The sequence below is a fragment of the Acinetobacter sp. T_3_1 genome, assembly GCF_025377055.1.
GTDB classification, from domain to species: domain Bacteria; phylum Pseudomonadota; class Gammaproteobacteria; order Pseudomonadales; family Moraxellaceae; genus Acinetobacter; species Acinetobacter kookii.
In genome coordinates, this window is record NZ_JACHVD010000004.1 from 173015 (window position 1) to 215459 (window position 42445).

The window sequence follows — 42445 nt, forward strand, 5'->3', positions numbered from 1 at the left end:
GGTCGGAAGTGATGCCCGTACCGATGTGGCATTGCTCAAAGTCAATGGTTCCAATTTCCCTGAATTGCGTACAGGTAATGTAGACCGACTCAAAGTCGGTGAGCCGGTACTGGCGATTGGTTCACCGTTCGGTTTTGACTATTCTGCATCTGCCGGAATTGTCAGTGCGAAAATGCGCAACATGATGGGGGAAACCTCGGTGCCTTTTATTCAAACCGATGTAGCCTTGAATCCGGGTAACTCAGGCGGTCCCCTGTTTAACCAGAACGGTGAAGTGGTTGGGGTAAACTCGCGTATCTTCAGCGGTACCGGCGGATATATGGGCCTGTCATTTTCCATCCCGATTGATGTGGCGATGGATGTGGCAGAGCAGCTGAAAAAGAATGGCAAGGTCACCCGTTCATATCTGGGGGTGATGTTGCAGGATATCGATCGCAACCTTGCAGAATCTTATAACCTGTCCAAACCTGAAGGTTCATTGGTGACCCAGGTTGCACCGAACTCTCCGGCAGCCAGAGCTGGCTTTAAGGCGGGTGATGTGATCCTGAAATATAATGGCTTGCCTATTTCCAGAACCTCTGATTTGCTTAATTACTTAAACCGGACTTCACCGAATCAAAACATTCAATTGCAAGTTTTGCGGGATGATAAGACCCGTAATATCTCGGCAACGTTGACCACTGCACCGGACGACACGCCGGCACCGGTGGAACAGGCAGCCCAAAATAAAGGTCCTGTTTTGGGGGTGACGATTCGTAACTTGACGGCCAGTGAGCAATCCCAACTGAATCTTAAAGGCGGTATTCTGATTCAAGAAGTCAAACGGGGAGGGATCGCTTCACAATCCCGTATCGCTGCAGGAGATATCATTACGCAAATCAATAATAAAACCATTTTCAATAGTAATGACTTCATTAAGGCAGTATCCGAACTGAAAAAAGGTTCAATTGCACGGGTTTCCATTATCCGTCAGGATCAACGCGCAATTCTAGGCATGCGTATTGAATAGCATAAATCAATCTATTCAACAGAAAACCACTCTATAGCCGAGTGGTTTTTTTTATTTTGCAATTTTACTGCAAGGCAAAATTACGTAGACTGTCTGGCCTTGAAGGTCATTTTTGCATAGCGTAAGGATCAGTAAAATAGATGAGCACAGTTTTTGATTTGGAAATCACCGTTCAAGCAAAAGATATTGACAGTCTGGGGCACGTGAATAACGTGGTGTATATGCACTGGATGCAGGATGTCGCTACTGCACATATTGATGCGCTGGGCTTGGGCTTGAGTGAGTACCTGGAACTGAAGCATGCCATGGTTGCAGTAGAGCACCATGTGCAATACCGTAAAGCGGCATTTGAAGGCGAAAAGATTATTTTGCGTACCTGGCTGGATGATATCAATGCCTTGTATTCTTTCCGGCAATATGTGTTTTATCGTCCTCAGGACCAAAGCGTTTTATTTATGGGGAATACCAAATGGGCCTGTGTGGAAATTGCCACAGGTCGGCCAAAACGCATGTCTCCCACTTTTAGCCAAGCCTACCAGCCGATATCGGAACACGCGAATCCACTGGATTTTAGCCAGTATGATGTGATGGCTTCAAAATGAGGACATGAGTGCAATCCGGTTTTATTTTGAAAATAACAGTCAAAGCGAAAAACGAACTCATTATTTAGGATACATTGAAAAATCCATCTGCTATAATCCTACGCAATTTCTATTCAGCTTTTGCCATGCATTAACTATTGTTTGCATGGCGTGTTTTTTTCTCAAGGTAGCCCATGGCGCAAGCTAAAAAATCTGTTGATATTAAAAACATTCGTAACTTCTCGATTATTGCGCATATCGATCATGGTAAATCGACACTGGCGGATCGCTTTATTCAAACCTGTGGCGGTTTGCAAGATCGCGAAATGCAGGCTCAGGTTCTGGATTCTATGGAATTGGAACGTGAGCGCGGTATTACCATTAAAGCGGCATCCGTGACCCTGTACTATACCCATCCGAACGGTCAGGAATACCAATTAAACTTTATTGACACCCCAGGACACGTAGACTTTTCATACGAAGTATCACGTTCGCTTGCGGCATGTGAAGGTGCACTTCTGGTTGTCGATGCTGCGCAGGGCGTTGAAGCCCAGTCTGTTGCGAACTGCTATACCGCGATTGAACAGGGACTTGAAGTGCTCCCTGTACTCAACAAGATTGACTTGCCGCAGGCTGAACCTGAACGTGTGATTCAGGAAATTGAAGACATCATCGGGATTGAAGCGACCGAGGCACCGACCTGTTCAGCGAAAACAGGTCTCGGTATTGAAGGTGTGCTTGAAACGCTGGTCAATGTTATTCCCGCCCCTACAGGTGATCGTGAAGCACCGCTACAAGCCTTGATTATTGATTCATGGTTCGATAATTACCTCGGTGTGGTGTCTTTGGTGCGTATCAAACAGGGGCGTGTGCGTAAGGGCGATAAAATGTTGATTAAATCAACAGGCCAATCGCACATCATTACTTCGGTCGGTATCTTCAATCCTAAACATACCGAAACCGGCATTTTAGAAGCCGGAGAAGTGGGTTTTATCATTGCCGGGATTAAAGATATTTTTGGTGCGCCAGTCGGCGATACCATCACGCTTGCAGCAACGCCAGAAGTACCGACTTTACCGGGTTTCAAAAAGGTTAAACCGCAGGTTTATGCGGGTCTTTTCCCGATCGACTCAAGTGATTTTGAACCGTTCCGTGAAGCGCTGCATAAACTGCAAATCAATGACTCGGCATTATTCTTTGAACCTGAAAGTTCAGATGCCTTAGGTTTTGGTTTCCGCTGTGGCTTCCTCGGCATGTTGCACATGGAAATCGTACAGGAACGTCTAGAGCGTGAGTACGATCTTGACCTCATTTCTTCTGCGCCAACCGTAATTTACGAAGCCGTGATGAAGAATGGTGAAACAATCTATATCGACAGTCCATCAAAAATGCCGGATGGTTCGACAGTAGAAGATTTGCGTGAACCGATTGCAGAATGTCATATCCTGGTACCACAAGAATACCTGGGTAACGTGATGACCTTGTGCGTGGAACGCCGTGGTGTACAAAAAGACATGAAGTTCATGGCGAACCAGGTTTCCATTACCTTTGAAATTCCGATGGCAGAAGTGGTCATGGATTTCTTTGATAAATTGAAATCATGTTCACGTGGTTTTGCATCTTTAGACTACAACTTTATCCGTTTTGAAAGTTCATCGCTGGTGAAAGTGGATGTGCTCATTAATGGTGAGAAAGTCGATGCTTTAGCGATGATCTGTCACCGTCAGGATGCACGTCACCGTGGTATTGCACTGGTTGAAAAAATGAAAGATCTGATTCCGCGTCAAATGTTTGATGTTGCGATTCAGGCCGCGATTGGTGCGCAAATCATTGCCCGTTCTACCGTAAAAGCCATGCGTAAAAACGTACTGGCCAAATGTTATGGTGGTGACGTATCACGTAAGAAAAAACTTCTTGCTAAGCAGAAAGAAGGTAAGAAACGTATGAAGCAGGTGGGTAGTGTTGAAATCCCGCAGGAAGCGTTCCTTGCTGTGTTGAAAGTAGAAAGATAATAAATAATAGAGGTTATATCGCTCATGGATTTTGATTTTAATTTAATCCTTGTACCCGTCACACTGATTTTCTTTTTGGTGTGGCTACTCGATAAATTTGTCTTTAAACAAAGACAAACACGGGGCAAGGGGAATGAAAATTTCATCATCACATGGGCATATGATTTCTGGCCAGTACTGGCCGTCGTGCTGGTGCTGCGTTCATTCCTGTATGAGCCATTTAACATTCCGTCCGATTCTATGGTTCCGACCTTGGAAACGGGTGATTTTATTCTGGTCAACAAGTTTAACTACGGTGTACGTCTACCGATTGTCAATACCAAGGTAATTGATGTCGGTGAACCGGAACGTGGCGATGTGATTGTATTCCGTTATCCGCCACAACCGACCATCAGTTATATCAAACGTGTGGTGGGTTTGCCGGGAGATCATATCGTCTATGACCATGGCCAGCTCATTATCAATGGACAAAAAGTGGCGAAAGTTCCTGTAGAATTTAGCCGTGAAAAAGATATTCTCGATACACCAGAATCCATTTACCATCAGGAAACGCTCGGTAAACATACCTTCAAGATGCGTGAGCTTGAAGGGGTAAATGTTGCCCGTCAGGCACCCTTTATCAACTATGTTGAAAATGGTAAATATTCATCTGAAAATGGTTTATATTGGGAAGTGAAAGTACCTGAAGGTCACTACTTCGCGATGGGGGATAACCGCGATCAAAGTGCTGACAGTCGTTTTTGGGGCTTTGTACCAGAAGAAAACCTCACAGGTCGTGCATTCTATAAATGGATGCATAAAGAACCTGGATTTAAATTACCGTCGTTTAACCGCAACGGTATTATTGATTAAGCATGATTGGAAAATAACAAATGCGTAAAAATCAACAAGGGGCATCCTATATTGCAATTTTAATTGCAGTGATTGGTTTCGCTTTTTTAGTGAAAATTGCAATTGCTGTTTGGGGACCGTATGTCGATGATCGTTTGATCGATACCCAGATTACGGAATTAATGCAAGAGAGTCCGGCCAATACATCGCCTGAAAAATTTGCTCAGCAAATGTCACAGCGTTTAGAGATGAATGGCGTGCGTGATATCAATTTTAAGGATATTGCACAGGTGACCAATATTGATGGGCTACAAGTGAAAAAAGATTATGAGATAAGAAAGCCTTTCTTGCTCAATATAGATTTAGTGTTAAAGTTCGAGAAAAGTTTTGATCAAAGGTCAGTCCAAACTAAGTGATATGCGCTTAGTCCACCGTATCGGTTATCAGTTCAAACAGCCTGAATTATTGCAGCTTGCACTGACCCACCGATCGGTTAGTCATAAAACTAACTATGAGCGCCTGGAATTTCTCGGCGATTCATTGTTAGGGATGATCATTGCCCATTATTTGTATCAAGCCTACCCGCATGAAAATGAAGGGCGTTTAACGCGTATGCGTGCCACACTGGTTCGTCAGGAAGCATTAGGCAAAATTGCAAACGATTTGAAACTTGGTCCATGTTTAATTCTGAGCACGGGTGAGTTGAAATCGGGTGGACATCATCGGGAATCTATTCTTGCTGATACTGTAGAAGCGATTATTGGTGCAATTTATGTCGATTGTCATGATCTGAAGGTATTACAAGACATCGTATTGAAATGGTACGCGCCATATTTGGACCATATTGAACCTACAGACCAACTCAAAGATCCTAAATCACGCTTACAGGAATATTTGCAGGCACGTAAAAAGCCTCTCCCTGTTTATGATGTTGTAGATATTCAAGGTGATGCTCCCAATCAGCATTTCAAGGTGGAATGTACCATTGATGGCTTGCCTGTATTGTATGGTGAGGGTTCAAGTCGTCGCTTTGCCGAACAGGCAGTTGCGGCAGATATCTTAAAACAATTGGAGCAAAAGTCTTAATGACTACTCATTCCGATCACATCGATGCTGATCACGAGCCGCAAGACAGCGGTAATGATTTAATTAATCAATTCTTCAGTTCGCAAGGAACCAAGATTCCTTCGGACTTTAAAAGTGGCTTTGTTGCAATTGTAGGACGCCCGAATGTGGGTAAATCTACATTGATGAACCATTTGCTGGGTCAAAAGCTCTCTATCACTTCACGTAAACCGCAAACCACACGTCATAAAATTGTCGGGATTGATAGCCGTGAAAAATCTCAGGCAGTCTTTGTGGATACGCCGGGGATGCACAAGAAAGAAGTACGTGCCATCAATAAAATGATGAACCGTGCGGCTCATTCGGCACTACGAGATGTGAACCTGGTGCTGTTTGTGGTGGATGCGCAAAAATGGACCCAGAACGATGAGCTGGTGCTGGAAAAGCTGAAAAATGCAGAAATGCCGGTGATTCTGGTGATCAATAAGCTGGATACTTTTGAAAACAAGAATCAGGCATTACCCTTGATTCAGGAACGTGCAAAATTGATGAACTTTGCCGAGATCGTACCTGTATCAGCCTTACGTGGTGCCAACCTTGAGCATTTGCGGAATACCATTGAAAAGTATTTGCCATTCCAGCCACCGCTTTATTCACTGGATCAGATTACGGACCGTTCAGAACGTTTCCTTGCTTCGGAAGTGATTCGTGAAAAAATCATGCGTCAACTGGGTGAAGAACTGCCGTATGATTTGACCGTGCAAATTGAATCCTTCAAGACTGAGGAAGCCACCATCAATCCGAAAACCGGTCGTCCAAAAGCGGCTTGTACCTATATTGATGCGACCATTTTTGTCGATCGCCCTGGTCAAAAGGCTATCGTGATTGGTGAAAAAGGTTCAAAATTGAAGAAAATTGGTATGGATGCCCGTACCGACATGGAAAAAATGTTTGAACAGAAAATCATGCTGACCCTTTGGGTGAAAGTCAAAGGTGGCTGGTCTGATGATGAACGTGCACTGAAAAGCTTGGGTTATAGTGATATCTAAAATCTAGGTTTTACTTTGGAAGGAACTGTAATGATTAAAGTACTGACTGTTGTGGCATGTGTAGTGTTCATGCAAGGCTGTATTCACAAGATTGTTACAGTTCCGGTAAAAGTGGCGTATAAAACCACCAAAGGCGTGGTGAAAGGTACAGCAGCTGTGGTGGGTGCTGTCATTCCGGATGGAGAGGATGAAGATTCTGATCCGGAAAAGAAAAAGGATTAGATTTCATTCTTTATGCGCAATGAAACCTTGCATGGCTATTTAATCCATCATCGTAAATACCGTGAGCGCAGCCATATTGTGCATCTGTTTACCCAGGAGTATGGTCGCGTGGATGGAATCTTAAGGCAAACGCCGCCACCGCAATACCAGCCGATCTGTTTACAGGCTTCCGGTAAATCTGAGCTTAAAAATTTTACCAAACTGGAGATTGTCAATCAGCCCATTTTCTTTTTTGGCGATGCCTTCTTTTCCGGTTTTTATCTGAATGAAATTATCCTGCGCTTGTGCCCGGTTGAAGTGGAAATGCCACAAAGCTTTGTGCAGTATCATCAAACCTTGCAGCAATTGCAAAGGTTGGCACAGCAGGAACATCCGGACCTTTTTTTAAGACAAATTTTACGTCAGTTCGAACATGCACTTTTGGAAGAACTGGGCTATGCACTTGATTTTACGGTGGATGCACAGCAACATAAAATTCAGGAATCACAATCTTATCTGTTTCAGCTCAATGATGGCTTTATTCCTACAGCGCAACAGTCACGTTCGACTTTATCTGGACAGCAGATTCTTTCGATGCGTGATTATGAAAAAGGTAGGGATTTCAATCATGAGCAGTTACAATTATTGACTAAGCTTTATCGGCAGATCATCACCGCACTTTTGGGCGACCGACCGCTGAAAAGCCGTCAATTGTGGATTCAAAATACTCAATCTCAATCTTAATTTTAAACATGGTTAGGAAATTGTTATGGCTGCATTGCTTGGTGTAAATATTGACCATGTGGCGACATTGCGACAGGCGCGCGGAACCACTTATCCAGATCCAGTGAATGCTGCTTTAATTTGCGAACAGGCAGGCGCTGAGGGGATTACCCTGCATTTGCGTGAAGACCGTCGTCACATTCAGGATGATGATGTCCGTCGCATGCGTCCGGTGCTAAAAACCCACATGAACCTGGAAATGGCAGTCACGCCTGAGATGGTGGAGTTTGCCAAGGAAATTCAGCCGCATCATGTGTGCTTTGTTCCGGAAAAGCGTCAGGAAGTGACCACTGAAGGTGGCCTGGATGTAGTAGGGCATTTTGAAGAGATTAAAGCCGCGACTCAGGCCTTGTCTGCCATTGGCTGTGAAGTGTCTTTATTTATTGATGCCGACTTTGCCCAAATTGATGCAGCCGTGGCTTGCGGTGCGCCAACCATCGAGTTGCATACAGGTGCCTATGCCGATGCTGAAACAGAAGAAGCACAACAGCATGAACTTGAGCGTATTGTCAAAGGTGCGGAATATGCTGCATCTCAAGGTCTGATCGTGAATGCAGGACATGGTCTGAACCTGGATAATGTCACGCCAATTGCTGCAATTCCACACATTCATGAGCTCAATATCGGTCATTCCATTATCGCCGATGCAGTCTTTGTCGGTTTGGCGCAAGCTGTTCAACAAATGAAAGCTGTGATTAAAGCAGCACGTTAAGATTTAAGTTTAAAAGTTATGTCGACAACCCATTATGATGATCTCATGAAACCTGTGATTGGCTTCCTGGGATGTGAAACGCCGAAAGCTTGGCTAGATGAAGCAGTGAATAACCTGGAGTTGCTCATGCAGGATCATGCCAATTGCGAGAAAAAAGCCGCTGGAACAGCCATGAACCTGATGTTCCGTTACAGCTTTTTTACCGATTTGCAGGTCAAGCTGGCACAACTGGTACGCGAAGAGATGCTGCATTATGAGCAGGTGCTGGAATTCATGTCGAAACGCGGACAGGAATGGAAAGCAGTGAGTGCCGGTCGTTATGCAGGGATCTTGCGCAAGGAAATTCGCACCTATGAGCCTGAAGCACTAATTGACGTGCTGATTATTGGTGCCTTTGTGGAAGCACGTTCCTGCGAGCGTTTTTATGCGCTTGCACCACTGGTTGATGAAGAGTTAGGACGTTATTACCGTTACCTGCTCAAGTCTGAATCACGCCATTATGAAGATTATCTGGCACTGGCTTTAGATGTTGCCAAAACGTCTAAAATGAAAGATCCGGAAGAAGACATTCAGGGGCGCATTCAGCATATCCGTGAAGTGGAAAAGAATTTAATCCTCTCTGAAGATGATACTTTCCGTTTCCATAGTGGTGTACCACATCAAGCTGCTTAAATGCTTTTGATTTCACAAATCCTCTATTTAAATAGGGGATTTTTTATGTCTCATTTTTATCTTTTTTAGCCGGAAATAAAAATGCCAATCTAAACTTATTAGATTGGCATTTGTTGAACCGCCTGGTTTCAGGCTGATTTTCAATTAAGCTTCAATGGTCTGAACCGCAATTTTTTTCGCAGGGTCAACTTTACGGCGTACGGCTGGAACCGGTTCACCATAATATTGACGGTCGGCAAAGTAACTTGAGCGAACCATTGGGGCTGCCCAGATATTCTTGAATCCAAGTTTTTGACCATGGGCTGTGTAGCGTTCAAATTCTTCTGGAGTCACGAAACGGTCAATCGGTGCGTGTTCTTTAGAAGGCTGTAAATACTGACCAATAGTCACGTAATCGACATCATGGGCTTTTAAGTCATCCAGCAGCGCAATCACTTCTTCTTCAGTTTCACCAATACCGACCATCAGGCCACATTTGGTTGGAACATCCGGGCAGTATTCCTTGAACATTTTCAGCAGGTTTAAAGAATGCTGATAGTCTGAACCCGGACGCATCGCTTTATACAGGCGTGGTACGGTTTCAATATTGTGGTTAAATACGTCCGGTGGACACTCGGTCATGATGCGAAGCGCTACGTCCATACGACCACGGAAATCCGGAACCAGAATTTCCAATAAGGTATTTGGGCTCAAGCTGCGGGCTTCTTTAATGCAGTCCACGAAATGCTGTGCACCGCCATCTCTGAGATCATCACGGTCAACCGAAGTAATCACGGCATATTTTAAGCCTAGGTTGGCAATGGTTTCGGCCATATGACGCGGTTCGTCCGGGTCCAGTGCGTTTGGACGACCATGTGCCACGTCGCAGAACGGACAGCGACGCGTACAGATATCACCCATGATCATAAAGGTTGCGGTACCGCCACCAAAACATTCTGGCAGGTTCGGGCAAGCGGCTTCTTCACACACTGTATGCAGTTTTTGTGCACGCAAGGTGGTTTTAATGCGTTGAACTTCATCTGGTGCCGCCATTTTCACGCGAATCCAGTCCGGTTTGCGTGGCGTTTCAACCGTAGGTACAACTTTTACAGGAATACGAGCGACTTTCTCTGCGCCACGAAGTTTGACACCCTGTTCAGGTTTACGGTTTTCAGACATATTCAACTTTTCCACTGTTTTTTGACGGGGGAGATACTAGATATATTAGGTCTCTCATTATAACGGACTTGAATCTAAATGGGGTAAAAAGGATATTCATTTAATAAATGTAGTCATCACTTAATATATGTGAGGTAAATACAGAAAATTGCGAGTATTTACGTCATAATATAGCCAAGATAGACCAATATTGAAGATAGGAGCGTTGAATGCCACGTAAAAAAGAGGTCATTAGTGGAACTTTCGTTAAATACGATGCGGTAGTTCTCGGTTCAGGCCCTGCGGGTGAAGGCGCGGCAATGAAACTTGCTAAATCAGGCAAGCGTGTTGCAATAGTTGATATGCGTGAACAGTTAGGTGGTAACTGTACACACGTAGGTACCATTCCAAGTAAAGCATTACGTCAAACTGTATCGAGTATTTTGCGTTACCAACGTGACCCAATGTTCCAAAAAGTGGGTGAATGGAAACAGTTCACCATGAAACAAGTGCTGCGCAATGCACACAAAGTCATTCAGTTGCAAGTCGATACCCACTCGCGCTTCTATGATCGTAACAAAATTGATATCTATCATGGTCGTGCTTATATACAAGACAAAAATACCATCCTGATTTTCAGTCCGGAAGGTATTACTGAAACTTTAAGTTTTCAGCAGTTGGTGATTGCGACAGGTTCACGTCCATACCGTCCTTCAGTGCTTGATTTTAATCATCCACGTGTATTTGATTCAGACAAAATTCTGGATCTGGATTTCTCCATCAAGAAAATCATCATTTATGGTGCAGGTGTGATTGGTTGTGAATATGCATCCATCTTTATTGGTTTGGACCATAAAGTTGATTTGATCAATACCCAGCCTAAATTGCTCAGTTATCTGGATGATGAAATTTCAGATGCGCTGTCTTATCACTTGCGTGAACAGGGTGTCTTGATTCGTCACAATGAACAGATTGATCATCTGGAAACTTTTGATGATCACGTAGTAATGCATTTACAAAGTGGTAAGAAAATTAAAGCCGATGCCATTTTATGGTGTAATGGCCGTTCAGGGAATACGGATGGTTTAGGTCTTGAAAATGTAGGTATTACCCCAAACAGCCGTGGTCAATTGAATGTCAATGATAAGTACCAGACTGAAGTGGACAATATCTATGCTGCGGGTGACGTGATTGGTTGGCCATCACTGGCTTCTGCTGCTTATGACCAAGGTCGTTGTGCGGGCGCGAATATGAGCGGCGAGAAAGATGTTGCACCAGTGACTGATATCCCGACTGGAATTTATACCATTCCGGAGATTTCTTCGATTGGTAAAACTGAACAGCAACTGACTGAAGAAAAAATCCCGTATGAAGTGGGGCAGGCCTCTTTCCGTCATTTGGCGCGTGCGCAAATTACCGGTGATACGGTAGGTGAATTGAAGATTCTATTCCACCGTGACACTCTGGAAATTCTGGGTGTACATTGCTTTGGTAATAATGCTGCCGAGATTATTCACATTGGTCAAGCCGTGATGAACAGCCCGAACAATACTATCAAGTATTTTGTGGAAACTACGTTTAACTATCCGACCATGGCAGAAGCGTATCGTGTGGCAACCTTGAATGGTATGAACCGTTTATTCTAAGATTTTCTGAATTTTAGATGCGAAACCCGTAAGTGCATGCTTACGGGTTTTTGTTTATTTTGTAGTATTAAATATCATCTCAGCCTAGGGGATTAGGGGATAGCGATTGTGCAAACCCGCAGATCAAATGAAAAAAATAGTGATCAGATGGATTTACTATTTTTTTCTATCAAGCATCTGCATTTAGGTTGCCATTTTACGGCATTCTGCCGCGCATTGCTGGCAAGTTTCTGCACATTGCTGGCAATGTTCAGCGTCATGCTTGCTGCATTCTTTGGCACAGTAATCACACATTTGGGCACAAAGCTGACAGATTTCCTGCATAAAGGCAGAAGACCTTTGTTCGGATCGGGCACATAAGTTGCAGATATCTGCACAGTCCAGACAACGTTTGATGCATTCACGCATCATCTCCAGGTCATTTTCATCCAGACAAGCGGCCGCACAACCGGTACAGGTCAAAGAGCAGGTCATACACATTTGAGCACAATCTGAAAAGCTGACTATATTATTCATCCTGTTTTCCTGAGCGATAGGTTTAAAATTGATATCTAAATAAGCTAATCAGAAATAGAGCAAGAAAATAGAGAGATTGAGTGATTAAAAGTAAACAGTGTCCGCTTTAAGTAATCGAATGCGCTAGATAAAAACTCCCCTTATGTAAATATGAAATCACTGCATATTAGAGCCCGAATGAGAAAAGGGCATAATGATCCAATAGCCATAATATTCCATAATAACAGAAGAAACTGCTGATTAAGGTCAGCCAGACTGGAACTTTGCTCTTAAGCAATGCAATGACTGCGATAATAAAAACAATATCTAGGCCAGACCGTATATATTTTTCACCCATCTGCACCACCAGGCATAATAATAGGCCCACCACAGCGGCATTAATTCCTGCCAAAGCCTGAAATAACCGCGGAAATTGCATTAAACGCGACCAGTAAGGTAAAGCGCCAAAAATGAGGAAAAAAGAAGGCAAGAAAATCACTACAGTGGCAAAAGCTGCATTCAGTGCCGCCGATGAACTTAAAGGCAATAAGGCACCCAGATAACTGGCAAAACTGAATAAGGGGCCTGGCATCAGCTGGGCAATGGCATAGCCCAGGTCAAAATGTTGCTGGGAGACCAGGCCGGATTCAACAAAGTCCTGCTGTAAAAATGGCAAAATAATATGACCGCCACCAAAGACTAGAGAAGCCGTGCGGTATAAACCGGTAAAACTGTCTAGCCAAATATTGGGAAAGAAATATTGTAGCGGTGGAACCAGCACAAAAGGCAAGACAAATAAAATCAGCCAGAGATAAGCAAAAGATTTTTTAGCGGTGATGGAGATGCGCGTAACAGGTTTAAGGGTACTTTTTTGCGGAAAATAATGCAGATAAACCAGTCCTGCCAAAGCACCGAACAGGATCACCAACATCTGATTGATACTGATGGGAACCAGATAGACAAATAAGCACGACAGCAGCATTAATACATATTGCCATTGGTCTTTGCAAAAGCTGCGTAACATTTGCCAGAATGCCCATGCCACCACGCTAAAGACAATCAGTTGAATCACATGGAAAAACTCGGCAGAAAAATAAGCAGAAAATTGCAGGCCCAGCATTGCCGCAAGGGTCATAAGCAGTGCTGAAGGTAAAGTAAAGCCCAGCCATGCCAGCAGTGCACCCCGATAACCTTTCAGTTGATAACCAATTGCAATGCCCATCTGGCTACTGGTCGGGCCAGGTAAAATTTGTGCCAAGGCCAGGAGATGGCTATATTGTTGCTCATCCAGATAGCCAAGCTGTTGCACAAAACGCCGATAAAAAAACACCAGATGCGCTGCCGGACCGCCAAATGCCGTACAGCCTAATTTAAGAAATATTTTAAATAAGCTGAAATTTGACAGCGTAGGAACAGAAGGCAACATAATGATCCAAAATATTTGAGTTTTAGCTTAAGCAAGATTAACAGGCCAGATTTGCCTTGTTATGCGGTTTTTCCGCAATGCATATTTCTAACATGAAAAAGCCCATCCCAAGTAGTTACTTATGATGGGCTTTTATTTTTTAATTTAACTCGTAAATATTTAAACAAGATGACCATCATTAAAAATAGACGTCTTTCATGATTGTTCACACCCTCTTTATTTTTCTCCCCTAGAGAGAAATAAGGGGAATTTATGAAAGAAGTCTAATCATCCCCGATTTGATGTATCACCGGGTCGTTACTGATAAGGGAATGGAGCATACCCTAAGATAAAGGGGTTAAAAAATTGCAGCATCATGACGCATTTTTTATTTTATTTACGATTTTGCGTATTCGTAAATGCATGCTTGGCCATGATGCTGTGGAGTAATTCTATGACACTTTTTTATTGTTATTATTTCAGATCAAGGAATAGCCTTAATAAGGTCGACCGCCTGCCAGACTGATGCGTTTCAATAAGCGGCGTTGCTCGCTTGGGAAAGGTTTGCGTGAATGCAGGGTGACCTGATTATCCCAGAATACAATATCGCCCTGTTGCCATTGATGTTCATAGCGGAATTCAGGTTTTAACAGATGTTCGCGCAATGAAGCAATCAATTCACTGCCAGCTTGATCATCATAATTGACCAGCTCTACTTCGGAATGGGTATTTAACCAAAGCGCTTTACGACCACTCTCAGGATGGGTGCGGACCAGGGGATGGGGGTAGGCATGGCCAATAATCGGCTGATCTTTAAAACGGTATAAGGGACTGCTGCCATAACCATTGGTATCATTATCTTTTAGGTATTGGCGGCGGACAAAGGGGTTATAGGTAATCAGTTGTAATTGATCGATCTGCTGTTTGGTTGCTTCATCTAAAGCGTCATAAGCCCGGATAGTATTAAACCAGGATGTTTGTCCGCCATCCTCAGGTAATTCAATGGCATAAAGCAATGAACCAAAAGACGGTTGTGGCGTCCATTGGTGATCGGCATGCGGATTTAATTCGCCATGCCCGGTGTAATCACCCTGTCCCACAGCATTGGAAACAGGCACGACATCGGGTGGTGTACCGGTATCGGCTTGGGTGGCAAGTACGGGATTATCTGCGCTTGGGCGGAAAATGGAACCAAAATAGCTGGCAAAGGCCAAATACTGTAAATCGTCCAGACGCTGGTTTTTAAAGATTAAAATCAGATGCTCGGCCAGCGCCTGCTTCAGACGGTAAATAGTTTCACCCGCTTGGGCTTTACGCGCATCCAGGCCAAAAACCACAGCCCCTAACGCTTCGCCCTCTAAGGGCACAATCGTAATCTCCTGTGGGTTTTGAAATTGTTCTGGCTGGTGCCAGCGCGGTGCATCATGAATAGCTTGAGAAAGTTGGGTTAATGCGGTCATGTTTGTTCTCAGATTGTTTTTTCGTTAATGCTCAATCTAAGAAAAAAGGCAGGGGATGAAAAATCAAAAATTATTCTAAGTTTATGAAAAAATGCATAAATTTAACTAATATATTGAAAATACAGCTTTTAATAAAAACTGTATTTTTTAGTATAAAAATAGCTGTTGCTGTGTTTGAAAATCAGCAGTTTAATGCGCACAAAAGGCCTGATTGAAATACTCAAACAGTTGTGGGGTTTGGACCCAAAGCATAATGGCGATGGCCAATAACAGCGCAATCGCTGCAGCAATCAGGATTTTAAGTCCAAGCATAGAATCAGTCATGAACCACATGCTCCTCATTAACAAAGAAATGAACCAGAACACCAAATACACTTAACAGGATAGAAAACATCCAGATCATATTATAGTTACCGGTCATGTCATGATTGACACCACCCAGCCATCCACCAAAAAATGAACCGACCTGATGGGTAAAGAACACAATGCCACTGAGCATGCTTAAGTATTTTATGCCAAACATGTTCGCCACAATGCCATTGGTCAGGGGAACCGTAGACAACCACAATAAGCCCATAATGACGCCAAAGCTGTAAATTGTCCAGGTACTCAAAGGCAGCAATAAAAAGCCAATAATGGCAATACCACGCAGGCCATATAGACCCATCAGCAAATGAGGCTTGGAGTATTTTCCACCCAGCCAGCCTGCGGTATAGGTACCGACAATATTAAATAAACCGACCAGGGCCAAGAACACTGTACCTGTAGTGGCATCAAAACCGTGATCAATCAAATAGCCAGGTAAATGAATACCAATAAAGACCACCTGAAAACCACAGACAAAAAAGCCTAAAGACAGGAACCAGAACGGTTTATGGTTTTTGGCAATCACCAGAATTTCTTTGACGCCCAATGCGGGTTTAATGGCAGCCGATATATTCGGATGTACATAAGCCGGAGCTTTTAATGTCCATGCCAATGGAATAATTAAAGCAATTAAAATGGCACTGACCATCAATGCGGCCGACCAGCCGATACTTTGTAACAGCAGCAGAGTAGACGGCAGCATAATAAACTGTCCGAAAGAACCTGCGGCACTGGCAATACCCATCGCCAGACTGCGCTTTTCAGGATGTGCGGCACGTCCCACAGCAGACAGCAGTACGGGAAAAGAGGTCGCAGAAAGTGCCAGACCCAGAATTAAGCCGACACTTAAATTCAGCAGCAAACCACTTGAGCTGACCGCCATCAGCAACAGGCCAAGGCTATAGAGGGCACCACCCACTGCAACCACAACTTTACTGCCGTATTTGTCGGCAAAAGCGCCGGTAACAGGTTGCACTGCGCCCCAAATCAGGTTTTGCATGGCGATGGCCAGACTAAACACATTATGGCCCCAGCCAAATTCATGGCTCATGGGCACCAGATACAGACCAAATGCATGACGTACACCCAAGGACAAAGCCAGAATAATGGCACTTCCAATTAACATGTAAATCAGAGGCTTGGAAAAACGGGTGTCTGACATAATTCATCCATGCTGGGCTGTGTTGTGGCTATGTTATTCGATTATAAAGGACGAGGCGATTAAATTAAATTTCAACAAAAGATAAAATTAAGTTATAGAAAGGTTTATAAAAATGAAAAGACGACATAACGCCGTCTTTTAATGATTGAAAACTTAGAAACGCATACCGATCCCTGCATAAGCAAGTATCGGGTTGACTTCAATATCCGCTTTGGAGGTAATTAATGTCCCTAATTTTTCATCAGATACCGTAATCGTGGTTTCATTTTTAAGATGAGCATAAGATATAGATCCCACAGCAAACCAGCGCTCATTAAAATCATAGGTGAAACCGACAGTCGCAATTGGGGCAATAGCATCGGTTGCTTCCAGGTCGACTTTAGGATTGGCTAGACTCGGTTTGCCTTCCAGTGAGGCTCCGGCATTGCCCTGTTTGATATTGGCAATCATATGACCGGCTGCAATCAAGTCCTGTTCCGTACGCGGGTTGATTTCCAACTCATTAAAATAAGCATACATCAGACCTACACCCACATAAGGGCGGAATTTATTGACTCCGGTTTTACCAAAGTGATACTGGAACTCAAAGGCAGGCGTCCAGGCACGTGCTGAAGCCGCGGGTCCATGAGCTTCCAGGTCGGTAATAAAAATATCATTTTTCAGGTCAATATTGAGGAACTCTAAAGGCAAGTTGCCAATTTGCGGTGTTGCCACAGCAGAGAAAGGTGCATAAATTTTTCCTTTACCCTGTAAGTCAACTTTGGGCGGAATACCTGCTTTCATTTCAAAGGACACATTATCGGTAAAGAAATAATTGGTCATGATCCCCAAGGTAGTAACATCATCAGCCTCAAGACCCGTACCCGGATTATCCCATTGCTCTAACCCATAAATCTGTGAGCTGCCACTGAGTTCGCTTCCCAGCTGACCTCCGGTAAAAAAGCCTAAACCTCTTAAAACGGTGGCCAGTGCAGCCTGATTGACCTCGGGATTCAGATTGTTGAGTACGGTATCAACCTGAATATCGCCATTCTTGGCCACTTCACCGTTTTTAACAGCCGTATTCACCTGAAAGGGCTGGGCTTTACCTTGAGGCATGACATGTAGTGCTCCCACAGAAACAGAAAAGCGTTTAAAGCCATCGCCATCTTTTAAACTGAAATAGGGGGAATCGGCATAGCTCACAGCAGGTAGGGCAGCAAGAGACGACATCATATAAAGGAATGTTTTTTTCATTCAGGGACTCCATGTCCATTTTGCGATTATTCATTTTTTTTCGTTCACTTTTCTTATTCTATATTTAGAGAAAAATCACTTTGTTACTAAAAAATATTAATCGGGTAGTATTCATGTAAAAAAATAGCTATTTTGTTTCAATAACATGTGGAAAAATAATTTTATGTAACACGTTATTTTGATTAATAGAAAAAAATTCTTGAGCTTAAAAAGAGCCAAAAATTAATATGATATTTATATTTTTTTAATGCATTTCTGGGGTGAATATAAGGTTCTGACCTGATCAATGAACAGGCCGGTGTGGTTAAAAACCGATCATCTTCAGCAAACTCCAGGGTTTGCAAGCTGAGTAAAAATCCTGTCTCGCACTGAGAGGCATTTTTCCGTACAATATGTCGTAGAAATCCTTGAGTGAATCACATGAGCACCCAAAATACGCCCAAGAAAAAACCCTTGGTTAATTTACCTTTCCCGATTAAAAAGGTCGATGAAAATTCTTCCGATGAAGTCTTTGAAGATTTACGCCCTAAACCGCAGCGCTATGCTGATCGTACCTGGATGCCACCACGTGGTACACGCCGTTCCATGGGCAAGCGTTAAATTCTTCATATAGAAATAAAAAAGCCATGGTCAGACCATGGCTTTTTTATTGCCGTATAACCCGGGGGGTGGAACCTTTAACTCGAGCTGGAAAGCTGGCTTCGTCTATCATTGTTCTGATAGTAATTCTTTTTCTGGTGATACATCTCCAGGTCAGCACGCTTCAGCATATCTTCAATCCGTTCGTGCTCCAAATTTGTCGCATGACCTATAGACAGGCTGATCGGCTGATTGGCGTAAAATTGATTGTCCACCAGCAAAAGTTCATGCAGGCTTTGCAGGCAGTTTTGCAAGGCTGCTTCATCTGCACCCGGTAAAAGGACTACAAACTCGTCTCCGCCAATGCGTGAAGCCGAATAGGGCGTATGCTGGATCAACTGGTTCAGGATGTTGCCTATACGCCGCAAGACGCCGTCACCAGCATCGTGTCCCTGACTGTCATTCAGGGTTTTCAGCCCGTTTAAATCTATAAAAATACATGAGATTGGACGTAATAGATTGCGTTCAAGCCGGTTCAGTTCTGCCACATAAAAAGAACGGTTGCACAGTTTGGTGAGTACATCGTGTTTGCCTAAATATTCAAGATAATGTTCAGCCTTTTTACGCGCGGTAATATCAGTCAGGGCAACCTGTACAATGCTCCAGTCATCCAGATAATCTGGAAATACGGTAAATTGCAGCAGCACATGGCGAATGCTGCCATCAATTGCGTAATTGACCGCTTCACGTTGATGATGCAGATGACCATTCCACAGTTCAATCAATTGTTCCCGAAAAGTCCGAACCATTTCCTCGGCAAAAACGATATGAATATTTTTTAATAAAATATCTTTGCTTGGAGCACCAAACAAATCGAGTGTGGCTTGATTGACATCAATAACTTTAATTTCCTTGATGCATTCAATGACAAATTCATTATGTACATCCAGAAAAGTTGGAAAATCCTCAATGCCTAATTTACGTAATTGATCCAGTTTAATTTTAATACGGCTGAAATCTTCGATCCAAAGCGAGGTCGGAGAATAGGTAAAGCGCGCCTCTGCCATATGGCGGCTTCGTTCTTCCATACGGCAGGCTTCGGTGTAAGGCGTGATGTCTTCAGTGGTAATTAAGACTAAGGATAAATCCTGTTCATGTTGAGGCAATACAAGGCCTTTGAGCTGGATATCCAGGCGCTTTCCAGTCAAGGTATAGTTTACTGCGGGATTGGAAAAACGGGTTTCACCATTCCACAATGCAACAAGTTCGTGAATATGGGTTTTTGTCATGTCTTCCTTAAAGACTGACGCCAGGTTTTGAGATAAATGTTCAAAGTTATTGGCCTGATAAAGCTCAAGGGTCTTAGAATTCACTTTTAATAATTTAATTTTTTTTGCGCATTCAAGAATGCGCGATTCATCTTCTTGCAGGAAACTGAACAGGTCTTGCACGCCCTGATTACGCCAGAGGTCAAATTGTTTTTTGATTTTACTATAGTCCTCCAGCCACATGGCAACGGGAGACAGTTCAAAAAAAGGGGAGTCCAGCATATCCATTCAAGATGCTCGTCATTTTTATGGTCATTTAAGTATGAAGTATATGCTTAAAAAAATTATTTTAAAATCATGTGATAAGCAAAATAATATTTATCTTTAATGAGAGCTGTGTCGCAAAATAAAAAAGTAAGACGAATAAAAAAAGCCAATTCAGGAATTGGCTTTGATTCGCTGAAACTAACAATTAACGCGGTTTTCTGCGGGCTTTATTTTCTGGCTTGGGTGGAGAGATTTCACGTTCACCTTGCCAGACATCCATAAAGTCTTTTTCATTGATATTGTAGAGTTCAAGCAAGGCTAGAATGACTCCGCCAAACATCATGGAACCTTCAGAATGGTTTTGCCAGTCAAAAATCTTGCCGTTTAATACATGCAAAATGTCTGAAATTTCAAAATTTCGGTCCCGGCCATTACTGTCGGTTGGGTACATTTGAGTATTTAAAATAATTCGGGCAGCACTTTTTTCATTTTCTGACAAATCTAAAGTGGTAGTAATATCTTCATCTGGAGAGGAGAAAATAACCTCATCGGTAAATACCGTTCTAAGAAAATGACGGGTCAGTTTGGGTAAGGCTCTTTCTACAAAAGGGCGGAAAGAAATGGGGAAAATCACATTATGGGAAATGCCCTTGAACATTGGCGCAATTTCTTCGGTTTTATAGCCGGCAATCCCGCAACCCACCGAGGTAATGAAATAGGTCATTTTCGGATGGTTTTTGGTATAAATCTTGAAGTCATCAATATAGTGCTGAATTTGCGACAAGGGCATTTGCTGCAAATGCTCGTTCATGGTCGGAATGGCATAACTTTGACCGGCCCAGCCACGACCTACGCCTTGCACTGCACCAAAATGTTGTAGGGCGGTACGCGCAGCCCCATCTGCATGGTTTCCTGCCATGTTGCTGCCAAAAACAAAAACGGTATCTTCCGGTAAATTTTTGACAATACTTTCGTCATGGTAATGGTAAGTCATAGGCTTTATTGTGATCAGGATGCTTTGTTTCATGTTGCTATTGAATGCGCATGCGGTCAAGACAAAAATGTTGGAATTTTCTTGATATAAGTCCCTCAGTAAATATCGGAACATTGATGTTGAATGTTGAGTTTTAACCCTCATATTATTGAAACTGTATTTAAGTATAGAAGCTGAATAATATGTCGGATAGTCATCAACCTTTTGAATTAGTGACCAGCTATCAGCCTGCGGGTGATCAGCCACAAGCCATTGAAAAATTGGTCAAGGGCATTCAAAAAGGCTATCACGACCAGTTGCTGCTTGGAGTAACCGGTTCAGGTAAAACCTATACCATGGCCAATGTGATTTCCCAGTTGCAGCGTCCCACCATTGTGATGGCACATAACAAGACTCTGGCTGCGCAGCTGTATGGCGAGTTCAAGTCATTTTTCCCCAATAATGCGGTTGAATACTTCGTCAGTTATTACGACTATTATCAGCCGGAAGCTTATGTGCCATCTTCCGATACCTTCATTGAAAAAGACTCGGCCATTAATGACCATATTGACCAGATGCGTCTTTCAGCGACCCGGGCATTATTAGAACGCCGGGATGCCATTATTGTGGCTTCCGTTTCGGCCATTTATGGTCTGGGTGATCCGAATGCCTATATGAGCATGTTGCTGCATATTGTGCAGGGGGACCGGATCAGCCGTGATGACATTATTCGCCGTCTGGTAGAAATGCAATATACCCGTAACGAGCTGGAATTCTTGCGCGGTACTTACCGTATCCGTGGTGAAATTATTGATATTTTCCCGGCCGAGTCGGATCAGGATGCGATTCGTATCGAGCTGTTTGATGATGAAGTCGATTCGATTCGCTGGTTTGACCCTTTAACCGGAAAAATGGTGCGTAAAGTTCCGCGCGTCACCATTTATCCTAAAAGTCATTATGTTACTCCGAAAGATAACTTGCAGCGCGCCATTGGTACCATCCGCGAAGAACTTCAGGAACGTTTAGGTTTCTTTAGGGCCAATGACAAATTACTGGAAGCACAGCGCATTGAACAGCGTACTCGCTATGACCTGGAAATGATGCAGCAGTTGGGCTATACCAACGGCATCGAAAACTATTCACGGCATTTATCCGGCCGTCCGGCAGGCGAAGCGCCACCGACATTGTTTGACTATATTCCCGATGATGCCTTGCTGATTATTGATGAATCGCATGTTACGGTGCCGCAGATTGGTGCCATGTATAAGGGTGACCGTTCGCGTAAAGAGAATCTGGTCAATTATGGTTTCCGTTTGCCAAGTGCGCTGGATAACCGTCCGATGCAGTTTGAAGAATGGGAACGGATTATTCCCTCCACGATTTATGTCAGTGCCACACCGGCAAAATATGAGCTGGAAAAAGCGCAGCAGATTGCCGAGCAGGTGGTTCGTCCAACCGGACTGGTCGATCCTGAAATCGAAATTCGTCCCGTGCTGACCCAGGTGGATGATGTGCTGTCGGAAATCAATATCCGTAAGGAACTGGATGAGCGTGTTCTGGTGACGACTTTGACCAAGCGGATGGCAGAAGATTTAACTTCGTATTTAAAAGAATACGGGGTCAAGGTGGCTTATCTGCATTCAGATATCGATACCGTGGAGCGGACCAAGATTATCCATGAGCTGCGTAGCGGTGTGCATGATGTGCTGGTCGGTATTAACCTGCTGCGGGAAGGTCTGGATATGCCAGAAGTATCGCTTGTGGCCATTCTGGATGCTGACAAAGAAGGCTTCCTGCGCTCGGAGCGTTCATTGATCCAGACCATTGGTCGTGCTGCACGTAACGTGAAAGGTAAAGCAATTTTGTATGCCGACCGGATTACGGACTCTATGCAGAAAGCCATTGATGAAACCGAACGCCGCCGTGCCAAACAGATCGAATTTAATGAACTGCATGGCATTACACCGCGCAGCACCAAGCGTCAAAACAGCCAGGATATTGATACCGGTGAAGTGCTGACTGATGACCAGATGGACGAGAAGATTTCGGATCAGGCCCGTGCCTTGAGTGCCGATGAACGCCACATTCTGGCAGACCCTAAATTGCTGGCAAAGCATTTGTCCAAACTGGAAAAAGAGATGCTCAAAGCCTCGAAGGAACTGCAGTTTGAACAGGCAGCGCGACTACGGGATGAGATTGTACGCCTGAAGGCACAGATGCTCAGTTAGTTGGATGATTTTTATTGCAAAATAATTACATAACGCTACAGTATGATTTGGTGGGAGTCGTTATTTTTAAATGCGTAAGCACTTTAAGAATTTAAAAAATTGACTGAAGGTACTTTTATGACAAGCAATAATCTTCCAAAAGCAGGCTATACACTGGCTAAAATTGCCGTGGGTGGAGCGGTGTTGGTGGGTTTGGGCATGGTGACAATGGCATATGCACAAACCAAGCCACTGCAAACGGTGGAAAGGGTTGAGCTGGATAAATATCTGGGTGTCTGGTATGAAGTTGCCCGTAAGCCTTTATATTTTCAAAATAAGTGTGATCGTGATGTCACTGCGACCTATACCCTGAACGAGAACGGTAATGTAGTCGTAGATAACCGCTGCTATACCAAAGAGGGTAAACTCACCCAGTCAATTGGAGAGGCATTTATTCAAAATGCACCTTTCAATAGCAAATTAAAAGTTAGTTTCCTGCCTGAAGCGATTCGCTGGTTGCCTTTCGGTCGCGGTGATTATTGGGTACTTAAACTTGATGAAAACTATCAGACTGTATTGGTGGGTGAGCCACGCCGCAAATATATGTGGGTATTGTCCCGTAGCCCACAACCCGATCAGGCAGTCGTCAACGAGTATTTAGAATATGCCAAGACTCTGGGCTATGATCTGGGTGATGTGATTCATACCAAGCAAACGATCAAATAAAATACCCAATATTTTAACAAAAGTTTAAAACCATGCTTAGGCATGGTTTTTTATTTGTTAAGATAGCGCCGGTTTTAAAGTTGAATGATCCAGTATTTTGGATGGGTTCGCACCATCATGAAATGAATAATCTCCCTGAGGTAAAAGATGTATAAAGGCTTGGCTTTGTCAGTATTGGCATCTGTTACTTTTGGGGTACTGTATTTTTATACGCAATTTTTAAAACCTTTGGACAGCGAACAGACTTTTGCCTGGCGCATGCTGGCCACGCTGCCTTTTCTAACCCTGTTTATGTGGTGGTCGGGTGATTTGCAGCATATCTCCCAGATTTTCAAGCGCATTGTTCAAAAGCCGGTATTTCTGATCTGGCTGATTTTTAGTTCCCTGCTTTGTACTACACAATTGTGGCTGTTTCTGTGGGGCCCCATGAATGGTCGTGGCTTGCAGGTTTCACTGGGTTATTTCCTGTTGCCTTTGGTGATGGTGCTGATCGGTTGTGTACTTTATAAGGAAAAACTGTCGAAATGGCAGTTGGCTGCCGTAATATTGGCCATGCTAGGGGTAGGGCATGAAATCTGGCGTATCGGCAGTATCGCCTGGGAAACCGTTTATGTCGCTTTGGCTTATCCCTTATATTTCTTTTTGCGCCGTGCCTTTAAAACGGATCATTTAGGCGGTTTCTGGTGGGATTTATGCCTCATTTTACCGGTCGCTTTTTACTTGGGCTTTATGTATAGCGATAGTCTGAGTTTAATGGCTCATTTTCCACATTTAATTATGGCCGTGATTGGCCTGGGTTTTTTAAGTGCGTTGGGACTGGGCAGTTATATGCTGGCCAGCCGTTATTTGCCCTTTGTGATTTTCGGGTTGCTGAGTTATCTCGAACCCGTACTTTTGGCCTTCGCTTCTATTGTGCTGGGGGAACGGGTGGAGACTGGTGAATGGCTGACTTATATTCCCATCTGGATTGCGGTTTTATTGCTGGTTATTGAAGGCACACTTCATATCTTTAAGCAAAAACGTAAACAACAGGCGCTGAATCAAAATGTGGAAAACTATCAGGATCGCTTGAAATAGGCTGCATTCGGTAAGCTGGGTGAAAACTCAGCTTGTTTGATTAAGCAACATTTAACAAAAAAGTATAGTTTTTGTGTTTAGACAGCTTTCTGATCTTTTAACAGTAAAATCATGAAAATAATTACAACTATTTTATAAATTTATAGTGAATATATCGTAAAAAGCACGTTGAACATTCAGCTTTTGATTCAAAGTTGCCGATAATTCCTTTACAATTGTCGGGTTTTGAAATTTATGCCTAGATATACAATTAATTAGAGGACGTAGCTGTGAGCAAAGACACTATCATCGCCCTACATGCAGAGCACCAAGGTCGCTGGAAAAACCGTGAAGAAATCGCGGAACGTATGATTGCCCTGATTGGTCAATTATATCGTGAAAAAAATATCGTGACTTCTGTATACGGTCGTTCTTTAGTTAACCGTTCAGTAATCCAGATTTTAAAAGCGCATCGCCGTACACGTGTTATGGATGTTGAGCTTTCAGTCGTTAACACTTTCCCGATTTTAGAAGCTTTAGCTAAAATTGAAAATATTGGTTCAGCAGAAATTGATCTAGGTAAACTTGCTGTTGAATTCAAGGAAAAAGGCGGCGATGTAGACGCTTTTGTTGCTGATGCAGTGAAATCTTTAGCAGGTAATGCGAAGGCTGTAGAAGGCAAAGATGTTGTTCTTTACGGTTTTGGTCGTATCGGCCGTATCCTGGCTCGTTTAATCATTGGCCAGTCTGGTTTGGGTCGTGGTTTAAATCTTAAAGCAATCGTGGTGCGTAAATCATCTGATGGCGATTTGGAAAAACGTGCTTCATTACTGCGCCGTGACTCTATCCACGGTCCGTTCCAAGGTACAATTTCAGTTGATGAAGAAAACGAAGCTATTATTGCAAACGGTAACTTCATAAAAGTGATCTATGCGTCTAGCCCATCTGAAGTAGATTACACTGCTTACGGTATTGAAAATGCATTAGTGATTGATAACACTGGTAAATGGCGTGATGCAGAAGGTCTTGCTCAACATCTTCAATGCCCGGGCGCTGCACGTGTAATCTTGACTGCACCTGGTAAAGGTGACATGAAGAACGTTGTATTTGGTGTGAACCAAGCTGATATTCTTGATGAAGATACCATCATCTCTGCAGCAAGCTGTACAACTAACGCAATCACTCCAACACTTAAAGTGTTAGAAGACAAATACAAAGTGCTGAATGGTCATGTTGAAACAGTTCACTCGTTCACAAACGACCAGAACCTGATCGACAACTACCATAAAGCTGACCGTCGTGGCCGTGCTGCAACATTGAACATGGTTATTACGGAAACAGGTGCTGCTAAAGCGGTTGCTAAAGCACTTCCTGCGCTTAAAGGCAAGTTAACTGGTAACTCTGTACGCGTTCCTACACCAAACGTTTCATTGGCTATTCTTAACTTGACCCTTGAGAAAGAAGTAGATCGTGAAGAAGTGAACGAATACATTCGTCAAATCTCAATCAACTCAAACCTTCAAGGTCAAATCGGTTATACCAACTCAACTGAAGTGGTATCTTCTGACTTTATCGGTTCACGTACTGCAGGTGTATTTGATGCGCAAGCAACAATCACTTCAGGCAACCGTTTAACTTGCTACGTTTGGTACGATAACGAAGTAGGTTATAGCTGCCAGGTATTGCGTATTGCAGAACAAATGGGCGGCGGAAGCTATCCAAAAATTCCTGCTGAAACAAATGCATAATTTGTAAAGCAGAATTAAAAAAGAGTCTCAATTGAGGCTCTTTTTTTATGGCGGTTAATTATTGAAAGGGATATTTGAGCGATTCAATATAAACTCGTCAACAAACTTGCTGCTGAAATATTATTCTGTTAACTTACAAAGAGTAAGTACATTAAAATTAGTAAGTAATAAGAATATTGAGAGGACGCTATGACAAATTATGCGATTAGCCCTGTATTGGGTCAGGTCTTATCCACAGAATGTCCATCACGTGAAATATTGGAACATCTCGCGAATAAATGGTCAGTATTGGTTCTGCGTTGTTTAAGTGATGGGGTGCACCGTTTTAGCGAGCTGAAACAGCGCATTGAAGGGGTGAGTGAAAAAATGCTGTCACAAACGCTGAAAATGCTGGAACAGGATGGTTTTATTCTGCGCACGGTCTATCCGGTGGTGCCACCCAAGGTGGAATATCAATTGACCATTTTAGGTTCGCAAGCTGCAGAAAAAATGAACTATCTGATTGGCTGGATTGAAAAAAATTTGCCTGAGATTTTGCATAATCAGCAACGTATCAATACGACTCCTTAAGTTGAATGCGTGAAAAGCCTGACCTGGAATGGGGCTTTGCGCAACAATTCTGTCATTCTGTACGGGTCAAGTTACACGATTCTTAATCACTAAGAATGACTGCAATATAGCGATCATGGGTCTAGGTTGTTCGAATTAAGTTATTCGAATTAGACAGTTAAGGTTTAAATAAATCAGGAATAAATTTTTTAATTTATTCCTTTTTAAAAAATTAAGCCTTCTGCATCCGCTTAAAATCAAAACGGTCAATCAGCAAAATTCCAATTGAAAAGCCCAAGCCAAGCGCGACACAGCCCATCCATCCAAAGTGTTCCCATGCATATACTGCACCCAGCGAACCCAAAGCTGCACCCGAAAAATAGATGGTCATATAGACTGCATTAATCCGTGAACGTGCTTTCAGGTCAATCCGGTAAACCAGATTTTGGTTCAGTACATGAAAGGCGGTAAGGCCAAAATAACTCATCAAAACCCCAAGCGCATAAACCCAGATATTTTGCTGGGCAAAGAACAGGGGAATGCATGAAAACAGCATCAGGAAAATACACAGTTTTGCGACCAGGTTTTCCTTGCCTTGCCCCACGGTTTTTCCTGACCAGCTAGACGAATAAATCCCGATAACACCGAGCAAGCCAAACAGGCCAATTTCAAAATCATCAAAGTCGTAAGGTGCATTGCCGAGGACAAAGGTCATCGAGGTAAAGACCATTGACAAGATGCCAAAGCCCAAGGCACCGGCACAGGCACGACGGATTAAATGCGGATTGCTTCGGGCAAGTACAAACAGTGAACGGTAAATACTGCCGACGGTTAAGCCGGTTTGAGGCTGTGTATTGGGCAGCTTTTTCCACATCACTATTGCGAACAGCAGGGTGATGATGCCACTAGATAAATACACACCTTCCCAGGACCAGTAAGTCGAAACAAAACCGGCGAAAGTCCGTGACAGGATAATCCCCATCACCAAACCGCTCATGAGTTTTCCGACCGTTGCAGCACTCGATTCGGGTGGACTGATTGTTGAAGCAAAGGGAATCAGAACCTGGGCTGAAATTGCCCCAAAGGTGGCACACAGGGTGAAAAGATATAAGGTGCTGAGATTCGTGCTGAATGACAGCAGAATTTGCGAGAGGGCGGCAAATACCATCAGGCTGACCACAAGCTTGCGTTTATTCAGGAAATCGCCTAAAGGCACCAACAGCATCAAGCCAAGCACATAGCCAATTTGGGCAAGCACCACGGTTAGGCCAGCCTGACTGGTGCTAATTCTCAAACTTTTTTCAATCGAATAAATCAGCGGCTGATTGAAATAAGCCGAACCGGCACATAAACCGCAGGCGATTGCCATAAGCAATACAAATTGTGATGACAACGGGCGGACCGTTTCAGGTTTTGGCAAAGGCATGATCAGGACTCAAACAACGCTGCATGCACTATAAGGAGAGTTGTTCAGATTCTGAAATAAGTAAAATCAATCATGTGATCATTAATTTATATTATGGGGCGGAAAATAATGGCTTTGCAAAAAGATCGGACAGCATCAGCTTTTCGACGCATGTTTATAAAATAAGACTGAATTCAGTCATCTTCATAAAGAGCTGAATAAATATATTCGAGAAATGCTTTAAAATATGGCAGAATGTGGGGTTTTAAAGTTTTTAGAGGATTGGCAGCATGCGCTTTGTTGATGAAGCAGTCATTACCGTAGAGGCTGGCGACGGTGGCAATGGCGTAGCCAGTTTTCGCCGTGAAAAGTTCGTACCATTTGGTGGTCCAGATGGTGGTGACGGTGGTCGTGGCGGTAGCATTTATATTCAGGCCGACGACGACACCAGTACCCTTGTAGATTATCGTTATACACGTAAATTCCGTGCAGAACGTGCAAAAAATGGTCGCGGTGCAAACTGTGCAGGCCGTGGCGGTGAAGACACCGTATTACTGGTTCCGGTTGGAACCACCATTGTCGATACAGAATCTGGCGATATTATCGGTGACCTGATTGCGGATGGTCAGCGTGTATTGGTGGCAGCCGGCGGTGAGGGTGGTTTAGGGAATACACACTTTAAATCTTCGACCAACCGTTCACCACGTAAATGTACCCACGGTGCCAAAGGTGAATTCCGTGAAGTGCGTTTAGAACTTAAAGTATTGGCGGATGTTGGCTTGCTCGGGATGCCTAACGCAGGTAAATCGACCTTTATTCGTGCAGTTTCTGCCGCAAAACCAAAAGTTGCAGACTATCCATTTACCACCATGGTGCCGAATCTGGGCGTGGTAGATGCCGACCGTCACCGTTCATTCGTGATGGCCGATATTCCTGGGCTGATTGAAGGTGCATCTGAAGGTGCGGGTCTGGGTATTCGTTTCCTTAAGCATCTGGCACGTACCCGTATCTTGTTGCACATTGTCGATGTGCAGCCGATTGACGGTTCGGACCCGGCGTACAATGCCAAAGCAATTTTGAATGAGTTGAAAAAATTCTCCCCAACGCTTTCTAAATTGCCAGTGGTACTGGTGCTGAACAAGGTTGACCAGCTACCTGAAGAGACGCGTGAAGAATGGTGTAACCATCTTCTTGAAGAGATGCAGTGGACAGGTCCGGTATTCAAGACTTCGGGCTTAATGTCTGAAGGGACCAAAGAAGTTGTGTATTACCTGATGGATGAAATCGAGAAACAGCGTGAACTCGAAGCTGAAGATCCGGAATATGCAGCACAAGTAAAAGCATTCCGTGACCAGCTTGAAGCTGAAACACGTGAACAAACCATCGCTGCAAAAGAAGCGTATCGTGAGATGCGTCGTCAGCAACGTCTTGCCGGTATTCTTGGTGATGACGAAGATGATGAAGATGGCGAAGATGAAGCAGAGTCGTATTACGTACGTTAAGCTCTGAAATATGAGTAACTGAGGACAAGATGATAGAAGTGGTAGATGGGCAACGTCAGCTCAAGGCTTGTAAACGAATCGTTGTTAAAATCGGATCATCTTTACTTACAGCAAACGGAACAGGCTTAGATCTGGATGCGATTTCGCATTGGGCGAAACAGATTGCAGATCTGCACAATGCAGGGCATGAGATTATTCTGGTGTCTTCCGGAGCTGTGGCTGAAGGTATGGTTCGAATGAAACTTGAGAATCGACCCACCGATCTACCCAGTCTTCAGGCCTGTGCTGCCATTGGTCAAATGGGTCTGATTCAAACCTGGTCGAGTGTATTGGAAAACCATTCCATTCAAACGGCGCAGGTTTTATTAACCCATGATGACCTGGCAGACCGCCGTCGCTATCTCAATTCATGTGATGCCTTGCAGCACCTGATTGACTGGCATGTAATTCCGGTGATCAATGAAAATGACACGGTTTCGACCGATGAAATTCGCTTTGGTGATAACGATACCCTGGCCGCGATGGTCGCCGGACAGGTACATGCCGATTTGCTGATTATCCTGACCGATCAGCAAGGCATGTTTGACTCCGACCCGCGTTCTAATCCAAATGCCAAACTGTTCCATACCGTGCGTGCATTGGATGAAAGCCTGTTCGATATGGCAGGCGGTGGCGGCAAATTTGGTCGTGGCGGTATGCTGACCAAAGTCCGTGCGGCGCGTCTGGCGGCAAAATCGGGTTGTCCAACCCTGATTGCCAGCGGTGAAAGCGATAATGTCCTGGCGCGTTTAATGTCTGGTGAATTGCTGGGAACCTTGTTTATTACCGACAATGACCGCATTACCGCACATCAGCAATGGCTGGCGGCACATTTACAAACAGCGGGTCGTCTGGTGCTGGATGATGGTGCAGTCAAAGCGATTAAAGACAATCACCGCAGCTTGCTCCCTGTCGGGGTAAAAGCGGTGGAAGGTCACTTTGAACGTGGTGATGTGGTGGAGTGTGTGGACCAAGAGGGGCATCGCATTGCTGTCGGTCGCGTCAACTTCAGTTCGCGTTCCGCTGAAATTGTCAAAGGTCTGGCATCGGATAAGGTGCATCAGGTGTTAGGTGAAGCACGTTCACTTGAAATGATTCACCGTAACCATATGGCGATCTATTAAGTTTTATAGATTCAAAAAATCCCGCTTTAGAGCGGGATTTTTTATATATTTTTTAATTGCTTATTTAATTAAACCACGTTGAATTAGTGCGCTAAATAATTTTTCATAGAGGAACATGACCCGACACATCAGTTTTGTTTGGTAATGATTCCATAATTTTAAACCAGTAAAATTCACAGCCCACGACAAAATAAAGGCACCGGCCATATCAACCGGGAAATGCACACCTACATAAATCCGTGACCATGCCACCAGCCAGGCGACTGCCAGCAAAAACCTGCCAATATCCCGTCGCGCCGAAAAATAATAGGCAAATGCAATACTGCTAAAAATGGTCATGTGATTGCTGGGGAATGAACCTGTTGCTTCGTGTGCAATTAAAGTCTGACCGACATGCATCACAAAAGGACGTGGGGTATTGAACAGGTAAGATGCTACTTCACTGATTGAGAGAGCGACGCAGCAAAAGATAAAGGCTTTTAGAATCAGGGCTTTTGAATTTTGATGACCATAAAACCAAAACAAGGCAAAGCAGGTAATTAGCAGATAGACTAAATCATGGGCGACAAAAGTGGCAAAGTGCATCATCAATGGGGAAGCCTGTTCAGGCACGTTCAGGATGCTAAACAGATCAAGATTTAAACTTTCAAGGGACATGGGACAGTGAGGAGAAATAAAAGCTGAAAGATAGGATGATTTTACAAAAAAATAAAATGAAACCTTCGACAGGATTGTCGCTATATTGTTCCAAATCGCCCATTTAACTCATTAAAAAACCGTGTATGCACACGGTTTTTATTTAAATCATCATTTAATTATTTAAACTGAATTGAACCATTGGCATTGACTGTAATTTTTGATTCACCAGCAGCAACATTTTGCGCATCTGCGGCTTCAGCACCGGCAAATTTCGCCATATTGGCACGCATCATCACCGGTTGTGGGTAATAGTTATTGGTATTCAGGTTGAGGTTCACCAGATTATAACTGGATTTATTCCATGCTGAAGTCAACATTTGTGCACGTTGCTGGAAGTTTTTCGAGGCTTCCACTATCAATTCATTTTCCACTTTTTTACGCTTTGCATCGGAAACGGTAAATTCAATCGACTGGGTCTGGAAATCTTGCTGCAATTCGCTAATTAACTGGCTGACGGCTTTAAAGTCGGTACTTTCTAAACGAATTTCAGCCCGACCACGCCATTCTTTCAATTTCTGGCTGTCATTGTCATACACAGGATAAGTGCTCTGCGTACCCGTTTCGACTTTTACTTGCGGATATTTTTTCGAGGCTGCAATGGCTTGGTTCATGAGCTGTGTGATGAGTGCAGAAAGTTCAGCTGGCTGTTTCTTGCTTCTTTCAATATATAAAACCGCATGCATTTCATCATTGGAAATCTGGCGCGTTGCCTCAGCTTGTACGTTGACTAAATTATAGTTCAGTGGTTCTGCCTGCTGAGCAAAGGCAGCGGTTGAAAGCAGGCTGGCAAATACCAGGGAGGGGAGAGTTAAATATCGCATTATTTTTACCTATTTTTTTGTAAAGAAAAGTTCAGCCTCTGATAGGCATGGTATCGCTACTTCATGAGGATTTTTTGTAGACTTTGTGTCAAGATTGTAAATGATTTCATTTCTATTTCATTTCTTTCATCAAGAATGACTTCTCAAGAAAACATTTAAAAATTATATACTTAATTTTATAAAAATTAAGCGATTACGTTAATTCAATCTTTTGCATAAAAAAAGTATAAAAATAAGGTTTTCTTTAGTCTGTCACACTGTAAGATGATAATTCAATCTAAGATTTGGCTTGATATATTTTTTTGATCGGTTTTGGACAGATAAAGTCATAAAACTTGTTTATTTTATTGAAAAATTCTGTATCATCCGCCGTTTAGTTATGATGTATAAATCAAGTCGTCAAACTAGATTCTATAAAGCACCGAGTCAAAGGACCACAAGTCACCCGACTTATTTCTTTCAACCCATATCAGAGATGGTAATTCGATATGAGCGTTTCTTCTGTAAATCCTGCCACTAAGTCTACTAACGAATACTATTTGACTCGCCAAAGCCAGATGGAATCCAATGTTCGTAGCTATCCACGCAAATTGCCGTTAGCGATAGCAAAAGCCTTAGGTTGTTGGGTTACTGATGTTGAAGGTACAGAGTACCTCGATTGTTTAGCTGGGGCAGGAACATTGGCTTTAGGCCATAATCATCCTGCGGTAATTCAAAGTATTCAGGACACTCTAGCGAGTGGTTTGCCATTACATACTTTAGATTTAACGACACCTTTAAAAGATGCATTTACTGAAGCATTACTTGAACAACTTCCTGGTGGGAAGGAAGAGTATTGCCTGCAGTTCTGTGGCCCGTCTGGTGCAGACGGTACAGAAGCAGCGATTAAATTAGCAAAAACCTATACCGGTCGTAGCTCGGTGATCAGCTTCTCAGGTGGCTATCACGGTATGACACACGGTTCTTTGGCCATGACGGGTAACCTGTCTGCGAAGAATGCAGTCAATGGCTTGATGCCAGGTGTACAGTTTATGCCATATCCGCATGAATACCGTTGCCCGTTAGGCATTGGCGGTGAAGCGGGTGTTGATGCCTTGACTTATTATTTCGAAAACTTCATTGAAGATGTAGAAAGCGGCGTAACCAAGCCGGCAGCTGTGATTCTTGAAGCGATTCAAGGTGAAGGCGGTGTGGTTACAGCACCGGTTAAATGGTTGAAGAAAATCCGTGAAGTGACTGAAAAACACAATATCGTGTTGATTCTTGACGAAGTTCAAGCAGGCTTTGGACGTTCAGGCAAAATGTTTGCCTTTGAACATGCGGGTATTGAACCTGACGTGGTGGTGATGTCTAAAGCAGTCGGTGGTAGCTTGCCGCTTGCAGTACTGGGTATTAAACGCAAATTTGATGCCTGGCAGCCAGCAGGTCACACCGGTACTTTCCGTGGTAACCAATTGGCGATGGGTACAGGTCTTGCAACGATCAAAACCATCAAAGAACAAAATCTTGCACAAAATGCGCAAGAGCGTGGTGATTTCCTGCAAGCTGAATTGAAAAAATTGGCAGTGGAATTCCCATGTATCGGTAACGTGCGTGGCCGTGGTCTGATGATCGGTATCGAGATTGTTGACGAACGCCAAAAAGCAGATCACATGGGTTCATTACCGGGTGATTCTCAATTGGCTGCTGCTATTCAGGCTGCATGTTTCGACAACAAGCTGTTGCTTGAGAAAGGTGGCCGTAACGGTACAGTGATCCGTTTACTTTGCCCGCTTATCATCACGCAAGACGAATGTGTTGAAGTGATTGCCCGCTTTAAGAAAGCAATCGCTGAAGCGCTTGTTGCAGTTCGAGGTGCTTAAGGCATGGTAGATTTTGCAGAACACCGTAAAGCGTTATTCTGCAATGATGCAGGTTCTATTGCTGACTATCAGTCAGCAATGGACGAAGCGGTAAAAGCCGTTTCTGCATGGTTGCAAAACGACAAAATGTACACCGGCGGCAGCATTAAAGAGCTGCGCAGTGCGATTGCATTTCATCCTTCAAAAGAAGGCATGGGTCTACATAAGTCGCTTGAACGTATGGTTGAGCTTTTCTTAAATAAAAGCCTGAAAGTACATCATCCGCACTCGTTAGCACATTTGCATTGCCCAACCATGGTGGCGAGCCAGATTGCAGAAGTATTGATTAACGCAACCAACCAGTCTATGGACTCATGGGATCAAAGCCCGGCCGGTTCATTGATGGAAGTGCAGTTGATTGACTGGCTGCGTCAAAAAGTCGGTTATGGCTCAGGTCAGGCAGGTGTATTCACCTCTGGCGGTACCCAGTCGAACCTGATGGGTGTGCTGCTTGCGCGTGATGCCTGCATCTCGAAAAACTGGAAAGACGAAAACGGCAATCCGTGGTCTGTTCAGCGCGATGGTATTCCTGCGGATGCTATGCGTAATGTCAAAGTCATCTGTTCTGAAAATGCACACTTCTCTGTGCAAAAGAACATGGCGATGATGGGCATGGGCTTCCAGTCTGTAGTCACTGTTCCTGTGAACGAAAATGCACAGATGGATGTAGACGCACTGGAAAAAACCATGGCTCACCTTCAGGCTGAAGGCAAGATCGTGGCATGTGTGGTTGCAACTGCGGGCACGACCGATGCGGGTGCGATTGATCCACTCAAACAGATTCGTGAAATCACCAACAAATACGGCGCTTGGATGCACATTGACGCAGCTTGGGGTGGTGCACTGATTCTGTCGAATGACTATCGTTCATTGCTTGATGGTATTGAGCTGTCTGATTCCGTGACACTGGATTTCCACAAACATTATTTCCAGACCATTTCATGTGGCGCGTTCCTGTTGAAAGACGAAGCCAACTACCGTTTCATGCATTACGAAGCTGAGTACTTGAACTCTGCTTATGATGAAGAACATGGTGTGCCGAACCTGGTGTCCAAGTCATTACAAACGACTCGTCGTTTTGACGCGTTGAAACTCTGGATGACGGTAGAAGCATTGGGTGAAGAGCTTTACGGTTCCATGATCGATCATGGCGTGAAACTGACCCGTGATGTTGCTGATTACATCAAAGCGACTGACGGTTTAGAGCTTCTGGTTGAACCGCAATTTGCTTCGGTCTTGTTCCGTGTAGTACCGGCAGGCTACCCAGTAGAATTGTTGGATACACTAAACCAGAATGTTGCGGACGAACTGTTTGCACGTGGTGAAGCGAACATTGGTGTAACTAAAGTGGGTCAGGTTCAATCCTTGAAAATGACTACTTTAAGCCCGGTGGCGACTTTAGAAAACGTGAAGAACCTGCTTGCACTGGTGCTTGCAGAAGCGGATCGTATCAAAGGTCCAATCGCTGACGGTACATATACGCCGGCAATTGATTAATCGATTGTCTGCGTGAAAGGAGGAGGCCACACGGTCTCCTTTTTTTGTGCTTAAGATTGTACAACCTCATTTGATTTATGCGGCATCAATCATATTGTGTGGGTTGAGTCTTAATTTTCAGGGATGAGGAATATATTCCGTAAGACAAACAAAAATCCTTTTCGTTACTGAAGGAATATTCTTCCTTCTTAATGCCGCGGTGACATCCATGTCAAATGATCCGATTGAGAGATGTGGTTTAAAATTTTTGCTTTAAATTCGAGCTGCAACCTATAGGCTAAAACCTTTCAGATACCAGTATTCTGCAAGCAAGTCCGAGTCATGTTCTTTAAAAACCATGTGAACGGGTCAATCAGGATTAAAATTTTTAATTGTTTTACTGTTTATGGTCATATCACTGTCATTATTTATTTTTGACTATATGACAAAGCTATGTTCTATGAAATTTCAAAGATTTGGACCAGTGCTGGAAAAAAAGAGCAGTGTAAATCTGAGAGAGCGGAGTGAAAGCCTGATACAGATAGAAAAGAAATCCAGGAATAGAAGATTTTTATTGTTTGATCATAGAATAAACACCCTGCAAGTAGAAAAAGAAGCATGAGAAAATGACAGATTTAAGAATTATTACAAATTTACAGTTAAAAATAATCCCTGAATAATATTTCTGATGGATTTTTAGTTATTGAATTTAAAAGGTATTTTTAAGGATTCTACAAAAGAAAGGAATTATCATAAAAGCGTCACAATGCTGTAACTTGATTGTCATATTCTAAAATCAAAATGCAATCATCGAAATAAGTACAAAACTTTATAAAAAGTAGCGTACTTCAAAATTGCATCTATTGAAGAGAGAAAAGAATGCGCTTAAACCATATCGCACTTGCTTTAGCAGTTTCAGGGGCAGCTGTAGCAACAACCGCAAATGCAGCTCGTGACACCATCCAGATTGCTGGTTCTTCGACTGTTTTGCCATACGCGAGTATTGTAGCAGAAGAATTTGGTAATACTTTCCCGCAATTTAAAGCACCGGTTGTTGGTTCTGGTGGTACATCTGGCGGTTTAAAACAATTTTGTCAGGGTGTAGGTGACAATACCATCGACATCGCCAACGCATCTCGTAAAATCAAAGATACTGAATTGGCGGCATGTAAAAAAGCTGGCGTAAACCAGGTGATTGAAATTAAAGTGGGTTATGACGGTATTGTATTTGCGTCTAACTCAAAGAAAGCAGCTTATAAACTGCGTCCACAACATGTATTTGCTGCATTGGCAGCAGAGTTGCCTTCACAAGGTAAACTGGTTCCAAACCCTTATACACGCTGGAACCAAATTGACAAGGCACTTCCAAATGAACCAATTACTTTAGTAATTCCGGCTTCTAACCACGGTACACGTGAAGTGTTCCAGGAAAAAATGGTTGAGGCAGGTTGCGAATCTTATGCATATTTCAAAAATTTAGACAAAGATGCACAGAAGAAAGCATGTTCGACTTTCCGTAAAGATGGCAAAGTCATCGAAATTTCTGGTGATTACACTGAAACACTGGCACGTTTAAAAACTTCTCCAAGTGCGGTAGGCGTGTTTGGTTTAGGTTTCTATGATCAAAACCGTGACAAATTGCGTGTTGCTACAGTAAACAATGTGACTCCATCAGAGAAAACCATTCTGAATGGTTCTTATCCGGTATCACGTCCATTGTACTTCTACGTGAAAGGTGAGCACCTTAAATCAATCAAAGGCTTACAACAGTATTCTGAGTACTTCCTGAATAAGAAAGTTTCAGGTAAAGGTTCTAAACTGGAAAAAGCGGGTCTGATTTCTATGTCAGATAAAGAACGTGCCAAAATTCTTGCAAATTTGAAAGCCGGTAAAGCGGTTAAGTAATTAGGTTGAATGAGCTGACGGTAGAATTATTTCTACCTTCGGCTTTTTTGCATAGACAAGTTTTTCAAAGCATGAAAATTGAAAAATGCTGGAGAATACATGAATCTGCTACTTATGGGTGTGTTATTGGCATTGATCGCCATCGCCTATCAAATCGGGTTATCGAAAAGCCGTAACCTAGCAGGTAAGGGAAATAACACTGCAAAACTACACTCTCGTCCTGGCTATTATGGGGCGCTGGTGGCTTTATGGTGTGGTATCCCTGCTTTTTTAATTTTACTGGTTTGGAATATTGTCGAACCGAATATTCTGCGTCATGTGGTGTTAAATAATGTGCCTGCAAATGTTGCAGCCACATTGGATCGTGCAGGCATAGAAGTGCTCATTGATCGTGTTCAAGCGATTGCCTCAGGTTTCGGGGTGAGTGATCAAGCTGCGGCCTATGAAATTGCAGCGGCACAGCAACTCGCAAAAATTGAAACCATTAGTTCCTTTGCCAAATTGGCTTTGGTGATCTGTGCCGCCCTGGTGGGTCTGGTGATGGCCAAAAAGCGCATTGCCCAGCAATATCGTGCCCGTAACCAGGTTGAAAAAATCATTAATTGGGGCTTGGCGCTATGCTCTGGTGTGGCAATCCTAACCACCATCGGCATTGTGCTTTCAATGTTTAGCGAAGCCATGCGCTTCTTCCATTTTGTAAGTCCGATCGATTTCTTTTTTGGTACGGAATGGAATCCTGGGTTTAGTACTTCCGGAAATGCAGAGGGCAGTTATGGCCTGGTGCCATTAATCTGGGGAACCCTCATGGTGAGCGGAATCGCCTTATTGGTTGCGGTTCCTGTTGGACTGATGATTGCCATCTATCTGGCTGAATATGCACCATCAGGTTTTCGTGCCTGGGCCAAACCTGCCATTGAAGTTTTAGCCGGTATTCCAACCATTGTATATGGCGTGTTTGCATTGATGGTCATTGGCCCATTTTTCAAGTTGCTTGGCGAAAGCATTGGACTGCACATTAATGCAACCAGTGCCTTAACTGCCGGTTTTGTTATGGGCATCATGATTATTCCGTTCGTGTCGTCACTGTCGGATGACATTATTACCCAGGTACCACGTGCACTACGCGACGGTTCATTAGGTTTAGGTGCAACCAAATCTGAAACCATTCGTCAGGTAGTCCTGCCGGCTGCACTGCCGGGTATTATTGGCGCATTCCTACTTGCTGCTTCACGTGCAATTGGTGAAACCATGATTGTGGTTCTGGCAGCAGGGAACAGTCCATTACTGCATGTCAATCCGCTAGAAGCCGTATCTACAGTCACCATTACCATTGTGAACCAGTTAACCGGCGATACCGACTTTGCCAGTCCGCAAGCTTTGGTTGCCTTTGCATTAGGTCTAACGCTGTTTGTGATTACGTTAGGTTTAAACATTGTTGCACTGTATATCGTGCGTAAATATCGCGAGCAATACGAATGAGTACATCAAATACATCTTCTATGGGTCAAAGCCTTGACCCACAGGCTGCAGCTGAATTACGCGAAAAACGTAAACAGAAAATTGCCAGTTCTTTAGCGAAACGTCATCGTAAAGAAAAGACATTCCGTATTATGGGCTTTTCTGCAGTTGTGACAGGTCTGTTCTTTGTGGTGCTTTTATTCGGAAGTATTTTAGCGAAAGGCTTGCCTGCCTTCTGGCAAAACAGTATTTCTGTACCGGTCTATTTCGATCCGGCCATCATTCAGGTAGGGGCCAAACCTACCCCGAAAGAGGGTGAATCTCCAGCCCAGTTTGAAGAGCGTATCATTGCCTGGCAAACCGAAATGGGCATGGTGGATTGGGATGCACTGATCGTCAATGGCATTATTGCAAAAGACCCTTCAAGTGCATCAAAGCGTGATGAGTTATCCGGTTTGTATACCAGTTCAGAAGCCTATCGCCTGCGTGATATGGTCCTGGCTGATCCAACACTGATTGGCAAAAAAGAAGAGATCAAGATTCTGGCCGATGCCAATGTCGACGTATGGCTAGCAGGTAATATTGACCGCAGTTTACCTGATGACCAGCAACAGCTGAGTCCTGAAACTCGCCAGCTTGCCGATGATTTAAAAGCCAAAGGTGTGATTGAAAATACTTTCAATACCAATATCTTTACTACGCCTGACTCACGCAGTTCACCTGCAACTTCCGGTCTTGCGGGTGCATTCATGGGCTCATTGTTCATGATGCTGATCGTGATTTTTATCTCGATTCCGATAGGTGTGGCATCAGCCATTTATCTTGAAGAATTTGCACCTAAAAACTGGATTACCGATGTTGTTGAAGTGAATATCAATAACCTGGCAGCCGTTCCTTCGATTGTCTTCGGTTTGCTCGGTGCCGCGATTTTTATTGGCTGGATGCATTTGCCTCTTTCTGCACCGTTGGTCGGTGGTCTGGTTCTGAGCCTGATGACCTTGCCAACTGTAATTATTACCACTCGTGCATCACTAAAAGCCGTGCCACCATCGATTCGTCAGGCGGCATTGGGTTTAGGCGCTTCCCGTGTACAAACGGTATTTCATCATGTGTTGCCGTTGGCACTGCCGGGTATTTTAACCGGTGCCATTATTGGGGTAGCACAAGCACTCGGTGAAACCGCACCCTTACTTCTGATTGGGATGAGCGCATTCGTGGCCAGTGTGCCAACATCGCCACTCGATCAATCCACTGCATTACCGGTACAAATTTTCTTATGGCAGGGTAATGAATTGCGTAACTTCTTTGAAGGACGTACTGCTGCCGCAATTATTGTCTTACTGGCGCTGATGGTTGGATTAAACAGCCTTGCCATCTGGTTACGTAAGAAATTTGAAGTACGCTGGTAAGGTGAGGACAATATATGAATACTGTAACAGATATGACACAAGCAAATTCCTTAGAACAGGATGAATCCGTGAATCCAGAACAGAAACAGTTTACAGCTCCTGAAGTCGATCAAAAACATCCTGGTACTTCATTTGTTTCTCAATTCGATACTCATGCTTCAACGAAAAAAGAAAATGAAACGTCGAATGTTAAGATAAGTACTTCAGATGTCCATGTTTACTATGGCGAAGCAGAAGCCATTAAAGGTATTGACATCAATATCTATGAAAATGAAGTGATTGCCTTTATTGGTCCATCGGGATGTGGCAAGTCAACCTTCCTGCGTACCTTAAACCGTATGAACGACACCATTGATTCATGTCGCGTGACCGGTAAGGTGATGTTGGATAATCAGGATATCTATGACCCGAATCTGGACGTGGTTTTACTGCGTGCACAAGTTGGTATGGTATTCCAGAAACCGAACCCATTCCCGAAATCGATTTTTGATAACGTGGCATATGGCCCTAAACTGCATGGTTTGGCGCGCGATAAATATGATCTGGAAGAAATTGTGGAAAATAGCCTGCATAAAGCGGGGCTGTGGAATGAAGTCAAAGACCGTTTGAACCAGCCGGGTACAGGTCTTTCGGGTGGTCAGCAGCAACGTTTGTGTATTGCGCGTACCATTGCGGTCAGTCCGGAAGTCATTCTGATGGATGAACCATGTTCGGCGCTGGATCCGATTGCAACGGCCAAAATTGAAGAACTGATTTCAGAGCTTTCAACCCAATATACCATTGCGATTGTAACTCACTCGATGCAACAGGCTGCGCGTGTATCTGACCGTACTGCCTATTTCCATTTAGGTGACTTGATTGAAGTCAATTCAACTGAAAAAGTCTTTACCCAGCCAGACCATCAATTGACTGAAGCCTATATTACCGGTCGTTTTGGTTAATCTGAACACCAAATTTAAAAAGAGCCGTAAGGCCACTGCTGTCCCACAAATATCACAAGAAGAACCTCAATTGAGGTTCTTCTTGTTTTCGCCATTTTTTATCAGGCACAAAGAGTGACCTTAAAAGTTTCCTTTCAAATAAATTGACCTGAATAATTCGCAATAAACGCTGAANCACTGCTGTCCCACAAATATCACAAGAAGAACCTCAATTGAGGTTCTTCTTGTTTTCGCCATTTTTTATCAGGCACAAAGAGTGACCTTAAAAGTTTCCTTTCAAATAAATTGACCTGAATAATTCGCAATAAACGCTGAATACTCCATTCTTCTTGTGCCATGTGTTTAGCGAAGTTCACCAGCAAATAGGCGATTAATGCAATCCATATTTGCGTTTGTATCGCATTGCGGCTTCGACCTAGAAATGACTTCAGTTTTAAATTCTGCTTGATGGCTTTAAAGAATAACTCAATCTTCCAGCGGTCTTTATAAATTGCAGCAATGGTGGATGCTGCCAGATGAAAGTTGTTGCTCAGAAATTCGAATGTTCTTTTCTTATCTGTATCATAAAAC

39 protein-coding genes and 1 pseudogene (1 of these 40 only partly in view) are annotated in these 42445 nt (G+C 43.6%); 26 read left to right on the forward strand and 14 right to left on the reverse strand.

Annotation, left to right across the window (positions count from 1 at the left end):
* The 11 genes from H4I94_RS07100 to H4I94_RS07150 form a co-directional block, all read left to right on the forward strand.
* On the forward strand, nt 1-1009 hold the 3' portion of the coding sequence (locus H4I94_RS07100; RefSeq protein WP_261182547.1) for a Do family serine endopeptidase. It extends 374 nt beyond the left edge of the window; only the last 1009 of its 1383 coding nucleotides appear in the window; the start codon falls outside the window, past its left edge; its stop codon occupies nt 1007-1009.
* 140 nt (nt 1010-1149) lie between these two features.
* Nucleotides 1150-1611, forward strand: a complete 462-nt coding sequence (locus H4I94_RS07105; RefSeq protein WP_261182548.1) for an acyl-CoA thioesterase — start codon at nt 1150-1152, stop codon at nt 1609-1611.
* A gap of 173 nt (nt 1612-1784) precedes the next feature.
* Complete coding sequence (gene lepA, locus H4I94_RS07110) at nt 1785-3602, forward strand: translation elongation factor 4 (protein WP_092818596.1); 1818 nt, start codon at nt 1785-1787, stop codon at nt 3600-3602.
* A gap of 24 nt (nt 3603-3626) precedes the next feature.
* A complete protein-coding gene (lepB, locus tag H4I94_RS07115) occupies nt 3627-4454 on the forward strand; it encodes a signal peptidase I (protein ID WP_092818595.1) in 828 nt (275 codons plus the stop codon).
* A gap of 20 nt (nt 4455-4474) precedes the next feature.
* Nucleotides 4475-4849, forward strand: coding sequence for a DUF4845 domain-containing protein (locus H4I94_RS07120; protein ID WP_261182552.1), 375 nt, complete (start codon nt 4475-4477; stop codon nt 4847-4849).
* Nucleotides 4821-5519, forward strand: a complete 699-nt coding sequence (rnc, locus tag H4I94_RS07125; RefSeq protein ID WP_261182553.1) for a ribonuclease III — start codon at nt 4821-4823, stop codon at nt 5517-5519. The genes H4I94_RS07120 and rnc overlap by 29 nt, the downstream gene beginning before the upstream one ends.
* On the forward strand, nt 5519-6547 hold the full coding sequence (era, locus tag H4I94_RS07130; RefSeq protein WP_261182554.1) for a GTPase Era: 1029 nt from the start codon (nt 5519-5521) through the stop codon (nt 6545-6547). The genes rnc and era overlap by 1 nt, the downstream gene beginning before the upstream one ends.
* Before the next feature lie 30 nt (nt 6548-6577).
* Nucleotides 6578-6769, forward strand: a complete 192-nt coding sequence (locus H4I94_RS07135) for an NF038104 family lipoprotein (protein WP_261182555.1) — start codon at nt 6578-6580, stop codon at nt 6767-6769.
* 12 nt (nt 6770-6781) lie between these two features.
* Entirely contained in the window at nt 6782-7492 is a 711-nt protein-coding gene (recO, locus tag H4I94_RS07140) for a DNA repair protein RecO (protein ID WP_261182556.1), read from the forward strand.
* A 25-nt stretch (nt 7493-7517) separates the two neighbouring features.
* Nucleotides 7518-8243 (forward strand): pyridoxine 5'-phosphate synthase, encoded by a 726-nt coding sequence (gene pdxJ, locus H4I94_RS07145; protein WP_261182557.1) that lies wholly within the window; start codon nt 7518-7520, stop codon nt 8241-8243.
* 18 nt (nt 8244-8261) lie between these two features.
* Complete coding sequence (locus tag H4I94_RS07150) at nt 8262-8915, forward strand: tRNA-(ms[2]io[6]A)-hydroxylase (protein ID WP_261182558.1); 654 nt, start codon at nt 8262-8264, stop codon at nt 8913-8915.
* A gap of 144 nt (nt 8916-9059) precedes the next feature.
* Here the strand turns inward: H4I94_RS07150 and lipA are convergent, their stop codons facing one another.
* The gene (lipA, locus tag H4I94_RS07155; protein ID WP_131273378.1) at nt 9060-10073 is read right to left on the reverse strand and encodes a lipoyl synthase; all 1014 of its coding nucleotides are present in this window, start codon (nt 10071-10073) and stop codon (nt 9060-9062) included.
* 209 nt (nt 10074-10282) lie between these two features.
* On the opposite strand from lipA, the gene sthA reads away from it, so the two are divergent.
* Nucleotides 10283-11698, forward strand: coding sequence for a Si-specific NAD(P)(+) transhydrogenase (gene sthA, locus H4I94_RS07160; RefSeq protein ID WP_092818586.1), 1416 nt, complete (start codon nt 10283-10285; stop codon nt 11696-11698).
* Between the two features lie 183 nt (nt 11699-11881).
* On the opposite strand, the gene H4I94_RS07165 is transcribed toward sthA, so the two are convergent.
* The 6 genes from H4I94_RS07165 to H4I94_RS07190 all read right to left on the reverse strand — a co-directional run bounded on the left by H4I94_RS07165 (nt 11882) and on the right by H4I94_RS07190 (nt 17822).
* The gene (locus H4I94_RS07165; RefSeq protein WP_092818585.1) at nt 11882-12214 is read right to left on the reverse strand and encodes a four-helix bundle copper-binding protein; all 333 of its coding nucleotides are present in this window, start codon (nt 12212-12214) and stop codon (nt 11882-11884) included.
* 166 nt (nt 12215-12380) lie between these two features.
* The gene (chrA, locus tag H4I94_RS07170) at nt 12381-13619 is read right to left on the reverse strand and encodes a chromate efflux transporter (RefSeq protein WP_261182561.1); all 1239 of its coding nucleotides are present in this window, start codon (nt 13617-13619) and stop codon (nt 12381-12383) included.
* Between the two features lie 476 nt (nt 13620-14095).
* Nucleotides 14096-15058, reverse strand: a complete 963-nt coding sequence (locus H4I94_RS07175; protein ID WP_261182563.1) for a TauD/TfdA dioxygenase family protein — start codon at nt 15056-15058, stop codon at nt 14096-14098.
* A gap of 189 nt (nt 15059-15247) precedes the next feature.
* The gene (locus H4I94_RS07180; RefSeq protein ID WP_261182565.1) at nt 15248-15382 is read right to left on the reverse strand and encodes a hypothetical protein; all 135 of its coding nucleotides are present in this window, start codon (nt 15380-15382) and stop codon (nt 15248-15250) included.
* On the reverse strand, nt 15375-16586 hold the full coding sequence (locus tag H4I94_RS07185; RefSeq protein ID WP_261182566.1) for an MFS transporter: 1212 nt from the start codon (nt 16584-16586) through the stop codon (nt 15375-15377). The genes H4I94_RS07180 and H4I94_RS07185 overlap by 8 nt, the downstream gene beginning before the upstream one ends.
* Nucleotides 16587-16739: 153 nt before the next feature.
* Complete coding sequence (locus tag H4I94_RS07190; RefSeq protein ID WP_261182568.1) at nt 16740-17822, reverse strand: OmpW/AlkL family protein; 1083 nt, start codon at nt 17820-17822, stop codon at nt 16740-16742.
* 420 nt (nt 17823-18242) lie between these two features.
* On the opposite strand from H4I94_RS07190, the gene H4I94_RS07195 reads away from it, so the two are divergent.
* Nucleotides 18243-18422, forward strand: a complete 180-nt coding sequence (locus H4I94_RS07195) for a hypothetical protein (protein ID WP_092818580.1) — start codon at nt 18243-18245, stop codon at nt 18420-18422.
* Nucleotides 18423-18499: 77 nt separating this feature from the next.
* On the opposite strand, the gene H4I94_RS07200 is transcribed toward H4I94_RS07195, so the two are convergent.
* Both H4I94_RS07200 and H4I94_RS07205 read right to left on the reverse strand, forming a co-directional pair.
* A complete protein-coding gene (locus H4I94_RS07200) occupies nt 18500-19957 on the reverse strand; it encodes a sensor domain-containing diguanylate cyclase (RefSeq protein WP_131273372.1) in 1458 nt (485 codons plus the stop codon).
* Between the two features lie 184 nt (nt 19958-20141).
* The gene (locus H4I94_RS07205) at nt 20142-20930 is read right to left on the reverse strand and encodes a hypothetical protein (RefSeq protein WP_261182593.1); all 789 of its coding nucleotides are present in this window, start codon (nt 20928-20930) and stop codon (nt 20142-20144) included.
* A 182-nt stretch (nt 20931-21112) separates the two neighbouring features.
* On the opposite strand from H4I94_RS07205, the gene uvrB reads away from it, so the two are divergent.
* From uvrB to H4I94_RS07230, 5 genes are all read left to right on the forward strand, one after another.
* A complete protein-coding gene (uvrB, locus tag H4I94_RS07210; protein ID WP_261182569.1) occupies nt 21113-23137 on the forward strand; it encodes an excinuclease ABC subunit UvrB in 2025 nt (674 codons plus the stop codon).
* A 117-nt stretch (nt 23138-23254) separates the two neighbouring features.
* On the forward strand, nt 23255-23842 hold the full coding sequence (locus H4I94_RS07215) for a lipocalin family protein (RefSeq protein WP_261182570.1): 588 nt from the start codon (nt 23255-23257) through the stop codon (nt 23840-23842).
* A 147-nt stretch (nt 23843-23989) separates the two neighbouring features.
* The gene (gene rarD / locus H4I94_RS07220) at nt 23990-24919 is read left to right on the forward strand and encodes an EamA family transporter RarD (protein ID WP_261182571.1); all 930 of its coding nucleotides are present in this window, start codon (nt 23990-23992) and stop codon (nt 24917-24919) included.
* Between the two features lie 269 nt (nt 24920-25188).
* A complete protein-coding gene (locus tag H4I94_RS07225; RefSeq protein ID WP_261182572.1) occupies nt 25189-26646 on the forward strand; it encodes a glyceraldehyde-3-phosphate dehydrogenase in 1458 nt (485 codons plus the stop codon).
* Between the two features lie 189 nt (nt 26647-26835).
* Nucleotides 26836-27216, forward strand: coding sequence for a winged helix-turn-helix transcriptional regulator (locus H4I94_RS07230; protein ID WP_261182573.1), 381 nt, complete (start codon nt 26836-26838; stop codon nt 27214-27216).
* 211 nt (nt 27217-27427) lie between these two features.
* Here H4I94_RS07230 and H4I94_RS07235 read toward each other — a convergent pair whose 3' ends face one another.
* Nucleotides 27428-28621, reverse strand: coding sequence for an MFS transporter (locus H4I94_RS07235; protein ID WP_261182575.1), 1194 nt, complete (start codon nt 28619-28621; stop codon nt 27428-27430).
* A 269-nt stretch (nt 28622-28890) separates the two neighbouring features.
* Here H4I94_RS07235 and cgtA point away from each other — a divergent pair, with 269 nt between their 5' ends.
* Together cgtA and proB are read left to right on the forward strand one after the other, a co-directional pair.
* Nucleotides 28891-30102: an Obg family GTPase CgtA gene (gene cgtA, locus H4I94_RS07240; RefSeq protein WP_261182576.1), complete on the forward strand. Its 1212-nt coding sequence runs from the start codon at nt 28891-28893 to the stop codon at nt 30100-30102.
* Nucleotides 30103-30131: 29 nt separating this feature from the next.
* A complete protein-coding gene (gene proB, locus H4I94_RS07245) occupies nt 30132-31265 on the forward strand; it encodes a glutamate 5-kinase (RefSeq protein ID WP_131273367.1) in 1134 nt (377 codons plus the stop codon).
* 60 nt (nt 31266-31325) lie between these two features.
* Here the strand turns inward: proB and H4I94_RS07250 are convergent, their stop codons facing one another.
* Nucleotides 31326-31922 carry a phosphatase PAP2 family protein gene (locus H4I94_RS07250; protein ID WP_261182580.1) on the reverse strand — a complete coding sequence of 199 codons (597 nt, stop codon included), beginning with the start codon at nt 31920-31922 and terminating at the stop codon, nt 31326-31328.
* A gap of 158 nt (nt 31923-32080) precedes the next feature.
* Nucleotides 32081-32785: an SIMPL domain-containing protein gene (locus tag H4I94_RS07255; RefSeq protein WP_261182582.1), complete on the reverse strand. Its 705-nt coding sequence runs from the start codon at nt 32783-32785 to the stop codon at nt 32081-32083.
* 488 nt (nt 32786-33273) lie between these two features.
* Here H4I94_RS07255 and H4I94_RS07260 point away from each other — a divergent pair, with 488 nt between their 5' ends.
* The 6 genes from H4I94_RS07260 (at nt 33274) to pstB (ending at nt 41875) form a co-directional block, all read left to right on the forward strand.
* Nucleotides 33274-34647 carry a diaminobutyrate--2-oxoglutarate transaminase gene (locus H4I94_RS07260; protein ID WP_261182583.1) on the forward strand — a complete coding sequence of 458 codons (1374 nt, stop codon included), beginning with the start codon at nt 33274-33276 and terminating at the stop codon, nt 34645-34647.
* A 3-nt stretch (nt 34648-34650) separates the two neighbouring features.
* Complete coding sequence (locus H4I94_RS07265) at nt 34651-36183, forward strand: pyridoxal phosphate-dependent decarboxylase family protein (RefSeq protein ID WP_131273363.1); 1533 nt, start codon at nt 34651-34653, stop codon at nt 36181-36183.
* Between the two features lie 858 nt (nt 36184-37041).
* Nucleotides 37042-38067, forward strand: coding sequence for a substrate-binding domain-containing protein (locus tag H4I94_RS07270; RefSeq protein ID WP_092818565.1), 1026 nt, complete (start codon nt 37042-37044; stop codon nt 38065-38067).
* Nucleotides 38068-38166: 99 nt separating this feature from the next.
* Nucleotides 38167-39546, forward strand: coding sequence for a phosphate ABC transporter permease subunit PstC (pstC, locus tag H4I94_RS07275; RefSeq protein WP_092818564.1), 1380 nt, complete (start codon nt 38167-38169; stop codon nt 39544-39546).
* Nucleotides 39543-40934, forward strand: a complete 1392-nt coding sequence (pstA, locus tag H4I94_RS07280; RefSeq protein WP_261182586.1) for a phosphate ABC transporter permease PstA — start codon at nt 39543-39545, stop codon at nt 40932-40934. The genes pstC and pstA overlap by 4 nt, the downstream gene beginning before the upstream one ends.
* Before the next feature lie 14 nt (nt 40935-40948).
* Nucleotides 40949-41875: a phosphate ABC transporter ATP-binding protein PstB gene (gene pstB / locus H4I94_RS07285; protein ID WP_092818562.1), complete on the forward strand. Its 927-nt coding sequence runs from the start codon at nt 40949-40951 to the stop codon at nt 41873-41875.
* 52 nt (nt 41876-41927) lie between these two features.
* Here pstB and H4I94_RS07290 read toward each other — a convergent pair.
* Both H4I94_RS07290 and H4I94_RS07295 read right to left on the reverse strand, forming a co-directional pair.
* A pseudogene (locus H4I94_RS07290) lies at nt 41928-42047 on the reverse strand (IS4 family transposase); the annotation flags it as partial.
* A 22-nt stretch (nt 42048-42069) separates the two neighbouring features.
* The coding region (locus H4I94_RS07295; protein ID WP_261182587.1) for a transposase at nt 42070-42445 on the reverse strand (376 nt) is incomplete at its 5' end.

Excerpts from the sequence above, each read along its gene's own strand:
- H4I94_RS07180 (WP_261182565.1), bottom strand. The coding sequence starts at position 15,382 with ATGACTGATTCTATGCTTGGACTTAAAATCCTGATTGCTGCAGCGATT.
- era (WP_261182554.1), top strand. The coding sequence starts at position 5,519 with ATGACTACTCATTCCGATCACATCGATGCTGATCACGAGCCGCAAGAC.
- H4I94_RS07105 (WP_261182548.1), top strand. The coding sequence starts at position 1,150 with ATGAGCACAGTTTTTGATTTGGAAATCACCGTTCAAGCAAAAGATATT.
- H4I94_RS07205 (WP_261182593.1), bottom strand. The coding sequence starts at position 20,930 with ATGACTTACCATTACCATGACGAAAGTATTGTCAAAAATTTACCGGAA.
- H4I94_RS07265 (WP_131273363.1), top strand. The coding sequence starts at position 34,651 with ATGGTAGATTTTGCAGAACACCGTAAAGCGTTATTCTGCAATGATGCA.
- pstA (WP_261182586.1), top strand. The coding sequence starts at position 39,543 with ATGAGTACATCAAATACATCTTCTATGGGTCAAAGCCTTGACCCACAG.
- lipA (WP_131273378.1), bottom strand. The coding sequence starts at position 10,073 with ATGTCTGAAAACCGTAAACCTGAACAGGGTGTCAAACTTCGTGGCGCA.
- H4I94_RS07165 (WP_092818585.1), bottom strand. The coding sequence starts at position 12,214 with ATGAATAATATAGTCAGCTTTTCAGATTGTGCTCAAATGTGTATGACC.
- H4I94_RS07230 (WP_261182573.1), top strand. The coding sequence starts at position 26,836 with ATGACAAATTATGCGATTAGCCCTGTATTGGGTCAGGTCTTATCCACA.
- H4I94_RS07175 (WP_261182563.1), bottom strand. The coding sequence starts at position 15,058 with ATGACCGCATTAACCCAACTTTCTCAAGCTATTCATGATGCACCGCGC.
- H4I94_RS07260 (WP_261182583.1), top strand. The coding sequence starts at position 33,274 with ATGAGCGTTTCTTCTGTAAATCCTGCCACTAAGTCTACTAACGAATAC.
- H4I94_RS07195 (WP_092818580.1), top strand. The coding sequence starts at position 18,243 with ATGAGCACCCAAAATACGCCCAAGAAAAAACCCTTGGTTAATTTACCT.
- uvrB (WP_261182569.1), top strand. The coding sequence starts at position 21,113 with ATGTCGGATAGTCATCAACCTTTTGAATTAGTGACCAGCTATCAGCCT.
- rarD (WP_261182571.1), top strand. The coding sequence starts at position 23,990 with ATGTATAAAGGCTTGGCTTTGTCAGTATTGGCATCTGTTACTTTTGGG.
- pdxJ (WP_261182557.1), top strand. The coding sequence starts at position 7,518 with ATGGCTGCATTGCTTGGTGTAAATATTGACCATGTGGCGACATTGCGA.
- cgtA (WP_261182576.1), top strand. The coding sequence starts at position 28,891 with ATGCGCTTTGTTGATGAAGCAGTCATTACCGTAGAGGCTGGCGACGGT.
- proB (WP_131273367.1), top strand. The coding sequence starts at position 30,132 with ATGATAGAAGTGGTAGATGGGCAACGTCAGCTCAAGGCTTGTAAACGA.
- lepB (WP_092818595.1), top strand. The coding sequence starts at position 3,627 with ATGGATTTTGATTTTAATTTAATCCTTGTACCCGTCACACTGATTTTC.
- pstC (WP_092818564.1), top strand. The coding sequence starts at position 38,167 with ATGAATCTGCTACTTATGGGTGTGTTATTGGCATTGATCGCCATCGCC.
- H4I94_RS07235 (WP_261182575.1), bottom strand. The coding sequence starts at position 28,621 with ATGCCTTTGCCAAAACCTGAAACGGTCCGCCCGTTGTCATCACAATTT.
- H4I94_RS07255 (WP_261182582.1), bottom strand. The coding sequence starts at position 32,785 with ATGCGATATTTAACTCTCCCCTCCCTGGTATTTGCCAGCCTGCTTTCA.
- recO (WP_261182556.1), top strand. The coding sequence starts at position 6,782 with ATGCGCAATGAAACCTTGCATGGCTATTTAATCCATCATCGTAAATAC.
- H4I94_RS07190 (WP_261182568.1), bottom strand. The coding sequence starts at position 17,822 with ATGAAAAAAACATTCCTTTATATGATGTCGTCTCTTGCTGCCCTACCT.
- H4I94_RS07250 (WP_261182580.1), bottom strand. The coding sequence starts at position 31,922 with ATGTCCCTTGAAAGTTTAAATCTTGATCTGTTTAGCATCCTGAACGTG.
- H4I94_RS07150 (WP_261182558.1), top strand. The coding sequence starts at position 8,262 with ATGTCGACAACCCATTATGATGATCTCATGAAACCTGTGATTGGCTTC.
- H4I94_RS07215 (WP_261182570.1), top strand. The coding sequence starts at position 23,255 with ATGACAAGCAATAATCTTCCAAAAGCAGGCTATACACTGGCTAAAATT.
- H4I94_RS07120 (WP_261182552.1), top strand. The coding sequence starts at position 4,475 with ATGCGTAAAAATCAACAAGGGGCATCCTATATTGCAATTTTAATTGCA.
- lepA (WP_092818596.1), top strand. The coding sequence starts at position 1,785 with ATGGCGCAAGCTAAAAAATCTGTTGATATTAAAAACATTCGTAACTTC.
- chrA (WP_261182561.1), bottom strand. The coding sequence starts at position 13,619 with ATGTTGCCTTCTGTTCCTACGCTGTCAAATTTCAGCTTATTTAAAATA.
- H4I94_RS07270 (WP_092818565.1), top strand. The coding sequence starts at position 37,042 with ATGCGCTTAAACCATATCGCACTTGCTTTAGCAGTTTCAGGGGCAGCT.
- H4I94_RS07200 (WP_131273372.1), bottom strand. The coding sequence starts at position 19,957 with ATGGATATGCTGGACTCCCCTTTTTTTGAACTGTCTCCCGTTGCCATG.
- H4I94_RS07135 (WP_261182555.1), top strand. The coding sequence starts at position 6,578 with ATGATTAAAGTACTGACTGTTGTGGCATGTGTAGTGTTCATGCAAGGC.
- sthA (WP_092818586.1), top strand. The coding sequence starts at position 10,283 with ATGCCACGTAAAAAAGAGGTCATTAGTGGAACTTTCGTTAAATACGAT.
- pstB (WP_092818562.1), top strand. The coding sequence starts at position 40,949 with ATGAATACTGTAACAGATATGACACAAGCAAATTCCTTAGAACAGGAT.
- H4I94_RS07185 (WP_261182566.1), bottom strand. The coding sequence starts at position 16,586 with ATGTCAGACACCCGTTTTTCCAAGCCTCTGATTTACATGTTAATTGGA.